49 protein-coding genes (1 of these 49 running past the window's edge) are annotated in these 56615 nt (G+C 68.9%); 26 read left to right on the forward strand and 23 right to left on the reverse strand.

The features are described 5' to 3' along the window. Positions 1-60 precede the first annotated feature (60 nt). The gene (locus tag A9Z05_RS00035) at positions 61-894 is read left to right on the forward strand and encodes an SH3 domain-containing protein (protein WP_069616340.1); all 834 of its coding nucleotides are present in this window, start codon (positions 61-63) and stop codon (positions 892-894) included. 119 nt (positions 895-1013) lie between these two features. Here the strand turns inward: A9Z05_RS00035 and ilvD are convergent, their stop codons facing one another. The 5 genes from ilvD to A9Z05_RS00060 form a co-directional block, all read right to left on the reverse strand. Then, the gene (gene ilvD, locus A9Z05_RS00040; RefSeq protein WP_069616341.1) at positions 1014-2873 is read right to left on the reverse strand and encodes a dihydroxy-acid dehydratase; all 1860 of its coding nucleotides are present in this window, start codon (positions 2871-2873) and stop codon (positions 1014-1016) included. Positions 2874-3178: 305 nt separating this feature from the next. Next, positions 3179-4201, reverse strand: a complete 1023-nt coding sequence (locus A9Z05_RS00045; protein ID WP_069616342.1) for an Ldh family oxidoreductase — start codon at positions 4199-4201, stop codon at positions 3179-3181. Continuing rightward, positions 4194-5786 carry an aldehyde dehydrogenase (NADP(+)) gene (locus tag A9Z05_RS00050; protein ID WP_069616343.1) on the reverse strand — a complete coding sequence of 531 codons (1593 nt, stop codon included), beginning with the start codon at positions 5784-5786 and terminating at the stop codon, positions 4194-4196. The genes A9Z05_RS00045 and A9Z05_RS00050 overlap by 8 nt, the downstream gene beginning before the upstream one ends. 72 nt (positions 5787-5858) lie before the next feature. After that, the gene (locus A9Z05_RS00055) at positions 5859-7484 is read right to left on the reverse strand and encodes an APC family permease (protein WP_069616344.1); all 1626 of its coding nucleotides are present in this window, start codon (positions 7482-7484) and stop codon (positions 5859-5861) included. Between the two features lie 225 nt (positions 7485-7709). After that, a complete protein-coding gene (locus tag A9Z05_RS00060; RefSeq protein WP_034205027.1) occupies positions 7710-8630 on the reverse strand; it encodes a dihydrodipicolinate synthase family protein in 921 nt (306 codons plus the stop codon). Positions 8631-8881: 251 nt separating this feature from the next. Between A9Z05_RS00060 and A9Z05_RS00070 the strand changes: the two genes are divergently transcribed. The 8 genes from A9Z05_RS00070 to A9Z05_RS00100 all read left to right on the forward strand — a co-directional run bounded on the left by A9Z05_RS00070 (position 8882) and on the right by A9Z05_RS00100 (position 14086). Further along, complete coding sequence (locus A9Z05_RS00070) at positions 8882-9814, forward strand: 4-hydroxyproline epimerase (RefSeq protein ID WP_069616580.1); 933 nt, start codon at positions 8882-8884, stop codon at positions 9812-9814. Next, a complete protein-coding gene (locus A9Z05_RS00075; RefSeq protein ID WP_069616345.1) occupies positions 9811-10938 on the forward strand; it encodes an FAD-binding oxidoreductase in 1128 nt (375 codons plus the stop codon). The genes A9Z05_RS00070 and A9Z05_RS00075 overlap by 4 nt, the downstream gene beginning before the upstream one ends. A 127-nt stretch (positions 10939-11065) precedes the next feature. After that, the gene (locus A9Z05_RS00080) at positions 11066-11299 is read left to right on the forward strand and encodes a 2Fe-2S iron-sulfur cluster-binding protein (protein WP_012338331.1); all 234 of its coding nucleotides are present in this window, start codon (positions 11066-11068) and stop codon (positions 11297-11299) included. Further along, positions 11296-12564: an FAD/NAD(P)-binding oxidoreductase gene (locus A9Z05_RS00085; RefSeq protein ID WP_069616346.1), complete on the forward strand. Its 1269-nt coding sequence runs from the start codon at positions 11296-11298 to the stop codon at positions 12562-12564. Before A9Z05_RS00080 ends, A9Z05_RS00085 begins: the two co-directional genes overlap by 4 nt. A gap of 89 nt (positions 12565-12653) precedes the next feature. Continuing rightward, positions 12654-12788: a hypothetical protein gene (locus A9Z05_RS35760; protein WP_256121800.1), complete on the forward strand. Its 135-nt coding sequence runs from the start codon at positions 12654-12656 to the stop codon at positions 12786-12788. Between the two features lie 99 nt (positions 12789-12887). Continuing rightward, positions 12888-13238, forward strand: a complete 351-nt coding sequence (locus A9Z05_RS00090) for a metalloregulator ArsR/SmtB family transcription factor (protein WP_069616347.1) — start codon at positions 12888-12890, stop codon at positions 13236-13238. Continuing rightward, a complete protein-coding gene (locus tag A9Z05_RS00095) occupies positions 13228-13662 on the forward strand; it encodes a YeeE/YedE family protein (RefSeq protein ID WP_069616348.1) in 435 nt (144 codons plus the stop codon). The genes A9Z05_RS00090 and A9Z05_RS00095 overlap by 11 nt, the downstream gene beginning before the upstream one ends. 1 nt (position 13663) lies before the next feature. Next, positions 13664-14086: a DUF6691 family protein gene (locus tag A9Z05_RS00100; RefSeq protein ID WP_069616349.1), complete on the forward strand. Its 423-nt coding sequence runs from the start codon at positions 13664-13666 to the stop codon at positions 14084-14086. Positions 14087-14195: 109 nt separating this feature from the next. Here the strand turns inward: A9Z05_RS00100 and A9Z05_RS00105 are convergent, their stop codons facing one another. Continuing rightward, entirely contained in the window at positions 14196-14546 is a 351-nt protein-coding gene (locus A9Z05_RS00105) for a hypothetical protein (RefSeq protein ID WP_069616350.1), read from the reverse strand. Between the two features lie 204 nt (positions 14547-14750). On the opposite strand from A9Z05_RS00105, the gene A9Z05_RS00110 reads away from it, so the two are divergent. Then, complete coding sequence (locus tag A9Z05_RS00110; RefSeq protein ID WP_069616581.1) at positions 14751-16244, forward strand: PLP-dependent aminotransferase family protein; 1494 nt, start codon at positions 14751-14753, stop codon at positions 16242-16244. An 84-nt stretch (positions 16245-16328) separates the two neighbouring features. Here A9Z05_RS00110 and A9Z05_RS00115 read toward each other — a convergent pair whose 3' ends face one another. From A9Z05_RS00115 to A9Z05_RS00125, 3 genes are all read right to left on the reverse strand, one after another. Continuing rightward, positions 16329-16607, reverse strand: a complete 279-nt coding sequence (locus tag A9Z05_RS00115; protein ID WP_069616351.1) for a hypothetical protein — start codon at positions 16605-16607, stop codon at positions 16329-16331. Between the two features lie 96 nt (positions 16608-16703). Beyond that, positions 16704-18098: a cytochrome-c peroxidase gene (locus tag A9Z05_RS00120; protein ID WP_069616352.1), complete on the reverse strand. Its 1395-nt coding sequence runs from the start codon at positions 18096-18098 to the stop codon at positions 16704-16706. Beyond that, positions 18095-19558 carry a metallophosphoesterase gene (locus tag A9Z05_RS00125; protein WP_069616353.1) on the reverse strand — a complete coding sequence of 488 codons (1464 nt, stop codon included), beginning with the start codon at positions 19556-19558 and terminating at the stop codon, positions 18095-18097. The genes A9Z05_RS00120 and A9Z05_RS00125 overlap by 4 nt, the downstream gene beginning before the upstream one ends. Positions 19559-19721: 163 nt before the next feature. Here A9Z05_RS00125 and A9Z05_RS00130 point away from each other — a divergent pair, with 163 nt between their 5' ends. Then, positions 19722-20570, forward strand: a complete 849-nt coding sequence (locus A9Z05_RS00130; protein ID WP_069616354.1) for a class I SAM-dependent methyltransferase — start codon at positions 19722-19724, stop codon at positions 20568-20570. A gap of 102 nt (positions 20571-20672) precedes the next feature. Here A9Z05_RS00130 and A9Z05_RS00135 read toward each other — a convergent pair whose 3' ends face one another. From A9Z05_RS00135 to A9Z05_RS00155, 5 genes are all read right to left on the reverse strand, one after another. After that, complete coding sequence (locus tag A9Z05_RS00135) at positions 20673-20984, reverse strand: hypothetical protein (protein ID WP_069616355.1); 312 nt, start codon at positions 20982-20984, stop codon at positions 20673-20675. Further along, entirely contained in the window at positions 20981-23002 is a 2022-nt protein-coding gene (locus A9Z05_RS00140) for a BCCT family transporter (protein WP_069616356.1), read from the reverse strand. Before A9Z05_RS00140 ends, A9Z05_RS00135 begins: the two co-directional genes overlap by 4 nt. A gap of 304 nt (positions 23003-23306) precedes the next feature. After that, a complete protein-coding gene (locus tag A9Z05_RS00145) occupies positions 23307-24494 on the reverse strand; it encodes a porin (protein ID WP_069616357.1) in 1188 nt (395 codons plus the stop codon). Between the two features lie 104 nt (positions 24495-24598). Then, complete coding sequence (locus A9Z05_RS00150; protein WP_069616358.1) at positions 24599-27019, reverse strand: glycoside hydrolase family 31 protein; 2421 nt, start codon at positions 27017-27019, stop codon at positions 24599-24601. A gap of 27 nt (positions 27020-27046) precedes the next feature. Beyond that, entirely contained in the window at positions 27047-28318 is a 1272-nt protein-coding gene (locus A9Z05_RS00155) for an MFS transporter (protein ID WP_069616359.1), read from the reverse strand. Between the two features lie 469 nt (positions 28319-28787). Between A9Z05_RS00155 and A9Z05_RS00160 the strand changes: the two genes are divergently transcribed. The 8 genes from A9Z05_RS00160 to A9Z05_RS00195 all read left to right on the forward strand — a co-directional run bounded on the left by A9Z05_RS00160 (position 28788) and on the right by A9Z05_RS00195 (position 38108). Continuing rightward, positions 28788-29732 (forward strand): MurR/RpiR family transcriptional regulator, encoded by a 945-nt coding sequence (locus A9Z05_RS00160; protein WP_069616360.1) that lies wholly within the window; start codon positions 28788-28790, stop codon positions 29730-29732. Further along, positions 29729-30718, forward strand: coding sequence for an isoaspartyl peptidase/L-asparaginase family protein (locus tag A9Z05_RS00165; protein WP_069616361.1), 990 nt, complete (start codon positions 29729-29731; stop codon positions 30716-30718). The genes A9Z05_RS00160 and A9Z05_RS00165 overlap by 4 nt, the downstream gene beginning before the upstream one ends. 26 nt (positions 30719-30744) lie before the next feature. Beyond that, positions 30745-32649: a dipeptide ABC transporter ATP-binding protein gene (locus A9Z05_RS00170; RefSeq protein ID WP_069616362.1), complete on the forward strand. Its 1905-nt coding sequence runs from the start codon at positions 30745-30747 to the stop codon at positions 32647-32649. A 101-nt stretch (positions 32650-32750) separates the two neighbouring features. After that, on the forward strand, positions 32751-34313 hold the full coding sequence (gene gsiB / locus A9Z05_RS00175) for a glutathione ABC transporter substrate-binding protein GsiB (protein ID WP_069616363.1): 1563 nt from the start codon (positions 32751-32753) through the stop codon (positions 34311-34313). Between the two features lie 67 nt (positions 34314-34380). Next, the gene (gene gsiC / locus A9Z05_RS00180) at positions 34381-35301 is read left to right on the forward strand and encodes a glutathione ABC transporter permease GsiC (protein WP_069616364.1); all 921 of its coding nucleotides are present in this window, start codon (positions 34381-34383) and stop codon (positions 35299-35301) included. Positions 35302-35308: 7 nt separating this feature from the next. After that, positions 35309-36202 (forward strand): glutathione ABC transporter permease GsiD, encoded by an 894-nt coding sequence (gene gsiD / locus A9Z05_RS00185; RefSeq protein ID WP_069616365.1) that lies wholly within the window; start codon positions 35309-35311, stop codon positions 36200-36202. Beyond that, positions 36202-37284, forward strand: a complete 1083-nt coding sequence (locus A9Z05_RS00190; RefSeq protein ID WP_069616366.1) for a P1 family peptidase — start codon at positions 36202-36204, stop codon at positions 37282-37284. The genes gsiD and A9Z05_RS00190 overlap by 1 nt, the downstream gene beginning before the upstream one ends. Continuing rightward, a complete protein-coding gene (locus A9Z05_RS00195; RefSeq protein ID WP_069616367.1) occupies positions 37281-38108 on the forward strand; it encodes a M55 family metallopeptidase in 828 nt (275 codons plus the stop codon). The genes A9Z05_RS00190 and A9Z05_RS00195 overlap by 4 nt, the downstream gene beginning before the upstream one ends. A gap of 35 nt (positions 38109-38143) precedes the next feature. Here the strand turns inward: A9Z05_RS00195 and A9Z05_RS00200 are convergent, their stop codons facing one another. Beyond that, on the reverse strand, positions 38144-38923 hold the full coding sequence (locus A9Z05_RS00200; protein ID WP_069616368.1) for an alpha/beta fold hydrolase: 780 nt from the start codon (positions 38921-38923) through the stop codon (positions 38144-38146). A gap of 142 nt (positions 38924-39065) precedes the next feature. On the opposite strand from A9Z05_RS00200, the gene A9Z05_RS00205 reads away from it, so the two are divergent. Then, entirely contained in the window at positions 39066-39845 is a 780-nt protein-coding gene (locus A9Z05_RS00205; protein WP_069616369.1) for a helix-turn-helix domain-containing protein, read from the forward strand. A gap of 461 nt (positions 39846-40306) precedes the next feature. Here the strand turns inward: A9Z05_RS00205 and pcaG are convergent, their stop codons facing one another. The 3 genes from pcaG to A9Z05_RS00225 all read right to left on the reverse strand — a co-directional run bounded on the left by pcaG (position 40307) and on the right by A9Z05_RS00225 (position 42452). After that, entirely contained in the window at positions 40307-40900 is a 594-nt protein-coding gene (pcaG, locus tag A9Z05_RS00215) for a protocatechuate 3,4-dioxygenase subunit alpha (protein WP_069616371.1), read from the reverse strand. Positions 40901-40903: 3 nt separating this feature from the next. Then, the gene (gene pcaH / locus A9Z05_RS00220) at positions 40904-41611 is read right to left on the reverse strand and encodes a protocatechuate 3,4-dioxygenase subunit beta (RefSeq protein ID WP_069616372.1); all 708 of its coding nucleotides are present in this window, start codon (positions 41609-41611) and stop codon (positions 40904-40906) included. Positions 41612-41885: 274 nt separating this feature from the next. Next, positions 41886-42452: a YiiX/YebB-like N1pC/P60 family cysteine hydrolase gene (locus tag A9Z05_RS00225; protein ID WP_069616373.1), complete on the reverse strand. Its 567-nt coding sequence runs from the start codon at positions 42450-42452 to the stop codon at positions 41886-41888. Positions 42453-42572: 120 nt separating this feature from the next. On the opposite strand from A9Z05_RS00225, the gene A9Z05_RS00230 reads away from it, so the two are divergent. The 4 genes from A9Z05_RS00230 to A9Z05_RS00245 all read left to right on the forward strand — a co-directional run bounded on the left by A9Z05_RS00230 (position 42573) and on the right by A9Z05_RS00245 (position 45238). Beyond that, entirely contained in the window at positions 42573-43310 is a 738-nt protein-coding gene (locus A9Z05_RS00230) for a helix-turn-helix domain-containing protein (RefSeq protein ID WP_069616374.1), read from the forward strand. 77 nt (positions 43311-43387) lie between these two features. Further along, the gene (gene pcaQ / locus A9Z05_RS00235; RefSeq protein ID WP_069616375.1) at positions 43388-44374 is read left to right on the forward strand and encodes a pca operon transcription factor PcaQ; all 987 of its coding nucleotides are present in this window, start codon (positions 43388-43390) and stop codon (positions 44372-44374) included. Positions 44375-44507: 133 nt separating this feature from the next. Further along, positions 44508-44867, forward strand: a complete 360-nt coding sequence (locus tag A9Z05_RS00240) for a type II toxin-antitoxin system RelE/ParE family toxin (RefSeq protein ID WP_069616582.1) — start codon at positions 44508-44510, stop codon at positions 44865-44867. Between the two features lie 74 nt (positions 44868-44941). Continuing rightward, positions 44942-45238 (forward strand): XRE family transcriptional regulator, encoded by a 297-nt coding sequence (locus A9Z05_RS00245; protein WP_012338300.1) that lies wholly within the window; start codon positions 44942-44944, stop codon positions 45236-45238. Between the two features lie 96 nt (positions 45239-45334). On the opposite strand, the gene A9Z05_RS00250 is transcribed toward A9Z05_RS00245, so the two are convergent. The 3 genes from A9Z05_RS00250 to A9Z05_RS00260 form a co-directional block, all read right to left on the reverse strand. Next, on the reverse strand, positions 45335-46609 hold the full coding sequence (locus A9Z05_RS00250; protein ID WP_069616376.1) for an APC family permease: 1275 nt from the start codon (positions 46607-46609) through the stop codon (positions 45335-45337). Positions 46610-46749: 140 nt separating this feature from the next. Continuing rightward, on the reverse strand, positions 46750-51201 hold the full coding sequence (locus A9Z05_RS00255) for a DEAD/DEAH box helicase (RefSeq protein ID WP_069616377.1): 4452 nt from the start codon (positions 51199-51201) through the stop codon (positions 46750-46752). 226 nt (positions 51202-51427) lie between these two features. Then, entirely contained in the window at positions 51428-51952 is a 525-nt protein-coding gene (locus tag A9Z05_RS00260) for a metal-dependent hydrolase (RefSeq protein ID WP_069616378.1), read from the reverse strand. A 398-nt stretch (positions 51953-52350) separates the two neighbouring features. On the opposite strand from A9Z05_RS00260, the gene ggt reads away from it, so the two are divergent. Together ggt and ppk2 are read left to right on the forward strand one after the other, a co-directional pair. Beyond that, positions 52351-54072: a gamma-glutamyltransferase gene (gene ggt, locus A9Z05_RS00265; protein ID WP_069616379.1), complete on the forward strand. Its 1722-nt coding sequence runs from the start codon at positions 52351-52353 to the stop codon at positions 54070-54072. A 279-nt stretch (positions 54073-54351) separates the two neighbouring features. Continuing rightward, positions 54352-55302, forward strand: coding sequence for a polyphosphate kinase 2 (ppk2, locus tag A9Z05_RS00270; protein WP_069616380.1), 951 nt, complete (start codon positions 54352-54354; stop codon positions 55300-55302). A 117-nt stretch (positions 55303-55419) separates the two neighbouring features. On the opposite strand, the gene A9Z05_RS00275 is transcribed toward ppk2, so the two are convergent. Further along, a complete protein-coding gene (locus tag A9Z05_RS00275; RefSeq protein WP_069616381.1) occupies positions 55420-56007 on the reverse strand; it encodes a YigZ family protein in 588 nt (195 codons plus the stop codon). A 160-nt stretch (positions 56008-56167) separates the two neighbouring features. Next, positions 56168-56615 carry the 3' portion of a LysR family transcriptional regulator gene (locus A9Z05_RS00280; RefSeq protein WP_069616583.1) on the reverse strand. The gene runs 410 nt beyond the window's last position, so the window shows 448 of its 858 coding nt (coding positions 411-858); its start codon lies beyond the right edge, outside the window; it ends in the stop codon at positions 56168-56170.

Raw genomic sequence — 56615 nt, forward strand, 5'->3', positions numbered from 1 at the left:
GCGGTCACTGGGGTGGCGGCCATTGGCACTGACCGGCGCGCGACGGCGCGGGAGAGCATCATGAGGAACACGATTGTCCGAAGTCTGTGCATCGTCCTGGCCGGCCTCGCGGCCGCACCGGGCGTCGCCGATGCGCAGAGCAGCGCTTACACGAATTCGCCGGCCGAGCTGTATGCGGGGCCGGCGCCCGATTATCCGGTGGTCGCGCAGATTCCGCCCGGCACCGCGCTGGGCGTATTCGGCTGCCTGAGCGACTACACGTGGTGCGACGTCGCGCTGCCGGGCGTGCGCGGCTGGATCGATGCGCAGTTGCTCGACTATCCGTATCAAGGCAGCTACGTGCCGTTGCTCGAGTACGGCGCGATCATCGGCGTGCCGGTGACCGGATTTGCGATCGGCGCGTACTGGGATCGCTATTACCGGCACCGCCCGTGGTATCCGGACCGCGACCGCTGGGCGCATCGGGCGGAGCCGAGGCTCGGCCCGGGAGGCATGCCGCCGGCGCAAGGGCGTCCGCAACCGGGCGCGCCGATGCAGGTCGCGCCGGGCGGCCCGCCGCCCGTGCATGACACGCGGCCGTCGGCGACGCGCGGCGGCTGGAACGGTGCGAACCGGATGCCGGCGCCGGCCGCGCCAACGCCGATGCCGGGTGGGGTGGGCAATGCGCGTCCGGGCAGTCCGGCGCCAACGCCGATGCCGGGCGGAGCGGGCAATGCGCGTCCGGCCGGGCCTCCGCCGGCCGTGCTGCGGCCGCCGCCCGCCCCGGGCGGCGAGGCCCGCACGATGCCGCCGCCGGTGCGGCAGGGCGGCGGCGGTTATGCGCAGCCGCAGGGCGGCGGAAACGGTGGCGGTCACCACGGCGGCGGTGGCGGCCCCGACGAACGCCGGCACTGATTGCGCCGGTGCCGCGGGTGCGCCGCGCCCCGGACGAAAAAAAGCCGCTCCGGAGAGCGGCCTTGGGATCAGGCAAGCGGGCGAGGTAACGTGCTACCGGTCGCCCGCAGCCCGCTGCGTCAGTCGTCCAGCAGCGACAGGTCGCGCACCGCACCCTTGTCGGCCGACATGACCAGCTTCGCGTATGCCTTCAGCGCCGCGGACACCTTGCGCGGACGCGGCTGCGCGGGCTTCCAGCCCTTCGCGTTCTGCTCCTCGCGGCGGCGCGCCAGTTCCTCGTCCGATACGAGCACGTCGATCGTGCGGTTCGGAATGTCGATGCGGATCCGGTCGCCGTCGCGCACCAGGCCGATTGCGCCGCCCGCTGCCGCTTCGGGCGAGCAGTGGCCGATCGACAGACCCGAGGTACCGCCCGAGAAACGGCCGTCCGTCAGCAGTGCGCACGCCTTGCCGAGCCCCTTCGACTTGATGTAGCTGGTCGGGTAGAGCATTTCCTGCATGCCGGGGCCGCCCTTCGGGCCTTCGTAGCGCACGATCACCACGTCGCCGGCCTTGACCTTGTCGTTCAGGATGTTCTCGACCGCTTCGTCCTGCGATTCGGTGACGTGCGCCGAGCCTTCGAACACGAGAATGCTTTCGTCGACGCCGGCCGTCTTCACCACGCAGCCGTCGAGCGCGATGTTGCCCGTCAGCACGGCGAGGCCGCCTTCCTTCGAGAACGCATGCTCGTACGAGCGGATGCAGCCTTCGGCGCGGTCGAGGTCGAGGCTCGGCCAGCGCGTGTTCTGGCTGAACGCGACCTGCGTCGGGATCCCGGCCGGGCCGGCCAGGTAGAACGTGCGGACCGCTTCGTCCTGCGTGCGGACGATGTCCCACTGGTCGAGCGCATCCTTCAGCGTCGGCGCGTGCACGGTCGGCACGTCGGTGTGCAGCTTGCCGGCGCGGTCCAGTTCGCCGAGGATCGCCATGATGCCGCCCGCGCGGTGCACGTCCTCGATGTGGTACTTGTTCGTGTTCGGCGCGACCTTGCACAGCTGCGGCACGATGCGCGACAGGCGGTCGATGTCCTTCATCGTGAAGTCGATGCCGGCTTCACGCGCAATCGCCAGCAGGTGCAGGATCGTGTTGGTCGAGCCGCCCATCGCGATGTCGAGCGTCATCGCGTTCTCGAACGCCTTGAAGCCGACCGCGCGCGGCAGCACGCGTTCGTCGTCCTGCTCGTAGTGCTGGCGCGTCAATTCGACGATGCGGCGGCCGGCGCGCTTGAACAGTTGTTCGCGGTCGGCGTGCGTGGCGACCACCGTGCCGTTGCCGGGCAGCGACAGGCCGAGCGCTTCGGTCAGACAGTTCATCGAGTTCGCGGTGAACATGCCCGAGCACGAACCGCAGGTCGGGCACGCCGAGCGCTCGACTTCGGCGACGTCGGCGTCCGAATACGACTGGTCGGCCGCGATCACCATCGCGTCGACGAGGTCGAGCTTCTTCAGTTCGATGGACTTGGTGACAGGGTTCGCGAGGCGCGTCTTGCCGGCTTCCATCGGGCCGCCCGACACGAAGATCACCGGAACGTTCAGGCGCATCGCGGCCATCAGCATCCCCGGTGTGATCTTGTCGCAGTTCGAGATGCACACCATCGCGTCCGCGCAGTGCGCGTTCACCATGTATTCGACCGAATCGGCGATGATGTCGCGGCTCGGCAGCGAATAGAGCATGCCGTCGTGGCCCATCGCGATGCCGTCGTCGACCGCGATCGTGTTGAATTCCTTCGCGACGCCGCCCGCGGCTTCGATCTCGCGCGCGACGAGCTGGCCGAGATCCTTCAGGTGAACGTGCCCGGGCACGAATTGCGTGAACGAGTTGACGACCGCGATGATCGGTTTCGAGAAATCGTCGTCTTTCATGCCGGTGGCGCGCCACAGCGAGCGCGCACCTGCCATGTTGCGGCCGGCGGTGGAGGTTTTGGAACGGTAAGTGGGCATGGTGATGGCTGAAGAAATATCGCGGGAAAAGGGTGGAGGCTCGGGGAATAAAGGCCTCTCTCGCGCCCGTGCGAACAACCTCTTGAGCTGCGCCCTGGGCAAACTTCGCGATTATCCCACAGCCGCCGGGCGGGCGGCGCCGGCCGGCGCGGGCGGTGCGGCGGACAGCGGCCGGGTGCGCCGCGTGCGCGAGCCCCACCAGACCGAGCAAGCACGAAGCCCGACGCAGGCCATCGCCGGCGCAACCGGGCGGCGGCTCCATCGCCCGTTCCGCCGACGATGAAGCCGCGCCGCTCGATCGCGCGTCAGTCGAGCAGCGTCAGGATCTCGTCGTACAGCGCCTTCGGAATCCGCACCCCATTCGCGATGCTGCGCGCGCGGGCGTCGAAGCGCCGTTGCGACGGCAGCCGCGCGCCCTGCGCGACGATCGATTCGAACATCCGCTCGCCGCGCGCGAGTCCCGCGTCGAGATCGTCGCCGAGAAACACCTTCGGATCGAACGCGATCACGAGTTCGCCGTGGCACGGTGTCGCGCCGACGCCTTCGTCGAAGTCCATCGATTCCCGGCTCGTCATGTCGCCGATCAGCGCGCCGCCGAGCAGCTCGACCATCGCCGCGAGCGCCGAACCCTTGTGGCCGCCGAACGTGCGCATCGCGCCTTGCAGCGCGGCCTTCGGGTCGGTGGTCGGCTGGCCGTCGGCGTCGATCGCCCAGTGCGCCGGAATCGCCTTGCCTTGTTTCGCGTGCAGTTCGATGTCGCCGCGCGCGATCGCGCTCGTCGCGAAATCGAACACGAACGGCTCGCCGCCCGGGCGCGGCCATGCGAACGCGATCGGGTTGGTGCCGAACACGGGCTCGCGGCCGCCTTCCGGCGCGACCCAGCTATGGCTCGGGTTCATCGCGATGCCGACCAGCCCTTCGGCCGCGATCGCCTCGACCTCGGGCCACAGCGCGGAGAAGTGATAGCAGCGGTTGATCGCCATCGCGGCGATGCCGTGCTGCTTCGCCATCTCGACCAGCACGGGCAGCGCGGTTTCGAAGCTCAGCAGCGAGAAGCCGCGATGCGCGTCGACCGCGACGATCGACGACGACAGCTTGCGCAACGTCGGCACGGCCTGCGGATCGACCTTGCCTTTCTTCAGCGAGCGCACGCACACGAGCAGCCGGTACACGCCGTGTGAATGGCATTCGTCGCGCTGGCCCTGCGTGATCACGTTGGCGATGGCGCGCGCATGCGCGTCGGACATCCCGTTGTGCGTCAGCACGCGCAGCGCGAGCGCGTGGACTTCGTCGAGCGACAGCACGACTTCGGCGGTGCGCTCAGACATGGTTCACCTCGCATGGGGCGGGCACGCCGTCGATGCGTCGCGGCACGTGCAGCGGATTGCTGCTGCGGAGCGCGTCCGGCAGCAGCGCGTCCGGCACGTCCTGGTACGACACGGGGCGCAGGAAGCGCTCGATCGCGCGCGCGCCGACCGACGTCGTACGCGTGTCGGACGTCGCCGGGAACGGGCCGCCGTGCACCATCGCGTGGCCGACCTCGACACCCGTGCCGAAGCCGTTGACGAGAATGCGGCCTGCCTTGCGTTCGAGCGTCGGGCGCAGCGCGGCGAACAGCGCGGCGTCGCCGTCGGCGAGATGCGCGGCGACCGTCAACTGGCCTTCGAGCGATTTCAGCACGCGATGCAGCGTGCCGGCGTCCGGGCAGCGCACGATCAGCGACGCGGGGCCGAACACTTCGTCGCGCAGTTCGGGGTGGGCGATGAACGCGTCGGCGGAGGCCGCGAACAGCGCCGCGCGGGCCTGATGGCGGCCGCCTTCGACGCCTTCGGCCAGCAGTTCGACGGTTGAGTGATCGCGCAGCGCCGCGACGCCTTGCGCATAGCTCGCGTGGATGGCCGGTGTCAGCATCGTCTGCGCGGCCACGGCGCGCACGGCATCGGCCGACGCGGCTTCGAAGGCGCGCAGCGCGGGGCCGTCGACCGCGAGCACGAGGCCCGGATTCGTGCAGAACTGGCCGGCGCCGAGCGTAAGCGACGCGACGAACTGCGATGCGATGGCGTCGTGACGCGCACCGAGCGCGGCGGGACACAGCAGCACGGGATTGATCGAGCTCATTTCCGCATAGACGGGGATCGGCTCGGCTCGCGCGGCCGCGATATGCATCAGCGCCACGCCGCCGCGACGCGAGCCGGTGAAGCCGACGGCCTTGATGCGCGGATCGGCGACGAGCGCCTGACCGATCTCGCGCGATGCGTCGAACAGCAGCGAGAACACGCCGGCCGGCATCCCGCATTCGCGCACGGCCTGCTGGATTGCGCGGCCGACGAGTTCAGACGTGCCCGGATGCGCGGAATGCGCCTTGACGATCACCGGGCAGCCGGCCGCCAGCGCCGACGCCGTGTCGCCGCCGGCCACCGAGAACGCGAGCGGGAAGTTCGACGCGCCGAACACGGCGACGGGGCCGAGCGCGACGTTGCGCAGGCGCAGGTCGACGCGTGGCAGCGGCTTGCGCTCCGGGCGTGCCGGGTCGATCCGCGCGTCGAGAAAACCGCCGTCCCGCACCAGCGATGCGAACAGCGCGAGCTGCCCGACCGTGCGGCCGCATTCGCCTTCGATGCGCGCACGCGGCAGCCCCGTTTCGACGACGCAGCGCTCGATCAGCTCGTCGCCGAGCGCCATGACGTGGCGGCCGATCGCATCGAGGAACGCGGCGCGTGCTTCGAGCGACGTTTCGCGATACGTATCGAACGCGTCGTCGGCGAGTGCGCACGCCGTTTCCAGGTCGTGCAGGCTCGCACCGCCGAACGCCGGTTCGAGCGGTTCGCCTGTTGCGGCGGCGAGCGCATGGAGGGTGCCGTTCTGTCCGGCGATGGCCGACTGGCCGATCAGGAGCTGGCCTGTGAGTTGCATGGTTTTCCTCGGAAAAAAGCAGGGCCGGGCGTGATGTGCCCGGCCGATGGAAGGGGAAAGGGGGAGGGCGCGTCAGTCCTCGTCGTCGTCGAGTTGCAGCTTGTCGGCGCGCACGCCGGTGTGCGCCCCCCAGTAGTAGATGACGAGCGCGACGGCCGCGACGACGACCGTGTCGTACGGATGCGCGAGCCGGCCCGTGCCGCCGAAGCCGCCCAGATACGACAGCACGATCATCGCCGCATAGAACGCGATCAGCCACGCGGACGAGCGCACCTGCTCGGCGAGACTCAGGTGCGTGATTGGCACCCAGCGGCGGCACGCGAGATAGATGGCGAACATCGCGATCTGCAGCCCGAGCAGCCAGGACACCGTGCTCCAGCCCGACCAGTAGACGATCAGCGCGGCGATCACGAACGACGCGGGGCCGGTGAGGCCGAACGCGCTGGCGCGGAACGGCCGCGGCAGGTCGGGCGCCGTGCGGCGCAGCGCGGCGACCGACACGGGCGCGACCGCATAGCTCAACACCAGCGCGGCCGACACGATGTTGATCAGCGCTTCCCAGGACGGGAACGGCAGCGTCCAGAAGATCGCGAGGCCGAATGTGAGCCACAGGCCCGCACGCGGGATGCCCGACGCTTCGTCGACGCGGGTGAACACCTTGAAGAACGTGCCCGTCTTCGCCCAGCCGTAGACCACGCGCGGCGTCGCGTTCATGTAGATGTTGCCGCAGCCGCTCGGCGAGATCATCGCGTCGGCGACGACCATCACCGCGAGCCAGCCGACGCCGAGCGCGAGCGCGATGTCGCGATACGGCAGCGAGAACGCCTTGCTCACGTCGTGCCAGCCGGCGGCGAGCATGTCGGTGGGAATGCTGCCGATGAACGCGAGCTGCAGCAGCACGTAGATCAGCGTGGACAGCAGGATCGACAGGATCAGCGCGATCGGGATCGTGCGCTGCGGATTGCGCACCTCGCTCGCGACCGACACGATCGGCGTGAGCCCGAGATACGCGAAGATGATGCCGCCGGCCGACACGGCCATCTCGATGCCCGGCATGCCGAACGGCGCGAAGCCGTGCACGGTCAGGTTAGCGGGCTTGAAGAACGTGAACAGCACGCCGATCACCGCGAGCGGCACGATGAACTTGAAGACGCTGATGATGTTGTTCGCTTTCGCGAACGTCTTCACGCTCGAATAGTTCAGGTAAAAGAAGAAGCCGAGCAGCGCGGCCTGCACGAGCCAGCCGAGGGTGGTCGGGTCGCTCGATCCTTCGACCGTCAGGCCCGGAAACCACGCGGCCGCATACTGGCGCGCGGCGACGACTTCGATCGCGATCAGGCTCGAGAACGCGATCAGCGTGATGAAGCCCATCAGGTAGCCGAGCAGCGGGCCGTGCGAGAACACCGGGTAGCGCACCACGCCGCCCGCGCGCGGCAGCGCGGCGCCGAGTTCGCAGTAGACGATGCCGAGCAGCAGCACCGCGAAGCCGCCGAGCAGCCACGAGAAGATTCCGGCCGGGCCCGCGATCGTCGATACGTGACTCGCGGCGAACAGCCACCCCGAACCGAAAATGGCGCCGAGACCGATGAACGTGAGATCGGTCAGCGACAGCTGTTTCTTGAACTTGCCGTGACCCGCGCCGGGGCGCGCGGAACGGGAAAGCGGGACAGACGGGTGTGCATTGCCTTGGCCTGGCATGGGCGTGTCTCCTGGGGAATGTCGGTACAGGCGCGCGTGGCGCGCGCTCCGACGGAGCAGCGCGCACGCCTGCCGGCCGGCGTCGCCCGGTTCGAACGACCGGGGCGGGCCGCGGCCCGTTCACGCGCGGCGCGGGGTGGCGCCGGGGCGAGCGGGCCCGCGGACCATGCCGGACCGCGGACGGCGACGCACAGGGCAAACCCGCGCGCCGCCGCAGGGCGTCGATCAGAGACCGACGTCGGGCAGCGCCGGGCGCGTGTCGAGCGCCTTCGCGACGATGGCCTTCACTTCAGCGAGCGTGTCGCCTTGCAGCGCGAGGCGCGGCGGACGCGTGACCGCGCTGCCGCGGCCGACCAGTTCTTCGCACAGCTTGATGCACTGCACGAGATCCGGGCGTGCGTCGAGGTGCAGCAGCGGCATGAACCAGCGATACAGCGCGAGCGCTTCGTCGAAGCGCTTTTGCTTCGCGAGGCGGAACAGCGTCTCGCCTTCCTTCGGAAACGCGTTCGACATGCCCGACACCCAGCCTTCGGCGCCGACCGCGATGCTCTCGACCACGACGTCGTCGAGGCCCGCGAACAGCACGAAGCGATCGCCGACCGCGTTGCGCAGATCGATGAAGCGGCGCGTATCGCCCGACGAATCCTTGAAGCAGACGATGTTCTCGCAATCCTGCAGCGCGATCAGCACGTCGGGCGTCACGTCGTTCTTGTAGATCGGCGGATTGTTGTAGACCATCACCGGCAGGTCGGTGCTCGTTGCGACCGCGCGGAAGTGCGCGGCGGTTTCGTGCGGCTTCGCCGAGTAGACGAGCGCGGGCATCACCATCACGCCGTCGACGCCGACGCGCTGCGCTTCGCGCACCGTATTGCGCGCGAATTCGGTCGTGAATTCGGCGATGCCGGCGATCACCGGAATCTTGCCGCCGGCCGCATCGCGTGCGGCCTCGATCACCTGAAGCTTCTCGCTCGTCGACAGCGACGTGTTTTCGCCGACCGTGCCGCAGACCACGAGGCCCGACACGCCGTCGTTCACCAGGTTCTTGACCACACGGTGCGTGGCGTCGATGTCGAGGGAAAAGTCCGGCTTGAACTGGGTGCTGACGGCCGGGAAAACCCCGGTCCACTGAATGGCTTTGCGGCTCACTGAAATCTCCTACGTTCGTATCGGTCGGCCGACGGGTGTGTCGGTGTGGCAACCAGTATCGCCGCGCAAACGCCCATCACGCTTGAGTCGTATCGCGGAGCAAAATGACGAAATCGGCACAGCGGCCGGCAGGGGCGGGAAGGGTGCGTCGCACTATGCCGATTTCGTCGTCGTCCTCATCGAAAAGCCACAAGCGGACGGACGCGCGACGGAGGAAGCTATGCTCCTTTCCCCACTTCGGACGGCTCATGATGAAGCGCATCCAGATCATCGATTCGCACACGGGCGGCGAACCCACTCGGCTCGTCGTGTCCGGCTTTCCGTCGCTCGGCAACGGCACGATGGCCGAGCGCCGCGACGTGCTCGCGCGCGAGCACGACCGTTATCGCACCGCGTGCATCCTCGAGCCGCGCGGCAGCGACGTGCTGGTCGGTGCGGTGCTGTGCGACCCGGTGTCGGCCGACGCGGCGGCCGGCGTGATCTTCTTCAACAATAGCGGCTATCTCGGGATGTGCGGGCACGGCACGATCGGCGTCGTGCGCACGCTGCATCACATGGGACGCATCGCGCCCGGCGTGCACCGGATCGAGACGCCGGTCGGCACCGTCGAGGCGACACTGCACGACGACCTGTCGGTCAGCGTGCGCAACGTGCCCGCGTATCGCCACGCACACGGCATCGCGCTCGACGTGCCGGGATACGGCCCCGTGAAGGGCGACGTCGCGTGGGGCGGGAACTGGTTCTTCCTGATCAGCGACCACGGGCAGCGCGTCGCCGGCGACAACGTCGCGGCGCTCACCGCGTACGCGTCGGCCGTGCGCGAAGGGCTCGAACGCGCGGGCGTCACCGGCGCGAACGGCGGCGAGATCGATCACATCGAGCTGTTCGCCGACGATCCCGCGCATGACAGCCGCAGCTTCGTGCTGTGCCCGGGCCTCGCGTACGATCGGTCGCCGTGCGGCACCGGTACGAGCGCGAAGCTCGCGTGCCTCGCGGCCGACGGCAAGCTCGCGCCGGGCGCCGTGTGGCGGCAGGCGAGCGTGATCGGCAGCGTGTTCCACGCCAGCTACGAGCTGGCCGACGGCGGCATCGTGCCGACGATTCGCGGCAGCGCGCACCTGAGCGCGGAAGCGACGCTGCTGATCGACGAAGACGATCCGTTCGGCTGGGGCATCGGGTCGTGAGCGAAACGAAGACCGACGTCGTCGTGATCGGCGCCGGCATCGTCGGCGCGGCGTGCGCGCACGAACTCGCGCAGCGCGGGCTGCGCGTGCTCGTCGTCGACGACGCGAGCGGCGGCGCGACCGGCGCGGGCATGGGGCACCTCGTCGCGATGGACGACAATGCGGCCGAACTCGCGCTGAGCCATTACTCGATCGAACTGTGGCGCGCGTTGAGCGGCGAGATGCCCGACGGCTGCGCATACCGCAACTGCGGCACGCTGTGGCTCGCGGCCGATGCGCACGAGATGGATCTCGCACGCGCGAAGCAGGCGACGCTCGCCGCCCACGGCGTGGCCGGCGAGCTGATCGACGCGGCGGCGCTCGCGCAACTGGAGCCGATGCTGCGCGCGGGCCTCGGCGGCGCGCTGAAGATTCCGGGCGATGCGATCCTCTATGCGCCCGTCACCGCGAACTGGCTGCTGCAGCGCGCGCCGCGCATCACGTTGCGCCGCGAGCGGGCCGTCGCGATCGACGGCCCCAGCGTGACGCTCGCGAGCGGTGACGTGCTGCGCGCGGAGCGTGTGATCGTCGCGAACGGCGTCGCGGCGCGCACGCTGCTGCCCGAACTGCCGCTGCGCCCCAAAAAGGGCCATCTGCTGATTACCGACCGCTATCCGGGCCACGTGTCGCACCAGCTCGTCGAGCTCGGCTATGCGGCGAGCGCGCACGCAAGCGACGGCACGTCGGTCGCGTTCAACGTGCAGCCGCGGCCGACCGGCCAGCTGCTGATCGGCTCGTCGCGCCAGTTCGACACCGAAGACGCGCAGGTCGAGCCGCCGGTGCTCGCGCGCATGCTGCGCCGCGCGGTCGGCTATCTGCCGGATCTGGCCGACCTGAACGGCATCCGCGCATGGACCGGCTTCCGCTCAGCGAGCCCCGACGGCCTGCCGCTGCTCGGCGAGCACCCGGCGCGGCCGGGCGTGTGGCTCGCGGTCGGGCACGAAGGGCTCGGCGTGACGACCGCGCCGGGCAGCGCGCGGCTCGTCGCCGCGCTGATGGCCGGCGAGCGGCCGTCCATCGATATCGAACCGTATCTGCCGGGACGCTTCCTGAGCGCGTCCCTCGTCACCGGAGCGCTGACATGAAACGACCCCCACGCTCACTTTGTTCGCTGTCGACCGGAGTTGGCGCTTCAGCGCTGACTCAGGTCCCATGCAAGGCGCCCCTCGCGGCGGCGGTTGACCTCCTTGGGACGGCCCGGCGGAGGCTGGCATGATCATTCATCTGGACGGCCGCGCGCTGACGGTGGCCGACGGTGCGACTGTCGCGGCCGCCGTCGCGGCGAGCGGCGACGACACGACGCGCGTGTCGTGCACGGGCGCGGCGCGAGCACCGTTTTGCGGGATGGGCATCTGCCAGGAATGCCGGATGACGATCGACGGCCGGCGCCGGCTCGCGTGCCAGACGTTGTGCCGCGATGGCATGCAGGTGGAGCGCACGCGATGAAACAGCAACGATTGAGCGTCGACGTCGCGATCGTCGGCGCGGGCCCGGCCGGGCTGTCGGCCGCGCTGGCCGCCTCGCGAAGCGGCGCGACCGTTGCGATCGTCGACGACAACCCGCGTGCGGGCGGGCAGATCTGGCGGCAGCCGGCAGCGGCCGCACCGACGCCGGCCGCCGCCGAACGCCTCGCGGTGCTGCGGCAGCCGAACGTCACGCATCTTGCGGGGACGCGCATCGTCGCCGAAACGCAGCCGGGCACGCTCCTGCTCGAAGACGACGAACGCGGGCTCCTCCTCGATTTCCGGACGCTGATTCTCTGCTGCGGCGCCCGCGAGCTGCTGCTGCCGTTTCCGGGCTGGACCCTGCCGGGCGTGACCGGCGCGGGCGGCTTGCAGGCGCTGATCAAATACGGGCTCGACGTACGCGGGCAGCGCACGGTGATCGCGGGCAGCGGGCCGCTGCTGCTGGCGAGCGCGGCGACGGCCCGGCAGGCTGGCGCGCGCGTGTCGCACGTGCTCGAACAGGCCGCATGGGGCGACGTGGCGGGCTTCGGCGCGGGGCTGTGGCGCTGGCCGTCGAAGCTCGCGCAGGCCGCGAAGCTCGTCACGGTCGCGTATCGGCCCGATGCGTACGTCGTCGAGGCATTCGGCGACCAGCGGCTCGAACGCGTGCGAATTCGCCAGGGCGATCGCGAATTCGACGTCGACTGCGACCGGCTCGCGTGCGGCTTCGGCCTCGTGCCGAATACCGTGCTGCCGAGCCATCTCGGATGCCGGATCGAGCATGGCGCGGTGGCGGTCGACGCGCACCAGCGCACGAGCCGCGACGGATGTTTCGCGGCGGGCGAGTGCACGGGCGTCGGTGGCAGCGAGTTGGCGATGGTCGAAGGCGAGATCGCCGGCTACGCGGCGACCGGCCAGACCGCACATCTGGCCGCGCTGATCGCACGGCGCGCGCACTGGCAGGCTTTCGCGGATGCCGTGCGCGAGCGCTTCGCGATCCGGGAGCCGATCCGCCGGCTCGCGCGACCCGACACGCTGCTGTGTCGTTGCGAAGACGTGCGGTTCGATGCGGTCGCGCGGGAACCGGGCTGGACGGCCGCCAAACTGCAGTCGCGCTGCGGGATGGGTGCGTGCCAGGGCCGCGTGTGCGGCGCGGCCGCGCAGGCGCTGTTCGGCTGGACGCCGCCAGCGCCGCGCACGCCGCTCGTACCCGCGCGGGTCGGCACGCTGATGCTCGACGGCACGGAATCCTGCGACCGCGCGTGACGCGTGAAGCGTCGCGGTGAAGCGGCCCGGTTCAGGCCGGGCCGTGTCTTTTACTTCAGCTTCACTTTGGATCGATGGCGGGTGACGCAATGCTGTCGACCGCGTTCGCCGTCGTTGCCGCGCCATGTGTGATCGCGGCGGTCGCCGCGCTGGCGCTCGGCGTGGTTCGCGCCTGCGCGGTACGCGCGGTGGCTGCCGACGGGACGGCTGGCAAGCAGGCCTGACAGACGGAACGGCGGCCGGATTGCCGGTCCTGCAAGCAGCGGGACACAGCAATATATAAATTTATATAATATCGATTCTTTAATCGTATTCCCGCTCCGATGAACGACGATCTTCCCGCCGGGTTGCCCGGGCCCGATCAGATGCGCGCCGCCGCCGAATCGGCGTGCGCGCTCCTCAAGGTGATGTCGAATCCCGACCGGCTGCTGCTGCTGTGCGAACTGTCGCAGGGTGAGCGCTGCGTGAGCGATCTCGAGGCGCGACTGGACATCCATCAACCGACGCTGTCGCAGCAGCTTGGTGTATTGCGGGACAACGCGCTGGTTCGTACGCGCCGCGAAGGCAAGACGATCCGCTATTCGCTCGACAGTCCGGCCGTGGTCGCGATGATGGGCGTGCTGTACGAGCAGTTTTGCGGGGCGACCGCGAAGGAGGCGCGCGATGCAGGTTGATGCACTTCATTTCACGCCGTGGCCGTCGCTGGCCGGCGGCGTGCTGATCGGGCTGGCGGCGGCGTGGCTCGTCGTGTTCAACGGCCGGATTGCCGGTATCAGCGGGATCGTCGGCGGCCTGATGACGGCGGGCGGCGCAGAGCGCGGCTGGCGCGCCGCGTTCGTCGCCGGGCTGATCGCCGCGCCCGTCGCGATGCGTTTCGTCGGGAGCGGGCTGACGCCGCAGGTCGCCGCCAGTTGGCCTGAATTGCTGGCGGCCGGGCTGCTGGTCGGGATCGGCACGCGGTACGCGGGCGGCTGCACGAGCGGTCACGGCGTGTGCGGGATATCGCGCGGGGCGCTGCGTTCGGTGGTCGCGACGGCGACCTTCATGGTTGCCGGCTTCGCGACCGTCTTCGTGCGGCTGCACGTGCCGGGAGGCTGACATGCAGGCAGGATTCGCGTTTCTGGCGGGGCTGCTGTTCGGCGTCGGCCTCATCGTGTCGGGCATGGCCAATCCGCAGAAGGTGCTCGGTTTCCTCGATCTCGCAGGCCGCTGGGATCCGTCGCTCGCGTTCGTGATGGCGGGCGCGATCGGTGTCGCGGTGTTCGCGTTCGCGTGGGCGAAGCGCCGGACACGATCGTGGCTCGGCTTGCCGATGCAGTTGCCGGCCGCCCGGACGATTACCGTTCGCCTCGTCGCCGGAAGCGCAGCGTTCGGCATCGGCTGGGGGATTGCCGGGTTCTGTCCGGGCCCCGCGATCGTGTCGATCGGCTTCGGGTCGGCCAAGGGAATCGGGTTCGTCGTCGCGATGCTGGCCGGGATGGCGCTGTTCGAGTGGATCGAGCGTCGGCGGAACGGGCGGTGAGGCGGCGGCACGCTCGCTGGACGCGGCCGCTCGGAACATCACACGTTCATCGATCACCGCGATGATGCGGTGACCTCCCTGTGTTTCCCGCGGCGGGCAAGTCGCGATGTCAGGCATGCTCGCTCACGTGGCGGCTGCCGTGCACTCGCCCGGACAGCCGGCGCAGGATGCCGCGCCACACCGAGAGCATGCCGCTTCGACCTGACGGTTCCACGATCGTCGTGCTGACCACGCGGCTGCCGCGAGCCGACAGCGCGAAGTGACCGGCGGTTTCGAGCGTCAGGCATTCGCCTTCGTCGAGTTCGCGGCGAATGTATTGCGGTACATCGGGCAGCCAGTCGAGCCCGGCGTGGCGCAGCGTGACCGCCAGCGCGCCGTCCAGCACGATCAACTGGCTGCCCTTGTCGAACCACGCAAAGTGGCTTTGCCCGACGTCGAGCCGGAGGTGTTGCGTCCGCATGGCGATTCCCTTTTCCCGGTTGCTCCGGTTGCGCGGCCTCGTGACGACGAGGCGACAGCGTGCAATCAGGTTAGGGAAACGGACGTGCGCACGACAGATTCAGGGGACGGGAATCTGTTGCGGTGCAGGCGACGATTTCGGGCTGCTGTATCGGTGGGTTTTTCCCGGATCTGTATCTGGCGTGCGGTGGCGGCCGCGGGCACGATGGTTCGCATGACGATTTTCGCCGACGCATCCCGCACGCCTTTGCCGATGGACGGCGAGCCGCTTTACGAACGGCTCGCCGAACATTACCGCCGCATCATCGCGGCCGGCACGCTGTCGCCCGGCGACCGGATGCCGTCGGTTCGCGCGTGCATGGCGCAGCACGGCGTCAGCCTGTCGACCGCGATCCAGGCGTTTCGGCGGCTCGAGGATGCGGGCTGGTGCGACGCGAAGCCGCGTTCGGGTTACTACGTGCGCCGCCGCACGGCGGCCGTGCTCGACACGCTGCCGGAAAGCGACGTGCCGCCGCTGAGCGTCGAGCCGCCGTTCGCGGGGCTGCACGAACGCGTATCGCGCGCGATCGACCGTGCGAACGCGGCGACCGATGCGTTGAATCTCGGCGGCGCATCCGCGCACGCCGCGCTGTATCCGACCGAGCGCCTGCAGGCGCTGGCGATCCGGCTGCTGCGGCGCAAGCCCACATTGCTGACCGACGCCGGGCCCGTCGGCGGTTCGCCCGAATTCCGGCAGACGATGGCCAAACGCGCGTTGTCCTACGGCGTGACGCTGACGCCGGACGACGTGATGTCGACGAGCGGCGGCGTCGATGCGGTGAATCTCGCGTTGCGTGCGGTCGCGCGGCCCGGCGACACGATCGCGATCGAATCGCCGGCCTTCTTCGGCCTGATCCAGTTGCTCGAAAGCCTCGGCCTGAAGGCGCTCGAAATCCCGGCAAGCCCGACGACCGGCCTGTCGATCGAGGCGCTCGAAGTGGCGCTGGTTGCCTATCCGGACATCCGGGCCGTGGTCGTCGTGCCGAACCTGCAAAACCCGCTCGGCTGCGTGATGCCCGACGAGCGCAAGGCCGAGCTCGTCGCGCTGTGTTCGCACCACGGTGTGGCCGTGATCGAGGACGAGCCTTATCGCGAGCTCGTCGAGGCGCCGCAGGCCGTCAGGCCGGTCAAGGCATGGGATCGCGACGGCACGGTGATCTACTGCCCGTCGTTCAACAAGGTACTGGCTCCCGGGATGCGGCTCGGCTGGATGAGTGCGGGCCGCTGGCATGCGCGCGTGAGGATGCTGAAATTCGCGCACAGCCGGCACAACGCCGCGCTGTTGCAGGCCGTTGCGGCTGAATTCGTGGGCTCGGGCGCGTTCGATCGGCACCTGCACCGGTTCCGCGAACAGTTGCGTGTGCAGCGCGACGTGACGATCGACGCGATTGCGCGTCATTTCCCGGCCGGCACGCGGATGAACCAGCCGCTGGGCGGGATGCTGCTGTGGATCGCGTTGCCGGAAGGCGTGCGCTCCGATGCGCTGTTCGACGCCGCGCTGGCGCACGGAGTCAAGATCGCACCCGGTTCGATCTTCTCGAATTCGGACCGTTTCGACGGCTATATCCGGCTCGCCTGCACGCGCGTATTCGATGCGGCGCACGAGGCGGCGTTCGACACACTCGGCCGCCTCGTACGGGAAGCCATGGCGGCCGGGTAAGCGCGACGGCGGTGGCCGGCCGGGCTTGCGAATACGCGAGTGCTCCGGCCGGACGCGGTACCGAAGCGGCAAGCCGCCGCCATTTCATCGGCCGACCGAATGCGTGGCGAGGTGCTGGCGAATCAGCGACAGGTAACGATCGCCGACCGAGAAATCGCGTGCCGCGCGCGGCTGGGCGGCGGCCGGGCGCAGCGTGGCCGGCACGCTCATGCCCAGATACCGGCACACGGCGGACGGAAAGGGCTTGCGCGTATGCCCGAGCTGACGCGCCGCGCGCTCGACGCGGGCATCGCCGACCTGGGCACGCAGCCACGCCAGTACTTGGCGATCGGTGTCGTTGACGATACGGACCAGATGTTCCATCGCGCACCTCACTGTTCATAAATACAGTACTGTAAATATAACCAGTGTTTGCGCGAACCGCAAGCAGGGGCGCGGCGGCTGGCCGTTCGGCCAGGGTCAGCGCACCGGCGCGGCAGTGCGCGCGACGCGGGCCGCCGGGGCCGCAGGGGCGGCCGGCGCGGCCCGGCCGGTATAGCGCGCATCGGTCAGCGTGCCGAGGAACGCGACGATGTCGTCGATTTCCGCGTCGGTCAGCGCGGGCGGCGTGCCGGGCCGGCGGTTCATCGGCGTCGAATTGACGTTGATGTTGCCGCGATAGGCGGCCGGCACGTCGTCGAAGGTCTTGGCGCCGTGATACCAGAAGCCGGGGTCGGTCGAGCGCGTGTTGTAGAACGCCACCGCGTCGCGCAGCGTCGTGAACACGCCGTTGTGCATGAACGTCTGCTTGACCGCGACGTTGCGCAGCCCCGGCGTGCGCAGGTAGCCGCACCATTGCGTCGGCTCGGGCCAGCGCAGCCGGCGCGCGGTGTCGCACAGCCCGTTGTCGAAATGGCGCGGATCGCGGTTCGCCGGCAGCGCGCGGTTGCGCGGCACCGCGATCGCGTCGTAGCCGAAATCGGTGAACAGCGAGCGTTCCGGGCGGCTCGACGTGTCCGACAGCGTATGGCAGGTCATGCAATTGCCCTTGTCCGGATTCCGGAACAGCGCGAGGCCGCGCATCTCGGCCGGCGCGAGCGGCTTGCGCGTGCGCAGGAACGCGTCGAAGCGCGACGTGAACGGCGCCATCTCGTCGCTCTGCAGATAGGCTTCGACGGCCGTGCCCAGCGCGCGCACCAGTTGCTCGGGATCGCGCCGCACCGGCGCACCGAAGCGCGCGGCGAGATCGGGCGCGAGTTCGGTCGCATCGACCTTGCGCAGCAACGCGGCCGGCGACCGGTTGTTCATCTCGTTCGGATCGAACAGCGGCCCGCGGATCTGCTCGGCGAGCGTATCCGCGCGGCCGTCGCTGAACAGGCCGCCGAACGGCGACGGCGCGGGCGCATCGTCGTCCTGGTAGAAGTGGCGGCGCGGCACGTAGCGCACATACAGCAGCGACGGCGCGTTGCGCTGGCTGAAGCGTCCGGGCCGGCTGCCCTCCGGCACGCCGGGCCCCGCGAGCGATGCGGCCGACAGCGTCGGTGCGAACGCGCGGCCCGGATCGTGGCAGCCCGCGCACGACATGCCGCGCGGCTCGGACAGCCGCGGGTCGAAGAAGATCCGGCGGCCGAGCGCGACGAGCGTCGGGTCCGGCGCGAAGCGCGCGGCGGCCGCGTCGATCTTGCCCGTTACCTGCGGCGTGCCGTTGCCGATCGTGTCGACGACGCGCGACGGCGGTGCACCGGGAAGCAGGACCGTTTCGGCCGGCGCGGCGTGAGCCGCGAATGCCAGGCCGGCGAGTACGACCGCGACTACGCGCTGCAGCGTCTGCCGGCCACGCTCGCCGCGGCCGTCACATCGAACTTCTTCCGTCACGGCGCGATGAACCCGGTCTTGTCGCAGGCGAGTGTCCTGCCCGACTGATTGCACGACGCCAGCAGCTTGCCGGCCGCCGAATACGCATGGAACATCCAGCCCGTCGCCGGCGCGGCGTTGCGCTCCATGATCAGGAAACCAAAGCTGTTGTTGTGCGACAGCCGTTCGATCACCGCGCCCGGCGCGGGCGTCAGGCCGGCCGGGAACGGGTCGGGCAGCGCGACGTCGAGGTTGTCGCCGCCGTTGCCGGACACGATCGTCGCCGGGTGCCCGGACGAGAAGTTGATCGCCTGGAAATCGTGCACGTGGCCGTGCAGCGCGACGTGCACGCCCGGCGGGTAGTACGCCTGCGCGTTGAGGCTCGACATCACCGACTGCAGCGCGAGGTTGCCCGGCGCGGGCGTGCTGCCGGCGATCGGCGCGAACGCAAGGATCGGATGATGGTTCGTGAAGATCGTCGTCGTCATGCCGGCCTTCGACGCGAGCGCCGCGACCGTCTGGAACTGCTTCTGGTAGATGCCGAACTGCGCGTCGGTCGTCTTCAGCGGCGTGCGGCCGACCTTCGCCGTGTCGAACACGATCACCTGCGAGCCGGCGCCGAGCGACACCGCATAGGGTTCCGAATAGTTCGCGGTGTTGTCGTTGGCCGGATCGTCGCACGAGCGTGCGGCCGAATACGGGCGCGGGTCGAGAAAGCGGAACCAGCCCTGGCCCGCACGCGCGCATTCCTCGTGATTGCCGCGCACGACGACCCACGGCGCCTTCGCGAGCAACGCCGCGGCCGGGCGGAACAGGTCGGCCTGCCACGTATCCCAGCCGTAGCCCCACGGGCTGTCCTTGCAGCCGGCGATGTCCGGCGGGCACGCGTTCTCGCGATAGTGGTAGTCGCCGACGTGCAGCACGAGATCGGGCGACAGCTTCGCGACGCTGGCCGCGATCGTGCCGAGCGGCCAGACCGCGGCATCGTTGCACGCCTGCCATGCATTGTCGGCCTTCTTCATCCGGCAGCCCGTGTCGGCGATGATCGCGATGCGCTGCGGCTGCGCTTTCGGCAGCGGCAGCGTGCGGCCCGCGACGCTCGCCGCCTGCGCGCCGGCCGGCAGCGTGGTTTCGCAGACGGACACCGGGAAGCTCGACGGTTTCGAATCGGCCGGGTCGCTGGCGGTCGGCCGTTGGGCGACGGTCGCGGCGGCTGCGCGCAGTGTCATGCGCGACACCTTGCCGTCGACGTTCAGTTGCGGGCACAGCGGATCGCCGGCCGACGCGGGCGCATAGTTCGTGATCACGCGCGCGATCGCCTGGTTCGCATCGCCGATCTCGACCCATGCGGCCTGGACGTTGGCCGACGCGCTGGCCGGATCGTCCGGCGTATCGATGTGATTCGAGCACGCGGACAGCGCGGCGAGGGCAGCAAGGGGGGCGCAGCGCACGAGCAGGCCGCGCGTGAGGAATCGTCGCATGGGAGGGGCAGGCACCGTAGGAAAGTCGTCAACGATACGCAGCGCGAATGTAAGAAATGTGAAAACGGGGCGTGACGGCGCGCATGCCGACCGGCCTTGACTTCAAGCCGGCTTGAAGCAGCACAGTCCGGTTCGTGATCAATGAAACGAAAGGGGATCGACGATGGAAGCCAACCGGCCCAACGAAGCGCAATCCGCGTTATGGAACGGTCCGTCGAGGCGCGCATGGGTCGATGCGCAGGCGACGATGGACCGGATGTTCGAGCCGTTCGAAACGCTGCTGGCGGACGCCGCGGCAGCGTCGTCCGCCAGCAGCGTGCTCGATGTGGGCTGCGGCACGGGCGCGGTCACGCTCGCGATCGCGCGGCGGCTCGGCGCGAACGCGCAGTGCACGGGTATCGACATTTCGGCGCGGATGATCGACGCCGCCCGGGCGCGTGCCGAACGCAGCGGCCTGCGCGCCCGGTTCGTGTGCGCGGACGGGCAGACGCACGCATTCGAGCCGGCGAGCGTCGACCTGATCGTGTCGCGCCTCGGCGTGATGTTCTTCGACGATCCGGTGCGCGCGTTCGCGAACCTGCGGCAGGCGGCAAGGCCGGGCGCACGGATGCGGTTCGTCGCGTGGCGCGGCGCGGCCGACAACCCGTTCATGACGACGGCCGAGCGGGCGGCCGCGCCGTTGCTGCCGAACTTGCGTGCGCGGCAGCCGGGCGCGCCCGGGCAGTTCGCGTTCGGCGACCGGCAGCGGGTCGCGTCGGTGCTGTCGGACAGCGGCTGGGCCGACGTTGCGATCGAGCCGGTCGATCGGACGTGCGTGCTGCCGGCGTCCGCGCTGGGCGACTACGTTGCCCGGCTGGGCCCGGTCGGCCTTGCGTTGCTGGAGACGGACGAGGCGACGCGGCGGCGTGTGGTGGACACGATGCGCGCGGCGTTCGAGCGGTACGTGCATGGCGCCGAGGTACGCTTCGAGGCGGCGTGCTGGCTCGTGACGGCGCGCGCGCCGTCCGCATGACATGTAGCGTGCAAGCAGCGGATGAGGAACGGCGTGGCCGCCCGTTCGCCCGGCAGGCGGCCGTGCCCGCGTGGCGAAGTGGGGCCGCGCGACCCGCGTGCGTCAGCGTTTGCGCGCGCGCAGCATCAGCCACGCGCAGCCACCGGCGACCAGCGCAAGCCCGAGCAGGACGGCCTCGGCGCCGAGCGCGAAACCGGGCGGCATGGCGCCGCTGTTCGGCACCGGCGACAGGTTGCCGCCCATCGCGACGGCGCCGCCGGCGAGCAGCGCCGCGCAGACGATCCAGTAGACCTTGCCGAGCGGCGCCGCGGCGCGGATTCGCCACAGCGCGATGCCGGCGCCGCCGAGGTAGAGCACCGCGAGCGTGCCGAGCGCGATGACGTCGGCCGCGCGGCTGTGCGGCAGCCCGCTCATTCGGCCTCCGTCGCGTGTCCGGGTGCACGGCTCAGCAGGTGCGTGCGCTTGTCTGCCGCGAGCGACACGTAGCGTTCGTACTGGCGCAGCACGTCGGCGATCACCTCGTCGCCGCGCAGGTATTCGACGTCGTAGCCGAGCCGGCCGTCCTCGAAGAACGTGACGATGCCATGGACGTGCGCACGCGATGCATCCGGTTCGGCTGCCTCGCGCACGAGGAACGCGGCCGCGGATTTCGCGGTGACGCGCACGCCGTATACGAAATCGCGATGTTCGGCGGTCGGCACGGTGAGCCGCACCGCATCGTCGCTGTCGCGCTGCACGTGCGCATCGACGCCGCTCGCGCGCAATTCGTCGGCGACCTTGCGCAGCGCCGGTTCGACCGTTTCCGCGACGAACTGGCGCGCCTCGGCCTCGGTCGTCTGCCGCAGGATGTGCGTCAGGCGATGGCGCCAGTGCTGGCCGGTCCAGAAGCTCGTTGCAGGCGCAACGTCCTGCGAATAGTGTGCGCGGTCGGCCGCGAGCCCGCGCCACAGCCCGTAACAGAGCGCGAGCATGATGATGGCGACCGGCAGCGCGGCGATCAGCGTCATCGCCTGCAGCGCGCCGAGCCCGCCCGCGACGAGCAGCACCGCGGCCGTCACGCCGAGCAGCGCGGCCCAGAACAGCCGCTGCCACACCGGCGAATGCGCGTTGCCGCGCGTCGCGATCTGGTCGATCACGAACGCGCCCGAATCGGCGGACGTGACGAAGAACACCGCGATCAGCACGATCGCGACGATCGACAGCAGTTGCGGCAACGGCAGGAAATCGAAGAAGCGGAACAGCAGCGCATCGACGTTGGTCGCCGTTTGCGCGAGCGCGCCGGCCGCGCCGTGCGTGTCGAGCCAGATCGCGCTGTTGCCGAACACGGTCATCCAGACGAGGTTGAACGCGGTCGGCACGAGCAGCACGCCGATCACGAACTGTCGGATCGTGCGGCCGCGCGAGATGCGCGCGATGAACATGCCGACGAACGGCGACCACGACACCCACCACGCCCAGTAGAGGATCGTCCAGCCGCCGAACCAGCCTTCCTCGCGCGGCGGCGCGTACGCGTACGTGCGGAACGACAGGTCGACGAGGCTCGACAGGTATTGGCCGATGTTGTCGCCGAGCGCGCGCAGCAGGAACGCCGTCGGGCCCGCGACCACCACGAACGCAAGCAGCAGGAACGCGAGCAGCAGGTTCAGCTCGGACAGCCGGCGCACGCCTTTGTCGAGGCCGGTCGCGGCCGACACGCCCGCGAGGATCACGACCACCGCGACGAGCCCGATGCGGAACAGGTTGCTGCCCGTGTCCCAGCCGGCGACCGTCTGCAGGCCCGCGCTCAGCTGCATCACGCCGTAGCCGAGCGTCGTCGCGATCCCGGCGACCGTGCCGACCAGCGCGAACGCATCGACGGTATGGCCGATCCAGCCGTTGATGCGCTCGCGCAGCACCGGATAGAGCCCGGAGCGCAGCGTGAGCGGCAGGTTGTAGCGAAAGCCGAAGTACGCGAGCACGAGCCCCATCAGCCCGTAGATCGCCCACGCATGGAAGCCCCAGTGGAAGAACGTCATCAACATCGCTTCGCGCGCGGCGGCGGGGGTGCCGGGGTCGACGGTCGGCGGCTTCAGGAAATGCTGCATCGGCTCGCCGACGCCGAAGTACATCAGGCCGATGCCCATGCCGGCCGCGAACAGCATGGCCGTCCACGACACGAAGCTGAATTCGGGTTCGGCATCGTCGGGGCCGAGCCGGATATTGCCGAAGTCGCTGGCGGCGATCAGCACGAGAAACACGAGGAAGCCGGTGACGGCGAGCACGTAGAACCAGTCGAAACGTGCGATGACCCATTGCTGGCCGGCGGAGAACAGCGCGCCGGCTTCGCTCGGGCGCAGTGCGCACACGACGAGCAGCGCGCCGATGACGACGAGCGCGGGCAGAACGACCTGCGGCTTGAATGTCGTGCGAGGCGAGGGACGGGAATCCGGCATGGCGGGCATCCAGTTGTGGGCGCAACGAAGCGCGACGCCGCCCGGCGCATGGTACGCGTCGGACCCTGATACGGCGTGCGTCGAGTGTACCGCGGTGTCAGGACTGCAAGAAGAGGGCATGCAGAAGGGTAAGCCTGACGGATTGTAAGGTATCGCGGCGAGCGAGAAAACCCGCGCGGTGCGTGCGGCGAGCGGGCGAGGCGGGGAAACGCGGCGGCGAACGCATATCGGACACCCGGACGGCGCGTACGGCATGCGCATCGTCCGGGTAGAAGACGGCGCACGAAAGGCGCCGCCAGAGGGTTCAGAACGTGACGGCGATCCCGGCCATGCCGACGAACTGGCCGTGCGTCGTCGACGGCGCGAGCTGCTGCGAATCGCCGACGATCGGCGCCGCGTCGACGATGTGGCCGGCGCCTTGCGCGCCGAGCGTCCGCCCGCTCGAATGCGTGTAGGCCTGCAGCGCGTAGAGCGTCGTGCGTTTCGACAGGCTGTACGACTCCTTCAGCGAGTACTGCTGATAGCGGGCCGCGTTCGCGACGCCGTTCGCCTTCGATGCGAGCGTGTACGCGAATGCGCCGGCCACCGAGAACGTCGGCGTGAAGCGGTACGCGGCGAGCGCGCCGTAGGTGTTGAACACGGCCGTGTCGGTGAAGGCCGAGCCGTTGCCGGGCAGATACTTCACGTTCGAATAGTTGAGCCCCATCGTCAGGTCGCCGAGCGTGTAGTTGCCGGCCGCCGCGACCTGCTCGACGGCCTTCGCGGTCAGGTAGCCCTGGTTCAGTACGGACACCGCGAAGCTGCCCGACGACGCGGTGGCCGGATTCAGGAAGCCCGCGGAAGAGCCCGAGCTGTTGATCCGCAGATAGCCGGCCGCGATCCCGATCGGCCCGTTCGCGTAGCGCAGCGCGGCGCTGAACGTGTTGCCCTTGCCGGTCGCGCCCGCGATGCCGCCGAATGCGTACATTGCGCTCGCGGTCAGGCCGGCGAAGGTCGGCGACGTATAGGTAACCGAATTGTTCACGCGAATCGTCGTGTCGAGGCCGTCGATGTCGCCCGGATGTGCGCCGGTGGCGCCCGTCAGCCAGCTGCTCGACGCGTACGGGCCGACGAACAGGAAGTAGGGCGTGTACTGGCGGCCGGCCGTCACCGTGCCGTAGCTCGCGTTGCGCAGACCGACGAAGGCTTGGCGATTGAACATCGTGCCGGCGGCGGCCTGCGCACCCGTATTCAGGTTGAAGCCGGCCTGCAGATCGAAGATCGCGTGTGTGCCGCCGCCGAGATCCTCGTCGCCGCGCAGCCCGAACTTCGACGCATACAGGTTGCCGTCGCGCAGGTAGATGTTCGAGTGCCCTTGCTGGTTGTTCACGTACGCGAGCGAATCGTCGACGACGCCGTACAGCGTGACGCTGCTCTGCGCATGGGCGGCGGTCGCGCCGAGCGATGCGGCCGATAAAATCAGGATTGCATAACGGTTGACAGGTGCTTTCATTGTCGATCTCCGGGTCTCTTCATATTTTCAACGGGGCGGGAGGTCGAATGCCTCCTCTGTGGCGGGCGGCGGGCCGCGCGAACGGCCCGCCTGATCGGGTTGATTCAGTGGTTGAACGCGACGACGAGGCGGCGCCACGCGCCGTCCCGCGCATCCTGCTCGACGCGCGCGCCGCGCACGGCGACCGGGCCTTGCAGCGACACGGGCAGCAGGATCTCGACGCGGTCGGCCGGGCGCGCCGGGCGGCCGTCCCAGCGGACCGATACGCCGAGCTCGCCCGACGCCTCGCGGCCGGTCTCGATGCGCCACAGTCCGTACTCGCCGTCGCGCCACGCTTCCGTCTCGCCGTCGTCCTCGACGCATTCGCCGTACGCGACGCCGTCCTCGATGCGCGGTGCGACGAGGAAGCCGCGCGTGTCGGTGCGCATGCCGAAATGCTGTTCGCCGACGTTCAACGGCAGCACGCGACCTTCGCGCAGCAGCATCACCGGCGTGTCGAGCGGCGCGGGCAGCGTCACGCTTGCACCGCCGTCGAACGACTGCGCGCTCGCGCAGCACGTCCAGCGTGCACCGGACGGCAGGTACACCGTGCGCTCGGTCCGGCCGGGATCGACGACCGGTGCAACCAGCAGCGCGTCGCCGAGCATCATGTCGTCGCAGGTGTCGTAGCAGCGCGCATCGCCGGGGAAATCGGCGAGGGTCGGCCGCAGCACGGGCTCGTAGCGCGTCGTCGACAGCCACAGCAGGTGATAGAGGTAGGGCAGCAGCCGGTAGCGCTGCTTGATCAGCGCCGCGATCTGCGCGGTGATCTCCGGGTACATCCACGGTTCGTTGACGGTGCCGTCGTCGTTCCACGAATGAATGCTGAAGCGCGGCATGAAGATGCCGAACTGCACCCAGCGCAGCAGCAGTTCCGGCGACGGCGCGGGGCCGGAGAAGCCGCCGATGTCGTGGCCGATGTTCGACACGCCCGACAGCGCGAGCCCGAGGCCCATTTTCAGGTTGTAGCGCAGCGTCTCCCACGACGTGTAGTTGTCGCCCGACCACGTCTGCACGTAGCGCTGCATCCCGGCGCCGCCGGAGCGCGACACGAGGAACGGCCGCCGCGCGGGCGCATGCGCGCGCTGCGCGTCGCGCGACGCGCGCATCATCAGCATCGTCTGCAGCACCTTCGCTTCGCGCGCCGGAAACGGCTGGCCGAAGCCGTGCGCGATCGCGTCGGGCGACCAGATCTCGTATTCGTTGTTGTCGTTCCAGGTCGATTCGATTCCGTATTCCAGCAGCGCCGACGTGACCTGCTCCTGCCACCAGCGATAGGCGTCCGGCTGCGTGAAGTCGACGTACGCGCCCACTTCGTCCCAGAACTGCACCCATGCGGGCTCGCCCGACGCGGAACGGATCAGCAGCCCGCGCTGCGCGGCGTCGTCGAAGGCCGGATGGTCGCGCAGCAGGCAGGGCTTGATGTTCGCGCACAGGCGGATACCGTGGTCGCGATAGTGCTGCACGAAACCCTGCGCGTCGGGAAACTTGTCGCGGTTCCAGTTGAACACGTAGCGCTTCGCGCCGATCGACGTATAGCCCGACGACAGGTGGAACGAATCGCACAGGATGTCGTGCGCGTCGCACTGCTCGAGGAACTGGTTCATCTGCTGCTGCGCGTCCGGCGCATCGGTGTAGCTCATCGTCGAGCCCGAATAGCCGAGCCCCCATTTCGGCGTGCGTGCGGGGCGCCCGGTCAACCACGTGAAGCGCCGCGCGGCCGCGAGCGGCGTAGCGGGCGACGCGATGAAGTAGTAGTCGAGATCGCCGTGCTCGGCGACGAAATAGCGATAGGGCCCGTGGTAGTTGTCGAGCTCGCGGCCCATGTCGAACGAGCAGTCGGACAGCGTGTCGTAGAACAGCCCGAAGCCCTGGCACGTATCTGGCGACCACGTGATGTAGAACGGAATGTGCTTGTACAGCGGGTCTGTGCTTTTCGCGCTGTAGCCCATCGCGTCGATGTTGCGCATCTCGAAGCGTGCGCCCGTGCGGTCGAGTTCGCCCGCGCGTTCGCCGAGGCCGAACACCTTGTCGCCGCGTTCGCGAGCGACGTAGTGATATGCGCGATCGTCCCACCAGCCGAAGTTGTATGCCTGCGTCGCGCGGTCGGCGAGCGCGACGCGCCATGCGCCGTTCGCGTCGCGCATCGACCACGTGCAATGGCCGCCTCGTCGGCGCACCGTGAGCCGGATCTGCGCGGTTTCGATCCGCACGCCGTCGTCGTCTTCGACGAAGTCGTAGTGCGGCAGTGCGAAGCCGCTCAGGTCGAGGCGGTCGCGCCCGTCGAGCGGCACGTCGTCGAGACCGGGTGCGATCGTCCACGTGCGCGGGGTGCGCGCCGTCGCGTCGGGCAGCACGCGCACTCGCACGATGTCGTCCTCGAGCACGAAGATTTCGACGGTGGCGCCTGTATCGGACGCGAGCAGCACGCGGTTCGCGTGGTGGCTGGCGACGCGGAACACGGGCGGATGAAGGAGCGAAGTCATGAATGCGATTCCTGGTGAAAACGGAGGTCAGGCGTGCTGCGCGAGCAGGCGTTCCTGCTTCGACTGCCCGCGGATCAGCAGCGCGAGCAGCGTGACGCCGATGATGTCGAACAGGCCGAGGCACGCGAACAGCGGCGCATAGCCGATCTTGTCGGCGAGCGCACCGACCAGCAGCGAGAAGCCGAGGCCGCCGATCCACGCGGCCATCCCGGCGAAGCCGCTCGCGGTGCCGACTTCCTCGGGATCGAACACGTCGGCCGACAGCGTGTTGACGAGCGCGGAAATCATCTGGTGCGCGAAGCCGCCGACGCAGAACAGCGCAATCGCCATGTACGGCGACGACACGAGCCCGATCATCGCCGGCCCGAGCATCAGCACTGCGCCGAGCGCGACGCCGGCGACGCGCGACCACACGAGCGGCAGCTTGAAGCGATTCGCGAGGTACGGCGACAGGTAGCCGCCCGCGATGCCGCCAAGGTCGGCCGCGAGAAACGGCATCCACGCGAATACCGCGATCTGCGTGAGCGGCATGTGGCGCTCGGTCGCGAGGTACAGCGGAATCCAGAAGCTGAAGGTCTGCCACGCGGGTTCCGCGAAGAAGCGCGGCAGCGCGATCGCCCAGAAGCGCCGCGCGGTGACGACGTCGCGGATGCGGCGCTTCGACACGGGCGGCATCGTCGCCTGGCCGTCGCGGATCAGCGTGCGTTCCTGCGGCGTGAGGCGCGGATGGTCGGCCGGGGACCGGTACTGCGTGTACCAGAGCGCCGCCCACAGGAAGCCGAGCGCGCCGGTGACCATGAACGCGGCCTGCCAGCCGAACCGCATCGAGATGAACACGACGAGCGGCGGCGCGATCGCGGCGCCGAGCGACGTGCCCGCGTTGAAGTAGCCGACCGCGACGGATTTCTCGCGATCGGGAAACCATTCGGCGACGGCCTTCATTCCGGACGGAATCGCGGCGGCCTCGAACAGGCCCAGAAAGCCGCGCAGGATGCCGAGCGAGAGCCACCCCGACGCGAAGCCGTGCGCGACGCCGACCACCGACCACAGCATCGCGAACAACGCGAAGCCGAGCCGCAGCCCGATCAGGTCGACGATGAATCCGCACACCGGCTGCATGATCGTGTAGCCGATCTGGAACGCGCCGACGATGTACGAGTACTGCTGCGTCGAGATCGCGAACACCTGCTTGAGTTCGGGCGCGAGCACCGCGAGGGAATTCCGTGCGAGGTAGTTGAGGATCGTGCCGAGACACACCAGCACGATGATCCACCAGCGCAACGCCTTGACTGTCTTCACTGCTGTCTCCTGTCAGGGAGGGCGGCGCGCGGCGCCTGCCCGGTCCATGAGGCCATCCGTCGGGATGGCTTGTTTCGTTTTCGTTCGTACGATGTCCGATCTTGATGCGCGCCCGATTTGCCGGTTTATCGCGAAATCACGGTGTTCGAGCGAACATTTCGTCGTCGTTGAGCTGCAATGTTATCTGACGACTGATCATTTTCGAACATCCTATGTTCGAATGCGAATCCGGTCAACGTGAATCTGCATTCGAACGAACGTACTCGGGGTTTTCCCGATGAGCGGATGACGGCCGCGCGCGGCGGCGCAGGGCGGTCGCCCGTCGCAGGCCCGTGCGGTGGGGCCGAATGCCCGTCCGCCCGGTCGACAGGCGCCGGATGGGGCGGGACAACGCGGATGAAAATTTATTTCTTTTCTGGCGGTAGATTGTGTAAATTCATTTTCATCGAACCTTGCAACAACCCTTCGCATGACGCCTCTCGTTCCGCCTGATGTCAGTCACGACGAACTCGCGATCGCCGAACGGATCGCGTCGGCGATGCCGTTGATGACGCCAATTCACCGGCGCATGGGCGAATTCGTGCTCGCGAACCCGTTTCGCGCGGCGACGATGCGGATCGACGAGCTTGCGCAGGCCGTGAATGCGTCGATCGCGACCGCGAACCGCTTCGCGAAGGCGCTCGGTTTCGACGGCTATCCGGCGATGCGCGCGGCGCTCGTGCGCGGCTTCGAGGCCACGCTCGGGCCGGTCGAGCGGCTGCGTTCCGCGCAGGAGCAGGAATCCGGCGTACGCGGCGCGGTCTGGATCGATGCGGTATTCGACCAGGCTGTCGCCAACATCGAGAACACGCGCGCGCAACTGGACGCGGCCGATGTCGAGGCGGCGGTCGAGGCGATCGTCGGCGCGCGACGCGTGCTGATTCTCGGTGCCGGGTCGAGCGCATTCCTTGCCGGGCTGATCGAGCATGGCCTGTCCGTCTGCCACGACAGCGTGCAGTCGCTCGCGCTGCTCGGCGGGCCTTCGCATGCGGCGCGACGCCTGTACACGGCCGATTCGCGCGATCTCGTGATCGCGCTCGCGTTTCCGCGCTACGTGAAGGACACGATCGAGCTGGCGCGTCGTGCGGCGGCGCGCGGCGCGCGCGTGCTCGGCATTTCCGACGGTCCGCAATCGCCGCTTGCACCGGTCGCGTCGCTGAACCTGTACGTGAAGGCCGAGCGGCGTTTCGCGGCCACGTCGGAAGCGGCCGTGCTCACGATGATTGAGGCGCTGATCGATGCAGTCGCGCTGCGCACGCACCGGTCCGCGAAATCCGCCGCCGAGATGACCGAATTCCTGCTGCCGTGGCTCGTGCAGCCGCAAGCGGCGCTGCCGGCCGCCAACCCTTCTTCCCCTCGTCCGAAAAAATCATGACTTCACCCGCGATCGTCGCGATTCACGGCGGCGCAGGCACGATCCTGCGCGAAGCGATGGATACCGACACCGAACGTCGGTACCGCGCCGAGCTCACCGCGATCCTGCAGGCCGCGCAACAGGTGCTGGCCGACGGCGGCAGCGCGCTCGACGCGGTGACCGTCGCGGTGCGCATGCTCGAGGACTGTCCGCTGTTCAACGCCGGGCGCGGCGCCGTCTATACGGCCGAAGGCAAGCACGAACTCGACGCGGCGGTCATGGATGGCGCGACGCTCGGCGCCGGTGCGATCTGCTGCGCGACGCGCGTGCGCAATCCGGTGCTCGCCGCGCGGCGCGTGATGGAGGCGAGCGAGCACGTGCTGTTCGCCGGCGCGGGCGCCGATGCGTTCGCCGCCGCCCAAGGGCTCGAACTCGCCGAACCCGGCTACTTCGACACCGAAACGCGGCATGCGCAGTGGGTCAAGGCGCGCGCGGCGGCCGGCATGATGCTCGACCACGATGCGGCCAGCTTCGCGTTCGGCGGCGCCGCCCAATCCGCCGAGCCGCTCGATCCGGATCGCAAGCACGGCACGGTCGGTGCGGTCGCGCGCGACCTGAACGGCCACATCGCGGCGGCGACGTCGACGGGCGGCATCACGAACAAGCAGCCGGGGCGCGTCGGCGATTCGCCGATCATCGGCGCCGGCTGCTATGCGGACGACGCGACCTGCGCCGTCTCCGCGACGGGCACCGGCGAGATGTTCATCCGGCTCGCGACCGCGCATGACGTGGCGGCGCAGATCGCGTATCGCGGCGCGTCGCTCGCGGACGCCGCGCACGATGTCGTGATGAACAAGCTGCCGCGCCTCGCGGGCCGCGGCGGGATCATCGCGGTCGACGCACAGGGCAACGTCGCGATGCCGTTCAACACAGAAGGGATGTACCGCGGCTACGCGCGCGTCGGTGAAGCGCCGGTCGTCGGCATCTACCGCGACGATGCGGCCTGATTGCGGATCGCACGAGGAGATATGTCATGACTTCGAGCCGTAACCCGTCGCCCTTGACGTTGCCCGAGCAGCGCGTGGTGGCCGTCGACGACCTGTCGGTCACGTTCCGCCGCGAAAGCGCGACGTTCGACGCGGTGCGCAACGTGTCGTTTCACGTCGATCGCGGCGAGACGCTCGCGATCGTCGGCGAATCGGGCTCGGGCAAGTCGGTCACGTCGCTCGCGCTGATGCGGCTCGTCGAGCACGGCGGCGGCGAGATCACGAGCGGCCGCATCGCGTTCCGGCGACGTGGCGGCGCGCTGGTCGATCTCGCGCAGGCGAGCGCCGCGACGATGCGCGGCATCCGCGGCGCGGACATCGCGATGATCTTCCAGGAGCCGATGACGTCGCTGAACCCGGTGTTTACGGTCGGCGACCAGATCAGCGAGGCGATCGCGCTGCACCAGTCGAAGAGCGCGGCCGAAGCACGCGCGGAAGCGCTGCGGCTGCTCGATCTCGTGCGCATCCCGGAAGCGCGCCGCGTGTTCGCGCGCTATCCGCACCAGCTCTCGGGCGGGATGCGGCAACGCGTGATGATCGCGATGGCATTGTCGTGCCGGCCCGCGCTGCTGATCGCCGACGAGCCGACCACCGCGCTCGACGTGACGATCCAGGCGCAGATCCTGCAACTGGTGCGCGGGCTGCAGGACGAAATGAACATGGGCGTGATCTTCATCACGCACGACATGGGCGTGGTGGCCGAAGTGGCCGACCGCGTGCTCGTGATGTATCGCGGCGAGAAGGTCGAGGAGGGCGAGTCGGACCGCATCTTCGCGACGCCCGCGCATCGCTATACGCGGGCGCTGCTCGCGGCCGTGCCGCGGCTCGGCTCGATGCAGGGCACCGACGCACCCGAGAAATTCCCGCTGTTGAAGGTGGACGGCACGAACGCGGCGGCCACGGCCGCGACGACGGCGTCCGCCGCGAACGACGCGCAGCCGCCTGTCGATCACGCCGCGCCGCCGATCCTGCGCGTGCGCGATCTCGTCACGCGCTTTCCGGTGAAGAGCGGCGTGTTCGGCCGCGTGTCGCAATACGTGCATGCGGTCGAGCGCGTGAGCTTCGAGCTGCGCGCGGGCGAGACGCTCGCGCTCGTCGGCGAATCGGGCTGCGGCAAGTCGACCACCGGCCGTTCGCTGCTGCGCCTCGTCGAATCGCAAAGCGGCTCGATCGAATTCGACGGCCGCGACATCAGCGCGCTGAAGGGCCCGGACCTGCAGGCGCTGCGCCGTAACATCCAGTTCATCTTCCAGGACCCGTTCGCGTCGCTGAACCCGCGCCTGACCGTCGGCTTTTCGATCATGGAGCCGCTGCTCGTGCATGGCGTCGCGAGCGGCAGCGACGCGCAGGCGCGCGTCGACTGGCTGCTCGACAAGGTTGGTCTGCCGCCGGAGGCCGCGCGCCGCTATCCGCACGAATTCTCGGGTGGCCAGCGCCAGCGGATCGCGATCGCGCGTGCGCTCGCGCTGAATCCGAAGGTCGTGATCGCCGACGAGTCGGTGTCGGCGCTCGACGTGTCGGTGCAGGCGCAGATCGTCAACCTGATGCTCGACCTGCAGCGCGAGCTCGGCGTCGCGTACCTGTTCATCTCGCACGACATGGCGGTGGTCGAGCGCGTCAGCCATCGCGTCGCGGTGATGTATCTCGGCCAGATCGTCGAGATCGGCCCGCGCCGCGCGGTGTTCGAGGCGCCGCAGCATCCGTACACGAAGAAGCTGATGAGCGCGGTGCCGGTGGCCGACCCCGCGCGCCGGCATGCGCCGCGCCAGCTCGCGGCGGACGAGATTCCGAGCCCGATCCGCGCGGTCGGCGACGAGCCGGTCGTCGCGCCGCTCGTCGCGGTCGGCCCCGATCATTATGTCGCGACGCATCGCGTCGGCGGCGCGTATTGAGTCGTGGAGTCGTGCGTCGCGATGACGCCGCACGAACCAGCAGGCAGTCGAAACCGAAACGCCCGTGAGGCGTCACCGATTCACCGATAGGAGCCCAGCAAATGAACAAGCAGCATCCGTTTCCGATGTTTCGTCCGCGCGCATGCTTCGTCGCGCTCGCCGGCGCGTTCGCGCTGTCGGCCGCGCTGCCCGCGTTCGCGCAGCAGACCGCGGTGATGGCGGTGGATTCGACCTTCACGACGATGGACCCGTACGACGCGAACGACACGGTGTCGCAGGCCGTCGTCAAGTCGTTCTACCAGGGGCTGTTCGGCTTCGACAAGGACATGAAGCTCGTCAACGTGCTCGCGACCGGCTATGAAGCCAGCCCCGATGCGAAGACGTACACGATCAAGCTGCGCTCGGGCGTGAAGTTCCACGACGGCACCGATTTCAACGCGGCGGCCGTGAAGGCGAACTTCGACCGCGTGACCGATCCCGCGAACCACCTGAAGCGCTACAACATGTTCCGCGTGATCGAGAAGACCGAGGCCGTCGATCCGACCACGGTGAAGGTCACGCTGCGCGAGCCGTTCTCGGCGTTCATCAACACGCTCGCGCACCCGTCGGCCGTGATGATCTCGCCGGCCGCGCTGAAGAAGTGGGGCCGCGACATCGCGCTGCACCCGGTCGGCACCGGGCCGTTCGAGTTCGTCGAGTGGAAGCAGACCGACGACCTGAAGGTGAAGAAGTTCGCCGGCTACTGGAAGAAGGGCTATCCGAAGATCGACGCGATCGACTGGAAGCCGGTGGTCGACAACAACACGCGCGCGGCGCTGATGAAGACGGGCGAAGCCGATTTTGCGTTCCGCATTCCGTTCGAACAGGCGGCCGACCTGAAGAGCAACCCGAAGGTCGACGTGGTCGAACGGCCGTCGATCGTGCAGCGCTACGTGTCGCTGAACATGCTGCAAAAGCCGTTCGACAACCCGAAGGTGCGCCAGGCGCTGAACTACGCGGTGAACAAGGAAGCGCTCGCGAAGGTCGCGTTCTCCGGTTTCGCGACGCCGTCGACCGGCGTGGTGCCGCAGGGCGTCGATTACGCGACGAAGCTCGGGCCCTGGCCGTACGACCCGGCGAAGGCACGCTCGCTGCTGAAGGAAGCCGGCTATCCGAACGGTTTCGAGACGACGCTGTGGTCCGCGTATAACAACTCGACGTCGCAGAAGGCGATCCAGTTCGTGCAGCAGCAGCTCGCGCAGGTCGGCGTGAAGGTGCAGGTGCAGGCGCTGGAGGCCGGCGAACGCGTCGCGAAGGTCGAGAGCGCGCCGGATCCGGCGAAGGCGCCGGTGCGGATGTACTACATCGGCTGGTCGTCGTCGACCGGCGAAGCGAACTGGGCGATCACGCCGCTGCTGGCCGGCGCGTCGGCGCCGCCGAAGCTGGTCAACACCGCGTACTACAAGAACGACACGGTGGACGGCGACCTGACGAAGGCGCTGGAGACGGTCGACCGCACGCAGAAGGCCGAGCTGTACGCCGATGCGCAGAAGCAGATCTGGGCCGACGCGCCGTGGATCTTCCTCGTGCAGGAGAAGATCGTGTATGCGCGCAGCAAGCGGCTGCAGGGCGCGTACGTGATGCCGGACGGCTCGTTCAACTTCGACGAGATCTCGCTGAAATGACGGCGGTTTGCCCGCCACGCAGCGCCGGCGGCACGAGCCGCCGGTGCGCTGATTCGATCGGTGTCCCATGCTGAATTTCCTCGTCAAACGCCTGTTTGGCCTGCTGCCCACGCTCGCGATCGTCGCGGTGCTGGTGTTCCTGTTCGTGCACCTGTTGCCGGGCGACCCGGCGCGGCTCGCGGCCGGCCCCGAAGCCGACGAGGCGACCGTCGCGCTCGTGCGCGCCGATCTCGGGCTCGACCGGCCGCTGCCCGCGCAGTTCGCACGCTTCTTCGCGAAGATCGCGCACGGCGATTTCGGCGTGTCGACGCGCAGCAAGCGGCCGGTGTCGACCGAGATCGGCGAGCGCTTCATGCCGACACTGCTGTTGACGCTCGTCAGCATGGGGTGGTCGACGCTGTTCGGCATGGCGATCGGCATTGCGTCGGCGGTCTGGCGCAATCGCTGGCCTGACCGGCTCGGCATGACGCTCGCGGTGTCGGGCATCTCGTTTCCGGCCTTCGCGCTCGGCATGCTGCTGATGGAGATCTTCTCGGTGAAGCTCGGCTGGCTGCCGGTCGTGCCGGACGGCACGTGGAAGAGCTACGTGCTGCCGTCGCTGACGCTCGGCGCCGCGGTCGCGGCGGTGATGGCGCGCTTCACGCGCGCGTCGTTCGTCGAGGTGCTGAACGAGGACTTCGTGCGCACCGCGCGCGCCAAGGGCGTACACGAACCGATGGTCGTGCTCAAGCACTGCCTGCGCAACGCGATGATCCCGGTCGTCACGATGATGGGGCTGCAGTTCGGCTTCCTGCTCGGCGGCTCGATCGTCGTCGAGGCCGTGTTCAACTGGCCGGGGCTCGGGCGCCTGCTGGTCGACGCGGTGACGATGCGCGACTACCCGGTGATCCAGGCGATCGTCCTGCTGTTCTCGCTCGAATTCATCCTGATCAACCTGACCGTCGACGTGCTGTACGCGGTCATCAACCCGACCATCCGGTTCAAGTGAGGCCAGCATGAACGCGACTGTCCAGCCCGCGGCACCGGCCGCAACGACCGCGATCCGCACGCCGTGGCGCGAATTCTGGCGCAAGTTCCGCAAGCAGACCATCGCGCTCGTCGCGGGCGGCTTCGTGCTGGCGCTCGTCGTGCTCGCGTTCGTCGGCCCGCACATCGTGCCGTTCGATCCGGAAAACTATTTCGACTACGACGCGCTGAATGCAGGGCCGTCGGCCGTGCACTGGTTCGGCGTCGATTCGCTCGGCCGCGACATCTTCAGCCGGATCGTCGCGGGCACGCGCATCTCGCTCGCGGCCGGCTTTTTCTCGGTGGCGCTCGGCGCGGTGATCGGCACGTTGTTCGGGCTGCTCGCCGGCTATTACGAAGGCTGGTGGGACCGCATCACGATGCGCGTCGCCGACGTGCTGTTCGCGTTCCCGGGCATCCTGCTCGCGATCGGCGTGGTCGCGATCCTCGGCAACGGGATGGTCAACGTGATCTGCGCGGTCGCGATCTTCAGCATCCCGGCGTTCGCGCGGCTCGTGCGCGGCAACACGCTGATGCTCAAGCACATGACCTATGTGGAGGCCGCGCGCAGCATCGGCGCGTCCGACTGGACGATCATCATGCGGCACATCCTGCCGGGCACCGTGTCGTCGGTCGTCGTCTACTTCACGATGCGGATCGGCACGTCGATCATTACCGCCGCGAGCCTGTCGTTCCTCGGGCTCGGCGCGCAGCCGCCGACGCCGGAGTGGGGCGCGATGCTCAACGAGGCGCGCGCGGACATGGTGACGGCGCCGCACATCGCGGTGTTCCCGAGCCTCGCGATCTTCCTGACCGTGCTCGCGTTCAACCTGCTCGGCGACGGGCTGCGCGACGCGCTCGACCCGAAGCTGGAGCGCCGTTGATGCGGGCGGTGCCGATGTGGAGCGCGACGCTGCCGGCCGGGCCGCGCGGCACGATCGCCGACGTGCCGGGCGTGACGGTCGGCCATTGCACGCTCGATGCCGGCAACGTGCAGACGGGCGTGACCGTCGTGAAGCCGCATCCGGGCGACGTGTACCGCAGCAAGGTGCCGGCGGGGGCGGCCGTGATCAACGGTTTTGGCAAGAGTGTCGGGCTCGTGCAGGTCGACGAACTCGGCACGCTCGAGACGCCGGTCGCGCTGACCAACACGTTCGGCGTCGGTGCGGTCGCCCACGCGCAGATCCGCGCCGCGATCGCCGCGAATCCGCGGATCGGCCGCGACTGGTCGACCGTCAATCCGCTCGTGTTCGAGTGCAACGATGGTTACCTGAACGACATTCAGGCGTTCGCGGTCACCGCCGCGCATTACGACGACGCGTGCCGCGCGGCGTCGCGCGACGTCGCACGCGGCGCGGTGGGCGCCGGGCGCGGGATGTCGTGCTTCGACCTGAAAGGCGGGATCGGTTCCGCGTCGCGCGTGGCCGTCGCGGCCGGTCGGCCCTATACGGTCGGCGCGCTCGTGCTCGCGAATTTCGGCCGGCTGCCGATGCTGACGCTCGGCGGTGTGCCGCTCGGCCGCGTCGTCGCGCAACGGCGCGCGGCCGAAGCCGCGCACGCGGCGCCGCCCGAGCAGGGCTCGATCATCCTGTTGCTGGCGACCGATGCGCCGCTCGACGCGCGGCAGCTGTCACGGCTCGCGCGCCGCGCGGGGGCCGGACTGGCCCGCACGGGCTCCGTGTACGGGCATGGCAGCGGCGACATCGCGCTCGCGTTCTCGACCGCCTACACGATCGCGCACGACGCATCGACGATCGCGCTGCCGGCCCTCGTGGCCGATGCGGCGCTCGATCCGCTGTTCATGGCCGCGGCCGAAAGCGTCGAGCACGCGATCGCCGACGCGTTGCTGCAAGCGGTAACGGTCGCCGGGCGCGACGGCCACGTGCGGCAATCGCTGCGCGACGCGGTGCCCGATCTCGACCGGTGGTTCAACGAGTACAACGAAGGACGTTCGACCCTGTCATGAAGATCCTGATCTCGACCGACATCGAGGGTGTCGCCGGCGTATTCGCGATCGAGCAGACGCGCGCCGGCAATCCGGAATACGAGCGCGCGCGACGCTGGATGACCGCCGAGGCGAACGCGGCGATCGAAGGCGCGTTCGCGGGCGGCGCGCAAGCCGTCTGGGTCAACGATTCGCACGGCGGCTTTCGCAACCTGCTGCCCGACGGGCTCGATGCGCGGGCGCGCGTCGTGCTCGGCAAGCCGCGCACGCTCGGGATGATGACGGGCGTCGAACAGCAGCCCGATCTCGTGTTCATGATCGGCTATCACGCGAAATCGCAGGCGCGCGGCGTGCTCGCGCACACGATCAACAGCTTTGCGTTCACGCAGGTGTGGCTGAACGGCGTCGAGCTCGGCGAAGCCGGACTGTACGGCGCGCTGGCGCGGGAATACGGCGCGCATGTCGCGCTCGCGACCGGCGACGACGTATTCGCCGAGGAAACGCAGCCGCTGTTTCCGGACGCGCGTTTCGAGACGGTCAAGACGGCCGGCGGCGCATCGAGCGGCGAGACGCTCACGCCGTCGGCGTCGTGCGCGCGGATCGCGGCCGCCGCGCGGGAAACGGTCGCGCGTGCACTGTCGTCCGGCGTGCGCGCCGGCACGCATCGGCCCGCGCCGGCCGCTTGCACGCTGCGCGTGCAGACGGTCGCGCTCGCCGACCTGTTCTGCGTGCTGCCGTCGCTTGAGCGCGTCGATGCGGTGACGCTGCGCTTCGACGGGCCGTCGGTCGAGCATGTGGTGCGCACGCTGAACAGCCTGTCGGCAATGTCGTTCATGCTGCGGTAATGGGTGCCGCGACCATGCCGCCGGCGCGCGGCCGGTCAGCCGATCGCGACGGGGCGGGCCGTCGCGGCGAACAGGAATGCTTCCATCGCCGCGACCAGCGCGAGCGGCGTTTCGTTCATCGGATAATGGCCGGCATTGCGCAGCACGTCGACGCTGGCGAGCGGGTAGCGCCGCAGGTAGGTGCGAGCCATCAGCGCCGCGTCGAACGTCGGGTCGTGCTCGCCGATCAGTACCTTTACCGGATGGATGCCCGCGATCTCTTCGCTGAAATCCGTATCGGCCCACGCGCGGAAGTACGCACCGAATGCCCGCGCCGACGAACAGGCGGCCGAATACGCGGCTTTCCACTCGATCCAGGCGGCGGGCAGCCGGTTGCCGGTGCTGCGGTCGATGATGGTCCTGCGATCGGCGAGGTGGTCGGCGGCCCGCTCGAATAGCGCGCGTCGCGCGGCGTCGAACGGCAGGCCGCCGCACGGTACCGGCGCGATCGGCACCAGCGCGCGAACGCGGTCGGGGGCGATGGCGGCGATTTTCTCGATCGCCATGCCGCCCATCGAATGGCCGACGAGACTGAAGGTCGGGAAGCCGAGCGCGTCGGCGAGTGCGAGCGTGTCGGCGGCGATCTCGTCGATCGTATAGTGGCCGCGGGCGTCGCGCATACGGCCGTAACCCCGGTAGTCCATGAATACATAGCTGAAGCGCTCGCGCGACAGCCACGCTTCGAGCGGTTCGAACGCGCGGGCGTCGCCGAACCAGCCGTGCAGCACGAGAACAGGGTGGGGGCCGTCCCCCACGCGATGAAACGTATTCGGCATGTTCGCTCCGATGAGGTTGCCATCCGGCCGGTCGGGCCGGCGGGTGTTGCGGCCGCGAGGTTGCGCAACGGTGGAGCGGATCGTAGATCGTTCGAAGGCGACCCGCCTTCGATATCGGGTCATTGATGATGGAATTCGGGCCGTGAGAAATACGCTGCTAGATCCCTACGAACACATTCCCCGGAGCGTGGTCGTGACCGCCAATGACTTTGCGGCGGGCACGACGTTTCCGGATCACGCACACGTGCGCGGGCAATTCGCGTTCGCGTCGCGCGGCACGATCAGCGTGTCGACGCCGCACGGCCGCTGGCTGGTGCCGCCGCAGCGCGCGTGCTGGGTACCGGCCGGCGTGCGGCACGAAATGACGATGACCGGGCCGGTCACGATGCTCAACGTGTTCGTGTCCGCCGACGCCTCTCAGACGGCCGGCCTGCCGACCCAATGCGGCGTGCATGGCGTGTCGCCGCTGCTGCGGCAGTTGATCGACGATGCGATCGACCTGCCGGCGATGTACGACGTCGACGGCCGCGCGGGCAAGCTGATGGATCTGCTGGTGGCCGAAATCGCGACGATGCCGCGCCTGTCGCTGCATGCGCCGCTGCCGGCCGACGCTCGGCTGGCGAAGGTGTGTCGCCACCTGTTCGCGGCGCCGTCGATCGCGGCCGATCTCGATCGAGTCGCGGCCGACGCGGGCGTGAGCCGGCGCACGTTCACGCGGCAGTTTCGCGCGCAGACGGGCGTGAGTTTTGCCGCCTGGCGCCAGCAGGTGTGCATGTTGGCGGCGATTGCCCGTCTGACCGATGGGCAGCCGGTGACGCGCGTCGCGCTCGATCTCGGCTACGCGAGCGCGAGTGCGTTCACGTCGGCGTTTCGCCGCATTCTGGGCGACACGCCGAGCCGCTATCTGGAGATTCGTCGCTAGGCGCCGGGATCCGGCGCAGGTCGCGCCCAGGCGTGGGTCGCCGTGCCAAAAAATACGCGTCCGCCAACTTCGGCCAGACGCGTTCAAAGGCACTCTGTCTGAAAAAATGCGCGACCGCCCTGTCGGGCAGCGTCGCGCATCGTTCATATGATTGTTGCTTCGTCCGATTCAATCCTGCCGGCTCGTTGCGGATAGCAAAGAATACGCTGCATGACGCGCAAACGATATCGTGTTGACCCCACGATTCATGTGCTGTCGCAGCATGCGTTGCGATTGCGCATTCGATATCGGGGCGGGAAGCCGATAAGGACGTGCATCCGTAGCGCCGCCGGTCACGATGCGGCGCACCATCGAATGCGGACGACGCAGCGCCCCAAAACGCCGCGTGGCGCGATGCCCGTCGGTATCGCGCCACGCGGCGGTGCGGTTGCAGGCGAAGCCGGCGAGCGCCGGCGTACGCGTCAAACGTCGAAGAACACGGTTTCTTCCGGCCCCTGCATGCGGATGTCGAAGCGGTAGACGACCGGCCGCCCCGGCTGCGCGTCGCGTTTCGCGACGAGCGTCGCGCGGCGCTCGGCCGGCACCGCGTTCAGCACGGGGTCGGCCGCGTTCGCGGCGGCTTCATCGTCGAAGTACACACGCGTGAACGCATGGGTGAGGATCCCGCGCATCATCACGGTCACGTTGATGTGCGGCGCCTCGTCGGCGGCGACGCGGCCCGGCTTCACCGTCTCGACGACGAAGCGCTGCTGCGGATCGGTGCCCGTGCCGACCCGCGCGAAACCGGTGAAGCCGGATGTCGCGATGTCGTCGCGCGACGCGGGATAGCGGCCCGCGCCGTCCACCTGCGTGAATTCGAGCACTGCGTCGCCCACGACGTTGCCGTCGCCGTCGAACACCTGCCCGACCAGCAGCACGTGCTCGCCTTCGGCGTGCGCGGCGGCGATCGTCGGCGTGAACAGGCTTTTCAGGTCGTAGTCGTATTGCTGCGGGCACAGGCCGTACGCGAAGTACGGGCCGACCGTCTGCGAAGGGGTTTGCTTCAGCGTCGTCATGGTTCAGCGCTCCATCGGGGTGGCGTCGCGGCCGCGCAGCACGATGTCGAATTCGTAGCCGAGCGCATAGCCTTCTTCGGTGATGTCCATCGAGAAGCGCGAGATCAGGCGATCGCGCGCGGCCTCGGGCGTGCCCTGGAAGATCGGGTCGTACGCGAGCAGTGGATCGCCGGGGAAGTACATCTGCGTGACGAGACGCGAGCCGAAATAATCGCCGAACAGCGAGAAGTGGATGTGATTCGGGCGCCACGCGTTCGGATGGTTGCCCCACGGATACGCACCGGGCTTGATCGTCAGGAAGCGGTAGCGGCCTTCGTCGTCGGTCAGGCACCGGCCCGCGCCGAGGAAGTTCGGGTCGAGCGGCGCGTCGTGCTGGTCGACCTTGTGCACGTAGCGGCCGGCCGCGTTGGCCTGCCACACCTCGACGAGCGTGTTGCGCACGGGCTTGCCGCCTTCGTCGAGCACGCGGCCGGTGACGATCATCCGCTCGCCCAGTGGCTCGCCGTTCTTCACGGCGTTCTTCGTCAGGTCGTGGTCGAGCGCGCCGAGATCCTCCGCGCCATAGACGGGCGCGTAATGGTCGCGCAGTTTCTCCTTCAGCGGGATCAGCGGGCGGGTCGGGCCGCGCTTCACGGACGAACGGTACTCGGGGTGAACATAGGCCGGATGCGACGGCCAGTCGCGCGGCGTGAGGATCGTGGGGGAATCCATCGGGCGTCTCCTGTCAGTTTTTCGCGAAGTGGACGGCACGACTTTAGCTAATCCGGAAAGTTATGCAAAATGACCTTTTTTCGCGAATCGCATAACCGTTCGTTATGGTGGTGCCCACCATGAAAATTCCGCCGGACAGGAAACCTGTCCGGCGGAAAAAGCGATCGGGCTTCGCGTCGTCGGTGACGACCCCGTGCACGGCCCTCCAGCCAGCCCGTCGCTGTTTTTGTCTTTCGTTCTCGTTGTTATCCGGTCTCCCCGAGCGTGCCCGTCGTCATGGATGACGAGAATCGAACACGATCCCGTCGAATTCGAGCGCCAACGTGCCGCTGCGCAGCAGGGCCGACGGTGTCGACGCGAGGCCGGCACCGAGCACGTCCGTCACGTACTGCGCGCAGAAGCCGCGCCGCGCCCGCGGGTTCAAGCGACTGCCGAGCAGCGCATCGATTCGCTGTTCGGCCAGCGCATGGACGTGACGCTGCGCGTCGGCCGACGCTGCGGCGAGGCGGCGCGCCAGTGCGATGCGTCCGCCGTCGGCGCGGGCGATGAAGCGCGACAGCGGCGTGAGTTTCGTCCACGCGAACGCGGTGGACTCGGCGATCAGCGGTTCGTCGCCCGCCGTATCGACGACGATGCCGAAGCGATTGGCCCAGGTGTCGGCCGCGTCAGCCGCGGCATCCTGTGTCCCGGCCGGTACGCGGATGAACACCAGATCGCCGACATGTGCGCTGGCGGCCAGCGTGCGCACGGTCGCGAGCGGCATCGTGCGAGCGGTGTCGCGTGCATCGCGCGGGGCGGCGTGGTGCGGTTCGCGGAAGGCAGTGTCGATTCGGGTGGTCATTTCGGCTCCGTCGTTGCGTGACAGGACGGAGCGGATTATGCAGACAAGTAACCAAAAGTGCTGATGTGGATGCGCAAGTAGCCTAATATCCGACTTCGAGCATCATTTTTTGATACCAATATGACCGAGACCGCCCAACTGATCGAAACGCTGAAGCGCCAGCTGAAGGCGCAGGGAATGACTTACCGGGACGTCGCGCGTGCGCTCGACGTGTCCGAGACGAGCGTGAAGCGGCTGTTCGCGAGCGGCCGCTTCACGCTGGAGCGCGTCGCGGAGATCGCGCAGCTGCTCGGCTATACGCTCGCCGAACTCGTGCAGGAAGCGTCGGCATCCGCACCGCGCTTGCGTGTGCTGACCGAGCAGCAGGAGGCGTTGCTGGTGTCGGACGAGAAGCTGCTGCTGGTCGCTGTCTGCGCGATCAACTACTGGACCGTGCAGGACATCGTGTCGGCCTATCGGCTCACGCAGGCCGAGTGCGTGAAATATCTGCTGATGCTCGACCGGATGAACGTGATCGCGCTGCTGCCCGGCGACCGGATTCGCGTGCGCGTCGCGCGCGATTTCGACTGGCTGCCGGGCGGGCCGATTCGCCGTTACTTCCATGCGCACGTGCTCGACGATTTTCTCGGCAGCCGCTTCGACGGCCCGGGCGAGACGATGACGTTCCTGCAAGGAATGCTGACGGACGCGGCCGCCGCGGAGCTCGAACAGGAACTGCGGCGGCTCAGCAGCAAGGCGGCGGCGCTGCACGCGGAGTCGTCGTCCGCGCCGCTGGGGCAGAAGCACGGCACGGCCCTGCTGATCGCGAAGCGGATCTGGGAGCCGACCGGATTCCACGCGCTGCGGCGCCATGCATGACGTCGTCCCGAACGCTTGGGCCTTTCTGGAAAGTTATGCAAAATGGCGATTCATCGTCCTGCGCATAACCTCTCGTTATGAATAACCGTATCGCCGACGGCCGCGTCAAATTCCGGCACCTGCAGTGCTTTCTCGCGGTCGCGCAGCTGGGCGGCGTGCAGAAGGCGGCGGAAAGCCTGTCGATCACCCAACCGGCCGTGTCGAAGACGATCGCCGAGCTGGAGGCGATTCTCGGCGTGAAGCTGTTCGAGCGCGGCCGGCACGGCGCGCAGCCGACCCGCGAAGCGCAGCTGTTCATGCCTCACGCGAATGCGTGCGTGCTGGCGCTGCGGCAGGGCGTCGGGCTGCTGGCGCGCGAGGGTGGGGCCGCCGCCGCGACGCTGGAAATCGGCATGCTGCCGACCGTCGCGGCCTCGCTCGCGCCGGCCTTGATGAAGGCGCTGACCGCACGCTGGCCGCGCATCGTCGTGCGGATCGCGACGGCCGCGAACGCCGAGTTGCTCGAGCGTCTGAAATCCGGCGCGATCGAATGCGCGATCGGGCGGCTGTCGGAGCCGGAGCGGATGATCGGGCTCGCGTTCGAGCAGTTGTACAACGAGCCGCTCGTCGCGGTCGTGCGCGCCGGGCATCCGCTCCTCGCGAGCGTGGCGCCGGCCGCCGAGCTGGCGCGCTATCCGGTCGTGCTGCCGCCGTTCGGCACGCTGATCCGCCAGTCCGCCGAGCAACTGCTCGGCGCATGCGGCGCACCGCCGCTGGATTCGTTCATCGAGGTGCTGTCGGTATCGGTCGCGCGCGCGCTTGCGCTCGAGAACGACGCGATCTGGTTCGTGCCGCTCTATGCGGCCGAATACGATCTGTCGGCCGGCGCGCTGGCGCGCCTGCCGCTGCCGTCGGCGGGCACCGACGAGCCGGTCGGGCTCGTGCTGCGTACCGATGCGCAACCGTCGCCGGTCGCTCGGACGCTGATCGACGCGGTGCGCGACATCGCACGGTCGCGGTTCGGCGATGCGCGCCCGCACCGGGCGCCACGCGCGGCGCGCAAGCCTGCTCGCGGCAAGCGTTGATCCACCGGGCCTGGCGGTGCGCCGGACCTCATCTCCTTTCCCTTTCTTGCTGCAGGATTGGCCATCCGGCCAGTAGCCGTCATCGGGGTGCTTGGCATATCGTACCGTTTTTGATACGATGGACGACAAGACGATGGCGAGACAGCAGATTCAGGTCACGCTCGGCGTGCGGTTCTTCCGGACGGCCCGCGGTAACGAGCCGGTGCGCGAATGGCTCAACGCGCTCGGGCGAGTGGAGCGAAGGGCGATCGGCGAAGAGATCAAGACCGTTCAACTCGGCTGGCCGCTCGGCATGCCGCTGGTCCGCAAGATGGCGAAGGATCTGTGGGAGATCCGCGTGGCGGTGCCGGGGCGAAGCGCTCGCGTGATGTTCACGGTCGTCGGCGACACGATGGTGCTGCTGCACGGCTTCTTCAAGCAGTCGCGGGCCACGCCGTCGGACGATCTCGACGTCACCGTCGCGCGCCTGAAAGCGCTGACGCACGCCATCTGAATTCCCCGGTTGCGCCGGAACGCACCGTCTCCGACGGTCGGGCAGCCGGCAACGCCATGCACCTGGAGTACGACATGACGACCACGAACAATCCGCATATCGGCAGCGATTTCGACGCCTTCCTCGAAGCGGACGGCAATCTCGAAGCAGCCACCGCCACCGCGATCAAGCGCGTGATCGCGTGGCAGATCGGGCAGGAAATGAAGGCGCAGCACATCACGAAAACGGCGATGGCCGCGCGGATGAAAACCAGCCGCGCCGCGCTCAACCGTCTGCTCGACGAAACCGACACGAGCCTCACGCTGGCGACGCTCGCGAGCGCGGCCGCCGCGCTCGGCAAACGGCTCAGCTTCGAGCTGGTGCCGGCCTGACCGGCGCGAACGAACGGCGCATGGCCGGCTCGACGTGATGGTTCGCGCGCCGGGCGCGGCGAGCGGGCCGGCGTCGGCCCGCGGGCGCATGTTGGGTCATTTGCGCGGGCCGGCCATCCGCAGATAAAGCAGCGCGCCGCCCGCAAGCAGCAGCGGGAACAGGAAATACCAGCCGGTCGTCATGAACAGTCCGGCGACCGCAATCAGCGAAATCCACGCGCAGCGATACGCGATGCCGCCACGCGGCAGCAGCTTCAGCGCGGCCGCCGCGCCGAGCCCGTACACCATCACGAAACATCCGGACGTCACGAGCACGAGCGGCTTCGGTCCGACGTCGGACAGCGCAGTGGCGGCCAGTGCGGCGGCCGCGAGCACGGCGATCACGCCGAGGCTGCGGCGCGGCACGCCGCCGACCTGGCTGCCTTGCGCGAGCCACGCAGGCAGCGCGCCGTCGCGTCCGAGCGCCGCGCCGAGCTTGGCCGCGCCCGCGAAATACGCGTTCATCGTGCCGAGTGTGAGCAGCAGCGCGGCGGCGGCCGCCAGCACCTGCGCATGGCCGCCGATGCCGCCCGCGATCAGTTCGGCGAGCGGCGCGCCCGATGCGCCCGCGGAAGGCCCGAGCACCGTCACGCTCGCGGCGGCGACCGACAGATACAGGAACCCGACGACCACGACCGCGATGCCGGCCGAGCGCGGCATGTCATGCGCGGGCCGGCGGAATTCGGCGGCGAGATGGGTGATCGCTTCCCAGCCGGCGAAGCTCCATACGAGCAGCGCGGCGGCCTGGCCGACCGCGAGCCAGCCATGCGGGGCGAACGGATGCAGGTTCACGGTGCGCGCATGCGGCGCGGACGCAAGCACCGCGACAAGCAGCAGCGCGACGAGCAGCGCCGACAACACCAGTTGCACGCGGCCCGACACGGTGACGCCGAACGCGTTCGCGGCCGACACGGTCGCGATCAGTGCGGCGGCCGTGATGATGACCGTCGTGTGCCCGCCGCCCGTGACGGCCGCGACGTATGCGCCGCCGAACATCGCGGCCGCCGGTGCGCCGGCCGGCACCGCGAAATAGAAGCACCAGCCGACGATGGCCGCGGCCTTCGGGCCGAATGCGCGCCGCGCGTAGGTCGATACGCCGCCCGCATCGGGATAGCGGGCGCCGAGTGCGGCGAAGGTGGCCGCGAGCGGCCCGGACAGCACGACGAGCGCTGCCCATGCGAGCAGCGAGGCCGGCCCCGCGACTTCGGCGGCGAGTGCGGGCAGCGCGATCACGCCGGTGCCGAGCACCGCGCCGATATAGAGCGCGGCGCCCTGGAAAATGGTCAGCGAACCCGCATGATGAGCAGCGGGCGAATCGGCATGCGAAGGCATGAGCGGCAGTCTCCGGGAGTCTTGTTTTGTGTGGATGACGCGCGAAAGCCCGCGCGATCGATCGTTCGATGCTACCCGAACGATGGCATCCGCGCGGCCCGGCGATCAGTAGTGTCGTGCCGCATGCGTGTCAGCCGATGTCAGCAGGATCGTGCGAGCCGCAGGCGCGCGTCCTCGCGCGCGGCGGGCGACAGGTCGGGCGCGTAGTGGAACGTACCCGATACCAGCGAGGCGACGGGCACGCCGTCGCGGAACAGCACGCGATTGCCCGCCAGCGCCGGCACCTTGTCGCCCGGCAATAGCGTGCCGGCGAGATTCAGCGGATCGGCGCCCGTCACGCATATGTATTGTCCGTCGCCCGGCTGCCGTCGCAGTTCGCGCAGGATCGGGATGGCCTCGGGCAGCGCGAACTGCTCGCCCGCGAGCCCGGCGACGAAGCGACCGCCGCGAATCTCGCCGCGTGCTTCGAGGCGCTGCAGCACGCGCACGAGTTCGCGCCAACTGGGCAGCCAGTCGGCTTCGCGTTCGAGCAACCGCCAGAACACGACGCCGTAGCGGCGCAGCAGCGTCCACACGATATGTTCGAGCGCATCGGGATCGGTCGTGGCGAGGCTGCGTTTCGGCGCGGGCGCGTCGTCGTCCGGCCGTGCCTGACGCTGCACGAGCGCCCAGCGGCCCGCGTCGTCCATCCCGCCGATCAGCGCGCCGCCGCGGCGCGTGCGTGGCGCATAGGTCGCGCTGCGCTTGACGGCCGGCTTCAGCAGCGCGCGCAGGCCCGCGTAGCTGTCCGCATTCACGAGGCCGGCCGACACGAGTTCGCCGAGGGCCTGTTCGAGTTCGACGGGCAGCATGTGCAGATCGTCGAGCAGCGCATCGAAGAACATCGCGCCGTGCGCGGCGAGCGCGTCGCGCACTTGCGTGGCGCGTGCGGACAGCGCCGGTTGCGCGTCGGGATCGCGCAGCGCCTGCCACGCGGAAAGATGGCGGCGGGGCAGCAGCACGATCGGCGTCGTCTTCACGGGCGTGCCGGCCGCGCGCGCCGGCGCGCCGATGCGGGTCCACACCAGCTTGCCCGAGCGGCACAGCTCGTCGAGGCCGCCCGCCGTGTAGTCGGTGAGCCGCGCGGGTAGCAGCGCGTCTTCCCACGCGCTTGCCGCGGCCTCGTAGCCTTCGAGCTGTTCGACCACGGCTGCCAGCGCGTCGCGACCGGTGCCGCGCGTGTCGGGTGTCAGGTGCTGCCAGTGGAACAGGAAGCGCATGAAATCGGCGCGCTCGACCGGCTCGATCTCGCGGCGCAGCCGCTTCACCGTATAGCGATGAATACGCGCGAGCAGATGGCGTTCGCACCATTCGTCGGTCGTCGCGCCCGGCGTGAAGCGGCCGCGCATCACGTAGCCTTCGCGCTCCAGCGCCGCGAGCGCCGTCGCCACCGGCGCGGGCGGCAGGCCGAGCGGCGTGGCGATCGCATCGAGCGTCAGCGGCCCGAAGCCGGTGAGCCGCGCGCGGATCACGTCGACGAGCGCCGCGTCGGCTTCCCACGGCTGCGCGCACGCGGCCGGCACCTTGAGCGCCGGTGTCGCGCGGGCGTCCGGATGCAGCGCGCGGAGGCAGACGAGCCGTTCGACCGGCACCCACAGTGCGGTGCCGCCCGGCGTCGCGAGCTTCGTCGCGCGGCGGCGTTCCGCGAGTTCCGCGAGTCGCTCGGGCCAGCCCGCGTGGGCGTGCGTCTCGCTGTCGGCGACGCACGCGAGCGTGAGCAGTGCATCGTGCATTTCGTCTGCGTCGCGCACGAGCGGCCACGCTTCGTCGCGCACCGCGTCGATCGCGTCGGCGTCGAGTGCACCGAGATCGTCGGCCGATTCGGGATCGCTCCATCGGCGCGACTGCACGGCCTGCGTGCGGCGCTCTTCCAGCGGCGCGTCGTCGAGGAACGCGTAGGGCTTCGCGTTCAGGATCTCGGCCGCGAGCGGCGACGGCGCGGGCAAGTCGCGCGCGACGAGCTCGATCGCGCCGCTTTCGATCCGGCGCAGCAGCGCGAGCCAGCCGTCGGTGTCCATCGCGTCGTGCAGGCAGTCGTCGAGCGTCTGGTCGACGAGCGGATGATGCGGAATCTCGCGTTCGCCGACGATGTTCTCGAGGCACGCGGCCTGATCGGGGAACACCGTCGCGAGCAGATCGTCGCTCTTCATCCGCTGCAATTGCGGCGCGGTGCGCCTGCCGCCGGTGAAGCGCGGCAGCGCGAGCGCGGTGGTCGCGTTCCAGCGCCAGCGCACGCCGAACATCGGCGCATCGAGCAGCGCCTGGATCAGCACGTGCTCGGCGCTGGCCGAACGCAGGTAGCGCCACACTTCGTCGAGCGCGAAGCTGTGCGCGAGCGACAGCGACAGGATGATCGCGTCGTCCGTCGCGGCGGCCTGCAATTCGAAGTTGAAGTTGCGGCAGAAGCGTTTGCGCAGCGCGAGCCCCCAGGCGCGGTTGATCCGGCTGCCGAACGGCGAATGGATCACGAGCTGCGTGCCGCCCGATTCGTCGAAGAAACGCTCCATCACGAGCGTGTCCTGCGTCGGCAACGCGCCGAGCGCGGCGCGGGTGCGCGCGAGGTAGTCGGCGATCTGGCGCGCGGCGTCGGGCGACAGGTGCAGATCGTCGACGAGCCAGCGCAACGCGGGCGCGAGGCGGCTTTCGGTGGGGGCGAGCGCGATTGCGGTTGAGGCTTGCGCTTGCGCATTGCTCGCGGCGTTGCCGCCGGCGCGCTTGCGTCCGGCGGTGCCGGCCTGCCGGTCGCCTTCCGCAAACAGCGCGTCGAGCCGCGCACGCAGCCGGCCGACCGCCGCCGACAGTTCGTCGCTGCGCCCGAGCCCCTCGCCGAGCCAGAACGGAATGCTCGGCGATTGCCCGTGCGCATCCTCGACGCGCACGCGGCCCGTTTCCACGCGAATGATCCGGTACGACTGGTTGCCGAGCTGGAACACGTCGCCGGCGAGGCTCTCGATCGCGAAATCCTCGTTGATGGTGCCGACCTGGATGCCCTGCGGTTCGAGCAGCACCGCGTAGTCGGCCATGTCGGGGATCGTGCCGCCGGAAGTGGTCGCGGTCATCATCGCGTTGCGGCGGCCGCGCACGGTGCCGCCGACCACGTCGCGGTGCAGGTACGCGCCGCGCACGCCGCGACGGCTCGTGAACCCTTCGGCGAGCATTTTCATCACTTCGTCGAAGCGTTCACGCGTCAGCCGCGCGTACGGCGCGGCGCGCGTGAAGCTCGCATACAGCGCGTCTTCCTGCCATTCCGTGCACGCGACTTCGGCGACGATCTGCTGCGCGAGCACGTCGAGCGGCGCTTCGGGAATCCGCAGCGCGTCGAGTTCGCCGCGCTGCACGCAGTCGAGCAGCGCCGCGCATTCGACCAGTTCGTCGCGCGACAGCGGAAAGAGCCGCCCCTTCGGCACGCCGCCGACATGATGCCCCGAGCGGCCGACGCGTTGCAGGAACGGCGCGATGCCGCGCGGTGAACCGACCTGGCAGACGAGATCGACGTCGCCGATGTCGATGCCGAGTTCGAGCGACGCGGTCGCGACGAGCAGCTTCAGTTCACCGCGCTTCAGGCGCTGCTCGGCGTCGAAGCGGTGCTCCTTCGCGAGACTGCCGTGATGCGCGGCGATTGCATCCTTGCCGAGCCGGTCGGCGAGATGACGCGCCATGCGCTCGGCGGTGCGGCGCGTGTTGACGAACACCAGCGTCGTGCGATGCGCGGCCGCGAGCCCGGCGATGCGGTCGTACACCTGTTCCCACACGTCGGTCGCCATCACCGGTTCGAGCGGCACGTTCGGCAGTTCCAGCGCGAGATCGCGCTCGCGCGTGTGGCCGGTATCGACGATCGCGCAGTCGCGCGGCGCGTCGGCCGGCCCGCCGACGAGGAAGCGCGCGACCGCGTCGATCGGCTTTTGCGTGGCCGACAGCCCGATGCGCGGCAGCGCACGGCCGACCAGCGCGTCGAGGCGTTCGAGCGACAGCGCGAGATGGCTGCCGCGCTTGGACGATGCAAGCGCATGGATTTCGTCGACGATGACCGAGCGCACGTTCGACAGCATCTGCCGCCCCGACGTGGACGACAGCAGCACGTACAGCGATTCGGGTGTGGTGACGAGGATGTGCGGGGCGCGTTTGCGCAGCGCAGCGCGTTCGGCCTGCGTCGTGTCGCCGGTGCGTACCGCGGTGCGGATCGCGGGCACCGGCAGGCCGAGTTGCGCGAGCGATTCCGCGATGCCGGCGAGCGGCGCGTCGAGGTTCACGTAGATGTCGTTCGACAGCGCCTTCAGCGGCGACACGTAGACGACCAGCGTCGCGTCGGGCAGCGTGCCGTCGTGCGCGAGCGCATCGCGCACGAGATCGTCGAGCGCGCACAGGAACGCGGTGAGCGTCTTGCCGGAGCCGGTCGGCGCGGCGACGAGCGTGGAGCGGCCGGCCTTGATGTGCGGCCACGCGAGCGCCTGCGCGCCGGTCGGCGCGGCGAACGTGCGCCGGAACCACGCGGCGACGGCCGGGTGGAACACGTCGAGCGCACGGGCGGCAGGGCGGGTAGCTGTGACGTCCATCGGAACGTTGAAATAGGGTGCGAGCGGGGTGCGAGCGTGCGGACGCGTCGCACGCGAATCGAATCGTCAGTGTGCCAGACGTCGCATGCGCGTGCCGGGCATGCGTGCCGGCGATTTCCATGCAGATGGGGACCCGCACCGCGCTTTCAATGGACGGAAAGTTGCGTGCCCGCCGGCACGCCGAGCGCGCGCTGAATTGTGTCGAATTGCAACTGGGGCCGAGCCGCTAGACGCGATGCAGCCAGCCGAGCCAGTGTTCGACCAGCGCCGCACGCGACCACAGCGACTGCGCGAGCCACAGCGTGCCGCCCCAGGCGGCGGCCACCACGATCAGGTCGCAATGCCCGCTGTTCCACAGGTTGAGCGAATGGCGCCGCCAGATCCACGGTACGCCGAGCGGATTGGGCCAGTCGGCGAGCAGGTGCATCACGCCGCCGCAGGCGAAACCGAACAGCGGCGCAGCCCACAGCGGATGCGGATGATGGATGAGCCCGTGCCAGCCGAGCGCGAGCAGCGCGACCCAGCCGATACCCCAGTGCGTAAGCGTGCGATGCGTGATCCACAGGCGGCGCTTGCGGCTCCACCAGGCGACTTCGAGCCAGTCGGGCGCGGTGCCGCCCGCGACGCCCGCCGCGAACGCGGCGAGCATGCCCGAGTGCCACGGGCCGGTTGCGCCGGTCTGCGCGACGAGGACGGCGGCGGCGACGCCGGCCGCGAAGCCGGACGCGTGATGCGCATTGTGTGATGCCATAGGGAGCGAGACGAAGAAACGTGAAGCGGCGCGTGCACGAAACGACGATGCGACGCGCAAGCGGGGCGCTATCTTCGCAGATCGGCCTGTGCCGCGCGCGGGACGTTGGCGGATTTTTTTGCGAGCCGTGCGTAGCATGCTGTGCGGTTCGCAACTTTCGGTTTTGTGCACTGCGCGACGGCGCGCGCCGCAGGTGGCGTCAAACGCTCCACGTGCGCGTCGCGGCGCCGCAACGTGACCGGCCGCACACAAGCGGCACGCTTTCGTCGCGGGCCGCGTGTTCGACCCTTTTTGTCCCCCTATACTACGAAGCCGGCATATGGCCGTCGGCGCGCCAGCGGCCATCCACGGATCAGGCGCTTGTCGTGCCTGAAGGAGATCCACATGGGGGACATGCAATGACTACGCTGAATCGCTTCAAATCATCCGCCGCCGTGCTGGCGACGGTGGCCGGCATCGGTTTCCTGCCGAACGCGCCCGCCTACGCGAAAGGGCCGCAGCCCGCGGTCCTGACGAGCTCGGCGGTGGCGGTCGCCGACAAGTACAGCGCGGATGCCGCGGAGCGGATCTTCAAGGAAGGCGGCAACGCGATCGACGCGGCCGTCGCGATCGCGTTCACGCTGGCCGTCACGTACCCGGAAGCCGGCAACATCGGCGGCGGCGGCTTCATGACGATCTACAAGGACGGCAAGCCGTACTTCATCGATTACCGCGAGCGTGCGCCGCTCGCCGCGACGAAGGACATGTACCTCGACAAGGACGGCAACGTCGTCAAGGGCATGAGCCTGTACGGCCCGCGCGCGGTCGGCGTGCCGGGCACGGTCGCGGGCATGTGGGCAGCGCAGAAGCGCTTCGGCAAGCTGAAATGGAAGCAGGTGCTCGCGCCGGCGATCCACTACGCGCGCGACGGCTTCGTCGTCGACGAACAGCTCGCGCAGCGCGGCGTCGACGCATCGAAGGAGTTCGGCGGCAAGACCAACTTCGACAAGTATTTTTCCGGGCTGAAGGCCGGCGCGAACTTCAAGCAGCCCGATCTCGCCGACGTGCTGACGCGCATCGCGAACGGCGGCGCGGAAGGCTTCTACAAGGGCAAGACGGCCGAGCTGATCGCGGCGTCGATGAAGACCGGCGACGGCAACGGGCTGATCACGACCGAAGATCTCGCGCAGTACCGCGCGGTGTGGCGCCAGCCGGTGCAGGCGAAGTGGAACGGCTATGACGTGATCACCGCGCCGCCGCCGAGCTCCGGCGGCATCGGCCTCGTGCAGTTGCTTAAGATGAAGGCCGACCTCAAGCAGGACTTCGAGGGCGTGAAGCTCAACTCGCCGCAGTACATCCACCTCGTCGCGGAAATCGAGAAGCGCGTGTTCGCCGATCGGGCGCAGTATCTCGGCGATCCCGACTTCTACAAGGTGCCGATCGCGCAGCTGACCGACGACGCGTACATCGCGAAGCGCGCGGCCGAGGTCAACCCGAAGGAGCCGTCGGACACGAAGAGCGTGCAGCCGGGTCTCGGCACGACGATGCCGGAGAAGGCCGAAACGACGCACTTCTCGGTGGTCGACAAGTGGGGCAACGCGGTGTCGAACACGTACACGATCAACGGCTATTTCGGCTCGGGCGTGATCGCCGACGGCACGGGCATCGTGCTGAACGACGAGATGGACGACTTCTCCGCGAAGCCGGGCGTCGCGAACATGTTCGGCGTGGTCGGCAGCGACGCGAACGCGATCGAACCGAAGAAGCGCCCGCTGTCGTCGATGTCGCCGACGATCATGACGAAGGACGGCAAGGTGTCGCTGGTGATCGGCACGCCGGGCGGCTCGCGCATCTTCACGTCGATCTTCCAGGTGATCAACAACATCTACGACTTCAAGATGCCGCTGAAGGAAGCGGTCGGCGCGATGCGTTTCCATCACCAGCTGCTGCCGCCGAACACGATCTTCTGGGAGCCGTACCACCCGATCGAAGGCGAACTCGCGAAGCAGATCGAGGCGCGCGGCTATACGCTGAAGGGGCAGGATTTCAGCGGCGACATCCAGGTCATCAAGATCGACGGCAAGACGCCGGAGGCGATGGCCGATCCGCGCGGGCGGGGCGTGACGCGGATTATTCGTTGACGTTGACCGTGAAGCGATGCGCGCGTCGGCGACAGCGGCCGCGCGCGCCGTTCGGCAGCCGGTGTTGCGACCCGGCTGCCGATTTTTTTCAGCCGGTCGTTCGGGTGCAGTCCGCTATCCACGCGGCAATGGCTTCGGGGATATCCCCGAAGCCGCCATGCCCGACGCGGGCCCGCGCGTTTCGCTGCTGACCGGCTTGGCCGCCCGTTTTCATGAATTTGACGCGCGACGCTGGGATAATGGACGAGTTTGGTTGCGTCAATGATGGAAGGAGGCCCCATGGGCGACAACGATACCCGCACCGAGACCGACAACCGCACCGATACGAGCTCAATGGAAGCGCGCCAGCGCCGTTTCGAGGAGGATCTCGTCGACGCCTACGACGAAGAGCTCGAGATGGAGCTCGACGACCGTCGCTTCCACGATGGCGAGGACCTGCTGTTCTCGCCCGAGCGCCGTGAGGCGCGCAAGGAATATTTCCGCGAGCTGTTCCGGCTGCAGGGCGAGCTCGTGAAGTTGCAGGACTGGGTCGTACATACCGGACACCGGCTCGTCGTCATTTTCGAGGGGCGCGACGCGGCCGGCAAGGGCGGTGCGATCAAGCGCATCACGCAGCGCCTGAACCCGCGCGTGTGCCGGGTTGCCGCGCTGCCGGCGCCGAACAACCGCGAGCGCACGCAATGGTACTTCCAGCGCTATGTCGCGCATCTGCCGGCCGGCGGCGAGATCGTGCTGTTCGACCGCAGCTGGTACAACCGCGCGGGCGTCGAGCGCGTGATGAATTTCTGTACCGACGACGAGTACGAGGAATTTTTCCGGTCGGTGCCCGAGTTCGAGAAGATGCTCGTGCGCAGCGGAATCCAGATCGTCAAGTACTGGTTCTCGATCACCGACCACGAGCAGGAACTGCGCTTCCAGAGCCGGATCGCGGATCCGCTGAAGCAGTGGAAGCTGAGCCCGATGGACCTCGAAAGCCGCCGCCGCTGGGAGGCTTATACGGCCGCGAAGGAAGAGATGCTGCAGCGCACGCATATTCCCGAGGCGCCGTGGTGGGTCGTGCAGGCCGTCGACAAGAAACGCGCGCGGCTGAACTGCATTCACCATCTGCTGGGCCAGGTGCCGTATCACGAGGTGCCGCGCCCGACGATCGACCTGCCGCAGCGCGAGCATCACGAGGATTACATTCGCCGGCCGGTGCCGGACAACATGATCGTGCCGGACGTTTATTGAGCGGTTCGGGTCGGCCGGACCGGCCGCGGGGCGCGCTGCGCAACGCGGCGCGCGTTACTCGGGGATCAGGCACGCGGCGCGGTCGCGGTCGCGATTTTTCACGGGAATCTGTCCGTCCTACAATGCGGGGAAGCCGGAGCGCCCCTGCGTCAGATCGAACAGTTCGGCTCTTGCCGCGGCTTCGGCGGTTTCGGGCAGCTTGATCACGAGCTTCACCGTCATCCCGTACGCGCTGTCCACCAGTTCATAGCCGGCCTGTTCAATCCAGCGGCGCACGCGCGCCTCTTCCGGATAGCCGATCTCGACCGCGAGCCGCGTGTGCCGAATGCGCTCGACGCGCTCGGCATCGAGCAGCGCCGATGCGATCGCATCCGTGTACGCACGCACCAGCCCGCCCGCACCGAGCTTCACGCCGCCGTAGTAACGCACGACCGCGCCGAGCACGCCGTCGAGATCGTGATGGCGCAGCACTTCGAGGATCGGCCGGCCCGCGGTTCCCGACGGCTCGCCGTCATCCGACATACCCGACTGGCCGCCCGCCAGCAACGCCCAGCACACGTGGGTGGCCGCCGGATGCTCGTCGCGCAGGCGTTGCAGGACCTGCATCGCGGCATCGCGGTCCTCGACCGGAACCGCGTACGCGATGAAACGGCTCTTGCGGATTTCGAGTTCGCGGATGTAAGAGGTGGCGAGCGAGTAACTCATGCGTCGCGACGCGGAAAGTGTAGGGAAATCAAGACGATGATGGCTGGTCGATGCGTTTGACGTGGGCCCGTGGACGATTGGATATCGTCTGCATAAGCGCGGGGCGAAGACGGAATTTTACCGTGGCGCGCGTCGAAGCATTGCGATGCCGCGCGCGACATCAACGCACACCGACCGACGACCGTAGCGCGGCGCCCAGCGTACGCAGCGCCTGCCGGGCGCGCGCATCGGTCAGGCTCGAGTAAAGCACCACGTCGCGCGTCGGCAGCGGCGGCAGCCCGTAGCGCATCCCCACGTCGACGGTGCCGGCGGGCGCGACGCGATGCCCGAGCGCCGCGACGGCCAGGCCCGCGGATACCGCCGCGCCGATCGTCGCCACGCCGCCGCCGACAAAAACCTCCGTCCACGCGACACCGGCTTCGTCCAGCGCATCGACCGCCATGCGGCGCACGCTGCACGGTTCGGCCTGCGTGGCGAGCCGCAGCGGTTGCGGCGGATGGTATTCGAAATCGGCCGCCGCCATCCAGCCGAACGACTCCGACAGAATGGTTTCGCCGTCGAGCCGCCGGCTGTCGTGCTGCAGCGCGACGGCTGCATCGAGCTGGCCG

It is taken from the genome of Burkholderia sp. A2, from assembly GCF_001729305.1.
GTDB lineage: Bacteria > Pseudomonadota > Gammaproteobacteria > Burkholderiales > Burkholderiaceae > Burkholderia > Burkholderia sola.

What these genes read in the sequence shown, in the direction of transcription:
- A9Z05_RS00035 (WP_069616340.1), top strand. Translation starts at nt 61, where the DNA reads ATGAGGAACACGATTGTCCGAAGTCTGTGCATCGTCCTGGCCGGCCTC.
- ilvD (WP_069616341.1), bottom strand. Translation starts at nt 2,873, where the DNA reads ATGCCCACTTACCGTTCCAAAACCTCCACCGCCGGCCGCAACATGGCA.
- A9Z05_RS00045 (WP_069616342.1), bottom strand. Translation starts at nt 4,201, where the DNA reads ATGTCTGAGCGCACCGCCGAAGTCGTGCTGTCGCTCGACGAAGTCCAC.
- A9Z05_RS00050 (WP_069616343.1), bottom strand. Translation starts at nt 5,786, where the DNA reads ATGCAACTCACAGGCCAGCTCCTGATCGGCCAGTCGGCCATCGCCGGA.
- A9Z05_RS00055 (WP_069616344.1), bottom strand. Translation starts at nt 7,484, where the DNA reads ATGCCAGGCCAAGGCAATGCACACCCGTCTGTCCCGCTTTCCCGTTCC.
- A9Z05_RS00070 (WP_069616580.1), top strand. Translation starts at nt 8,882, where the DNA reads ATGAAGCGCATCCAGATCATCGATTCGCACACGGGCGGCGAACCCACT.
- A9Z05_RS00080 (WP_012338331.1), top strand. Translation starts at nt 11,066, where the DNA reads ATGATCATTCATCTGGACGGCCGCGCGCTGACGGTGGCCGACGGTGCG.
- A9Z05_RS00085 (WP_069616346.1), top strand. Translation starts at nt 11,296, where the DNA reads ATGAAACAGCAACGATTGAGCGTCGACGTCGCGATCGTCGGCGCGGGC.
- A9Z05_RS35760 (WP_256121800.1), top strand. Translation starts at nt 12,654, where the DNA reads ATGCTGTCGACCGCGTTCGCCGTCGTTGCCGCGCCATGTGTGATCGCG.
- A9Z05_RS00090 (WP_069616347.1), top strand. Translation starts at nt 12,888, where the DNA reads ATGAACGACGATCTTCCCGCCGGGTTGCCCGGGCCCGATCAGATGCGC.
- A9Z05_RS00095 (WP_069616348.1), top strand. Translation starts at nt 13,228, where the DNA reads ATGCAGGTTGATGCACTTCATTTCACGCCGTGGCCGTCGCTGGCCGGC.
- A9Z05_RS00100 (WP_069616349.1), top strand. Translation starts at nt 13,664, where the DNA reads ATGCAGGCAGGATTCGCGTTTCTGGCGGGGCTGCTGTTCGGCGTCGGC.
- A9Z05_RS00105 (WP_069616350.1), bottom strand. Translation starts at nt 14,546, where the DNA reads ATGCGGACGCAACACCTCCGGCTCGACGTCGGGCAAAGCCACTTTGCG.
- A9Z05_RS00110 (WP_069616581.1), top strand. Translation starts at nt 14,751, where the DNA reads ATGGTTCGCATGACGATTTTCGCCGACGCATCCCGCACGCCTTTGCCG.
- A9Z05_RS00115 (WP_069616351.1), bottom strand. Translation starts at nt 16,607, where the DNA reads ATGGAACATCTGGTCCGTATCGTCAACGACACCGATCGCCAAGTACTG.
- A9Z05_RS00125 (WP_069616353.1), bottom strand. Translation starts at nt 19,558, where the DNA reads ATGCGACGATTCCTCACGCGCGGCCTGCTCGTGCGCTGCGCCCCCCTT.
- A9Z05_RS00130 (WP_069616354.1), top strand. Translation starts at nt 19,722, where the DNA reads ATGGAAGCCAACCGGCCCAACGAAGCGCAATCCGCGTTATGGAACGGT.
- A9Z05_RS00135 (WP_069616355.1), bottom strand. Translation starts at nt 20,984, where the DNA reads ATGAGCGGGCTGCCGCACAGCCGCGCGGCCGACGTCATCGCGCTCGGC.
- A9Z05_RS00140 (WP_069616356.1), bottom strand. Translation starts at nt 23,002, where the DNA reads ATGCCGGATTCCCGTCCCTCGCCTCGCACGACATTCAAGCCGCAGGTC.
- A9Z05_RS00145 (WP_069616357.1), bottom strand. Translation starts at nt 24,494, where the DNA reads ATGAAAGCACCTGTCAACCGTTATGCAATCCTGATTTTATCGGCCGCA.
- A9Z05_RS00150 (WP_069616358.1), bottom strand. Translation starts at nt 27,019, where the DNA reads ATGACTTCGCTCCTTCATCCGCCCGTGTTCCGCGTCGCCAGCCACCAC.
- A9Z05_RS00160 (WP_069616360.1), top strand. Translation starts at nt 28,788, where the DNA reads ATGACGCCTCTCGTTCCGCCTGATGTCAGTCACGACGAACTCGCGATC.
- A9Z05_RS00165 (WP_069616361.1), top strand. Translation starts at nt 29,729, where the DNA reads ATGACTTCACCCGCGATCGTCGCGATTCACGGCGGCGCAGGCACGATC.
- A9Z05_RS00170 (WP_069616362.1), top strand. Translation starts at nt 30,745, where the DNA reads ATGACTTCGAGCCGTAACCCGTCGCCCTTGACGTTGCCCGAGCAGCGC.
- gsiB (WP_069616363.1), top strand. Translation starts at nt 32,751, where the DNA reads ATGAACAAGCAGCATCCGTTTCCGATGTTTCGTCCGCGCGCATGCTTC.
- gsiC (WP_069616364.1), top strand. Translation starts at nt 34,381, where the DNA reads ATGCTGAATTTCCTCGTCAAACGCCTGTTTGGCCTGCTGCCCACGCTC.
- gsiD (WP_069616365.1), top strand. Translation starts at nt 35,309, where the DNA reads ATGAACGCGACTGTCCAGCCCGCGGCACCGGCCGCAACGACCGCGATC.
- A9Z05_RS00190 (WP_069616366.1), top strand. Translation starts at nt 36,202, where the DNA reads ATGCGGGCGGTGCCGATGTGGAGCGCGACGCTGCCGGCCGGGCCGCGC.
- A9Z05_RS00195 (WP_069616367.1), top strand. Translation starts at nt 37,281, where the DNA reads ATGAAGATCCTGATCTCGACCGACATCGAGGGTGTCGCCGGCGTATTC.
- A9Z05_RS00200 (WP_069616368.1), bottom strand. Translation starts at nt 38,923, where the DNA reads ATGCCGAATACGTTTCATCGCGTGGGGGACGGCCCCCACCCTGTTCTC.
- pcaG (WP_069616371.1), bottom strand. Translation starts at nt 40,900, where the DNA reads ATGACGACGCTGAAGCAAACCCCTTCGCAGACGGTCGGCCCGTACTTC.
- pcaH (WP_069616372.1), bottom strand. Translation starts at nt 41,611, where the DNA reads ATGGATTCCCCCACGATCCTCACGCCGCGCGACTGGCCGTCGCATCCG.
- A9Z05_RS00225 (WP_069616373.1), bottom strand. Translation starts at nt 42,452, where the DNA reads ATGACCACCCGAATCGACACTGCCTTCCGCGAACCGCACCACGCCGCC.
- A9Z05_RS00230 (WP_069616374.1), top strand. Translation starts at nt 42,573, where the DNA reads ATGACCGAGACCGCCCAACTGATCGAAACGCTGAAGCGCCAGCTGAAG.
- pcaQ (WP_069616375.1), top strand. Translation starts at nt 43,388, where the DNA reads ATGAATAACCGTATCGCCGACGGCCGCGTCAAATTCCGGCACCTGCAG.
- A9Z05_RS00240 (WP_069616582.1), top strand. Translation starts at nt 44,508, where the DNA reads ATGGCGAGACAGCAGATTCAGGTCACGCTCGGCGTGCGGTTCTTCCGG.
- A9Z05_RS00245 (WP_012338300.1), top strand. Translation starts at nt 44,942, where the DNA reads ATGACGACCACGAACAATCCGCATATCGGCAGCGATTTCGACGCCTTC.
- A9Z05_RS00250 (WP_069616376.1), bottom strand. Translation starts at nt 46,609, where the DNA reads ATGCCTTCGCATGCCGATTCGCCCGCTGCTCATCATGCGGGTTCGCTG.
- A9Z05_RS00255 (WP_069616377.1), bottom strand. Translation starts at nt 51,201, where the DNA reads ATGGACGTCACAGCTACCCGCCCTGCCGCCCGTGCGCTCGACGTGTTC.
- A9Z05_RS00260 (WP_069616378.1), bottom strand. Translation starts at nt 51,952, where the DNA reads ATGGCATCACACAATGCGCATCACGCGTCCGGCTTCGCGGCCGGCGTC.
- ggt (WP_069616379.1), top strand. Translation starts at nt 52,351, where the DNA reads ATGACTACGCTGAATCGCTTCAAATCATCCGCCGCCGTGCTGGCGACG.
- ppk2 (WP_069616380.1), top strand. Translation starts at nt 54,352, where the DNA reads ATGGGCGACAACGATACCCGCACCGAGACCGACAACCGCACCGATACG.
- A9Z05_RS00275 (WP_069616381.1), bottom strand. Translation starts at nt 56,007, where the DNA reads ATGAGTTACTCGCTCGCCACCTCTTACATCCGCGAACTCGAAATCCGC.